This is a genomic window from Pseudoduganella violaceinigra DSM 15887, from assembly GCF_000425385.1.
Taxonomy (GTDB): domain Bacteria; phylum Pseudomonadota; class Gammaproteobacteria; order Burkholderiales; family Burkholderiaceae_D; genus Rugamonas; species Rugamonas violaceinigra.
The window spans coordinates 1-50,166 of record NZ_AUDI01000027.1 but is presented as its reverse complement, the minus strand read 5'-3'; the positions used below and the strand labels follow the sequence as shown (position 1 = coordinate 50,166).

The window sequence follows — 50,166 nt, the reverse complement described above, 5'->3', positions numbered from 1 at the left end:
CTCGCGCACTTCCATTTCGACCAGTTCCAGCAGTTCTGCGTCGTCAACCAGGTCGCACTTGTTCAGGAACACGATGATGTATGGAACGCCAACCTGGCGTGCCAGCAGGATGTGCTCGCGGGTCTGTGGCATTGGGCCGTCAGCAGCGGAGCAAACCAGGATCGCGCCGTCCATCTGCGCAGCACCGGTGATCATGTTCTTGATGTAGTCGGCGTGGCCTGGGCAGTCAACGTGAGCGTAGTGACGGTTCGCGGTCTCGTACTCGACGTGGGCGGTGTTGATGGTAATGCCGCGTGCTTTTTCTTCTGGAGCAGCGTCGATCTGGTCGTAAGCTTTGGCTTCGCCGCCGAATTTCTTCGACAGGACGGTAGCGATCGCTGCGGTCAGGGTGGTCTTGCCGTGGTCAACGTGACCGATGGTGCCAACGTTCACGTGCGGTTTAGTCCGCTCGAACTTTTCTTTTGCCATTTTAATTCTTCCTCAGAACTTTGATTTAAGGTCAATGCCGGGCGGGAGGATCTCCCCCGCCCGGGTAATGATTTATTTTACTTCGCTTTAGCGGTGACGATTGCGTCGATCACGTGCTTAGGCGCCTCGGAGTAGTGCTTGAACTCCATGGTGTAGGTCGCGCGGCCCTGGGTCGCGGAACGCAGGATGGTCGAGTAGCCGAACATCTCGGACAGAGGAACCTCTGCCTTGATGATCTTGCCGCCGCCGCCTGGGATCTCGTCCATGCCCTGCACCATACCGCGGCGGGACGACAGGTCGCCCATCACGGTACCGGCGTAGTCTTCCGGGGTCTCGACTTCCACAGCCATCATTGGCTCCAGAATCACTGGGCTGGCGCGACGGCAAGCTTCCTTGAACGCCATCGAACCGGCCATGCGGAATGCATTTTCGTTCGAGTCAACGTCGTGGTAGGAACCGAAGGTCAGGGTGACTTTAACGTCGACCACTGGGTAGCCAGCCAGAACACCGTTGTTCAGGGTTTCGCGCACGCCTTTTTCCACCGCAGGGATGAATTCGCGAGGAATCACACCGCCCTTGATCGCGTCGACGAATTCGAAGCCCTTGCCTTGTTCCTGTGGTTCCAGGGTCACAACGGCGTGACCGTACTGACCGCGGCCACCGGACTGCTTGACGAACTTGCCTTCCACGTCGGACACCGACTTGCGCACGGTTTCGCGGTAGGCAACCTGTGGCTTGCCAACGGTTGCTTCCACGCCGAATTCGCGCTTCATACGGTCAACGATAATTTCCAGGTGCAGCTCGCCCATACCACCGATGATGGTCTGGCCGGATTCTTCGTCGGTCTTCACGCGGAACGAAGGATCTTCCTGTGCCAGGCGGTTCAGGGCCAGGCCCATCTTTTCCTGGTCAGCCTTGGTCTTCGGCTCAACTGCCTGCTGGATCACTGGCTCTGGGAACACCATCTTTTCCAGGGTGATGATCGAGGATGGATCGCACAGGGTTTCGCCGGTGGTCACGTCCTTCAGGCCCACGGCAGCGGCGATGTCGCCGGCGCGGACTTCTTTGATCTCTTCACGCTGGTTAGCGTGCATCTGCAGAATACGGCCCAGACGCTCTTTACGCTGCTTGACCGAGTTGTAGATGGTGTCGCCTGCGTTCACCACGCCGGAGTAGACGCGGAAGAAGGCCAGCTGGCCCACGAACGGGTCGGTCATGATCTTGAATGCCAGGGCAGCGAACTTTTCGTCGTCCGACGCTTTACGGCTTGCTGGCTCGTCATCCTCGTCGGTACCCTTCACGTCGGCGATGTCGATCGGCGACGGCAGGTATTCGATCACGGCGTCCAGCATGGCCTGCACGCCCTTGTTCTTGAAGGCGGTGCCGCACATCATCGGAACGATTTCCGACGCGATGGTACGCTGGCGCAGGGCGGTCTTGATCTCTTCTTCAGAGAGTTCGCCTTCTTCCAGGTACTTGTTCATCAGGTCTTCGTTCGCTTCGGCAGCGGCTTCGACCATCTTCTCGCGCCACTCTTGGGCGGAGTCGGCCAGTTCAGCCGGGATGTCCACGTAGTCGAACTTCATGCCCTGGGACGCGTCGTCCCAGATGACGGCCTTCATCTTGACCAGGTCAATCACGCCTTTGAAGTTGTCTTCGGCGCCGATCGGGATCTGGATCAGGACTGGGTTGGCCTTCAGGCGCGAACGCATCTGCTCGTAGACCTTGAAGAAGTTGGCGCCGGTACGGTCCATCTTGTTCACGAAGGCCAGACGCGGCACTTTGTACTTGTTAGCCTGGCGCCATACGGTTTCAGACTGTGGCTGCACGCCGCCCACTGCGCAGTAAACCATGCAAGCACCATCCAGCACGCGCATGGAACGCTCAACTTCAATGGTGAAGTCAACGTGCCCTGGGGTGTCGATGATGTTGATGTGGTGTGGCTTGAAGTTGTTGGCCATACCATTCCAGAAGCAGGTCGTCGCTGCCGAGGTAATGGTAATGCCGCGCTCTTGTTCCTGCTCCATCCAGTCCATGGTGGCAGCGCCGTCGTGCACTTCACCAATCTTGTGGTTCACGCCGGTGTAGAACAGGACGCGTTCGGTGGTGGTGGTCTTACCGGCGTCGATGTGAGCGGAGATACCGATGTTACGGTAGCGCTCAATGGGGGTCTTGCGGGCCATAATTGATCCTAAATCTTTGAATGGACAAAACCGAGCAGCATCTTTTCAAGAAAAATGTGCCCGGTTTGAACAAGGCCAGCCGGTAAAGGCCAGCCAAACGTATTAGAAGCGGAAGTGCGAGAACGCCTTGTTCGCTTCAGCCATACGGTGGACTTCGTCACGGCGCTTCATCGCACCGCCACGGCCTTCCGCGGCTTCCAGCAGCTCACCACCCAGGCGCTGTGGCATGGACTTTTCGGAGCGCTTGTTCGCGGCTTCACGCAGCCAACGCATGGACAGGGCCAGGCGGCGCACTGGGCGCACTTCGACTGGAACCTGGTAGTTCGCGCCGCCAACACGGCGGGACTTCACTTCAACCATTGGCTTGGCGTTGTTGATCGCTGCGGTGAACACTTCCAGCGGGTCCTTGCCGGACTTCGATTGGATGTGGTCGAACGCACCGTAGATGATGTTTTCTGCAACCGACTTCTTGCCGGACAGCATCAGAACGTTGACGAATTTAGCGACTTCGGTGCTACCGAATTTTGGATCCGGCAGAATTTCGCGCTTGGGTACTTCACGACGACGTGGCATGTCATTTCCTTTTCTTCAGTTGAGTGCTTGGGCACTCGCGGAGGCCATCATAGCCATCCACTTACTCGGTCTCACGACCGCCTCAACTCATTTAAATTGCAAGAATTACTTCTTAGCGGCTTTTGCGCGCTTCGCACCGTACTTGGAGCGAGCTTGCTTACGGTCTTTAACGCCCTGGGTATCCAGCGAGCCACGGACCATGTGGTAACGCACACCCGGCAAGTCTTTTACACGACCGCCGCGCAGCAGCACAACGCTGTGTTCCTGCAGGTTGTGGCCTTCACCGCCGATGTACGAAATCACTTCGAAACCGTTGGTCAGACGCACTTTTGCAACTTTACGCAGTGCCGAGTTAGGCTTCTTCGGAGTGGTGGTGTACACACGGGTGCACACGCCACGCTTTTGCGGGCAGTTTTCAAGTGCCGGCGATTTGCTCTTCACGACCAGCTTGGTACGTGGTTGGCGAATCAATTGATTGATGGTTGGCATCGTTTTAAATCCAACAAAATTACAGCATTGACAACCCGGGCACGGTTACCCGGGGGCTAAAACGGTATCTCTCAGTGTGCGCGGAGCGTCGCTCAAACAAAGGCGTATACGATGCGCAGACTAAATTGAGAACTCGCGAGTATATACCTGGTTAACAGCCCAGTCAACCTGCTTGCGGAAATTTTAGGCAGCATTATAGGGCGCGCAACGCCGCCCCGCGCCCGGCCCGGACGACAGGTTTTCAATGCAGGATTACCATCATGCCACTAATCGGCGCCAAGTAGAACGACTATCTGGATGTTGCAGGCTTGGCGTGACGTAAATGCCTGACTGAAACTTTTTCATTGCCCTGGCAAGGATTGGCTGGATAATACGGCCTGATTAAGATAAGCCGTTCTAGCCCGTAATGCGACTCCTGCTGCGCCCCGCCAACCTTTTCATCCTGTTCAGCTACCTCGCGCTGTCCGCGGTGCCCTTCGTCCCTTTGTTGCTGGGCAAGCCCCTGGAGCAGCAGTGGCGACTGGCAGGCGTCGAACTGGTGGCCTGGATGGTGGTGTGGGCCCTGTTCAAGCGGCCCGCCTATTTCCACTGGCTGCTGATCCCGGCCTTCCTGGCGCTGCCGACCGAAATCTACCTGTTCGTGTTCTATGGCCAGGGCATTTCCACCCACCATCTGGGCATCCTGGCCGAAACCAGTCCGCGCGAGGCCATGGAATTCCTGGGCCAAAAGGTGTGGACCATGCTGGCGGTCATGGTGGCGGTGGCCGTATGGTGGGTGCTAAGCTTCCGCGCGGCGCGCCAGACCCGCGACCTCGACTGGGAGGGCGGCTCGCGCTGGGTGGCCCTGGTCTTGCTGGTCCTGCTGTCGGCAGTGGCGGCCTGGGGCTATGAATTCGGCGTCGATGCGGCGCCGCAAAAGGGGCCTTACGCGCACAGCGCCAAGGTCGGCGCCTCCGGCAGCGCCAGCGCCAGCGTCTCCGCCGACGACGGCTCGGACGACAGCGATTCGGCGCACTCGGCCGAAATAGGCGCGCACACCCTGAAGCTGCCCGGCCCACCCCTGCCCTACTGGGCGCGGGTGCCCTTCGAACCGAAAAACCTGGTCGAATCCTGGCCCTTCGGCCTGGCTGCGCGCGGCTACGATTTCTACAAAGAGCGCCGCTACCTGTCCGAACTCAATGAGCGCAGCGCCAGTTTCGTCTTCGGCGCGCGCCAGCTCGATGGCGACCACCAGCCGGAAGTCGTGGTGATGGTATTGGGCGAATCGTCGCGCTACGACCGCTGGAGCCTGAATGGCTACAGCCGCGAGACCAATCCCTTGCTGGGCAAAGAGGGCAACCTGGTGGCCCTGTCGGACGTGATCACGCCGGTCTCGGCGACGCGCCTGTCGGTGCCGGTGATCATTTCGCGCAAGCCGGCCACGCAAAGCCTGAAGGACGGGTTCAGCGAAAAGTCTTTCCTGACCGCCTACAAGGAAGCCGGCTTCAAGACCTGGTGGCTGTCGAACCAGATTTCCTTCGGCCAGTACGACACCCCGGTCTCCGTGTTCGCCAAGGAAGCCGACGTGGTGCAGTTCCTCAACCTGGGCGGCTTCACCAACAATTCCAATTTCGACCAGGTGCTGTTCGAGCCGCTCAAGCGCGCGCTGGCCGACCCGGCGCCGAAAAAGCTGATCGTGCTGCATTCGCTGGGCAGCCACTGGAACTACAGCCAGCGCCATCCGCAGGAATTCGACAAATGGAAGCCCTCGCTGTTCGGCGTCAACAAGCCGGTCTACACCGACCTGAAAATCAAGCCGCAGCTGAACAACAGCTACGACAATTCGATCCTGTACACCGACTGGTTCCTGGCGCAAGTCATCGGCGACCTGAAAGCCAGCGGGCAACTGTCGTCCATGCTGTACATCGCCGACCACGGCCAGACGCTGTATGACGGCGCCTGCCGCCTGGCCTTCCACGGCCACAACACGCAATATGAATTCCACGTGCCGGCCTTCATGTGGTTCTCGGAGCAGTACCGCGAACACTATCCGGACAAGGTCGAATCGCTGTACCGCAACAGCAAGGCCAGACTGGCCACGGAAAACATTTTCCACACCATGCTGGACGTGGCCAATATCCGCTATCCGGACGACAAGCCCGAATGGAGCTTCCTCAGCAAGGACTTCAGGTACCACAAGCGCGTGGTCGACAGCTACGGCTGGACCAATTACGACAACGCCAGCTTCAAAGGCGACTGCCGCGAAGTGATGGACAAGGGCAAGCCGCAAAAGCAGGAGTGATTCACACCGGCTTGTGCACCATCAGCCAGTACACGGCCAGCATGGCAAGGAAGGCGGGATAACCGAGCAGCTCCCAGCGCCGCGCATAACGCCAGTATTGCCGCGGCAGCGCACTGCCCGCGGCGTGGGCCGCCAGCGCCAGCTTGCCCATCCTGATCTGGTACCACACCACCGGCAGCCAGCACGCGCCCGCCAGCACATACAGCGCCAGCGATGCCTTGATCCACAAGGCGTCCAGCGGATAGCCGGCCAGGTGGATCAGCCAGGCGCCGGACAAGGGCTGCACGATCACGGCGGGCGTGGTGAACCACCAGTCGGCGCGCACCACCAGCTTCGACACCACGGCGATCGCCTCCACCGATCCCGAACGGTTTGCGAAGAACAGGTAGAAGGCCGTGCCGAAGCCGGTGCCGACCAGCAGCACCGACGACAGGATGTGGAGGGTCTTGATGCTCATGTAGTCCATGATTTTTCCTCTGCAAACAAAATGAACAGGATCGCCAGGATCGGCAGGTTCTTCAGCACCGGGCCGAAGGGGTGCCACAGGTATTCCTGCAAGCAGGCCGCGATCACCACGCTGTAGCCGAGGATCAAGGCGCCCTGCACCCGCCACAGCCCCCGGCTCGGGCGGACGAGGCACGCGACACCCAAGGCGGCGTCCAGCGTGGCGGCCCCGTACAGCGCTGCGGTCGCCGGCGCACCCTCGATGCCGGCGCGCGCCAACAAGGCCAGACTGCCGTCCGACGGATAAATGCAAGCGCTCACGACGGCGGTCGCCAGCCAGACGGCAGCCAACGCCCAGCGCAGCAGGGCGTTGCGCCAACCCGCCAGCGCCCGCAGGCGCAGCAGCTCGGCCTGTGCCGGCCGGATAAAATCGCCGATGGCGCGCGGCGCCCGGCCAAGCAGTGCGCGGATGCCGGCGGCCGACTGCGTATCGCCTTCCGCCAGCGCGCTGCCGCCGCGCAGCATGCGCCAGTTGTCCGGCGTCAGGGCGCTGCCGGGAATCCATCGGCCGAGCCAGGCCGCGCCAGCCATCGCCGCGGCAGGAAGCCGGAGCAGCGGCGCCGCTGGGAAACCCATGGCGCGCCGGTAGGCGGCGAGCATGCCCACATAGCTGACCGTCGACGCGCCGGCAAGGCTGAGCACGCGCCGCGCCGGCGTGGCCGGCTCGCAGGCCGCCGCCACCGCCTGGGCAAGGTCGTCCACATGGATGGGCTGGAAGCGCGCCCCGTCCAGCGCCGGAGCGGCCATGACCGGCAGGCTGGCCAGCTTGCAGAACAGTCCTGCCGACCCGCCGCCTGGACCGAACACGAGGGCCGGGCGCAGGATGAGCCAATCCAGGTCCAGCGCCATCAGGGCGCGGTCCCCTGCACGCTTGCTGGCGAAGTAGGCGCTGGCGCCATCTGCGGCGCCCAGCGCCGAGACCTGCACCACGCGCCGCACGCCCGCCGCTGCGCATGCGGCAAACAGGGCCGCCGGGGCGCGCGCATGCAGGGTCTCGAAGCGCGCCGCCGGGCACTCGCGGATGATGCCGACGGCATTCACCACGACATCGACGTGGCGCAAGCGCCCGCGCCAGGCGGACGGTTCGGTGTCCGCGCCGTAGTCGATTGCCACATCTCCCGCCCGCTCAGGGCGGCGCACGCCGCGCAGCACCTCATGCCCCGCCCGCGCCAGCCTGGCGCAGACGGCGCTGCCGATGAAGCCCGAGGCGCCGCAAACGAGTATCTTCATTTCACGCTGCGCGGGATCGATTTCGCAATATTCCAGGCCAGCAGGACGACACCGGCGACGACGCCCGCCGTCGACAAGACCAGGGTGGTGCGCAGCACCCCCGCTGCCGTGGCATCCGATGCGCCGCTATGCCCGAAGCCGACCGCCAGCAGCAAGGGAAACGCCGTAAACAGGACCGTGGCCACCCGCACCCAGAAGTCGGCGCGCGGGGCCGTGCCGCACAAGTCCAACAGCAAGTTGCGCAGCACGCCGCGCAGGTAGACGCTGATGGCCAGGCCGGCCAGCAGGGGAAGCAGGATTTCGTAAGCGATCAACATTTTTAATCTCCTTTTGGCAGTCATTTCTGTAAAAACAGAAATGACGATTTCAAAAAAACGGGCATCGCTGCCCGCTTGTTGCACTGCCGGATCACGGCTTACCGCGCATGACCCGGCTGATTTTGGCGCTGACGCCCAATGTCTTCATCAGCGTTTCCGGCTTATAACGCAGTAGTTCGTCCGCCAGCGTCGCCATGGTTTCAATGAACTTCAGCGTCTCCTCGATGCGCTCGCGGGTCCCCTCGTCCTCGTCGGCCATGGCTGGATTGGCCAGGCAATCGGCCAGCGCCACCACGGTCGGGTCGATCTCGCGCTGGCGGCGCCCGGCGACGACCAGCTTGAACAGCTCCCACACATCGGTCGAGGTCTCGAAGTGGTCGCGGCGGTCGCCCTTCAAGTGCACCACCTTGACCAGGTTCCAGGACTGCAGCTCCTTCAGACTGTTGCTGACATTGGAGCGCGCCACGCCCAGCGTCAGCTGGATTTCTTCCGCGTCCATTGGCCGGGCGGCCAGGTACAGCAGCGCGTGGATTTGCGCCACGGTGCGGTTGACGCCCCAGCGCGATCCCATCTCGCCCCAGTGCAGTACAAATCGTTCGGCTATCGGTTTCAGTTCCATAGCGCCTATTCTAAGCTTTCATTAATTTCTGTCAAGACAGAAATTGCGACACCCTGCACAGCCCTCGGGCCCGCGCCCAAATTGGTGAATTGATAATCTAATCAGTAGATCGCGATAGAATGAGCAAAACGCAATCCACGGGGGCGAGGATGGAAAACAGAGGACGGCTGGCCAGCATCGATATGCTGCGCGGCCTGGTCATTGTGCTGATGGCGCTGGATCATACACGCGACTTTTTCGGCCCCGCGCTGTTCGACCCGGAAGACCTGGCGCAGACCACGCCGCTGTGGTTCGCCACGCGCTGGATCACCCACCTGTGCGCTGCCACCTTTGTGCTGCTGGCCGGAACATCGGCCTTCCTGCGCGGGACGAAGAGCGGCATTCCCGCCCTGTCGCGCTACCTCGTCACACGCGGCCTGATGCTGCTGGTCCTGGAAGCGACGTGGATCAGTTTCAGCTGGCAGTTCGCCTACAACGTCACCATCTTCCAGGTCATCTGGGCGCTGGGAATGGGCATGGTCTTCCTGGCCGGCCTGGTGTGGCTGCCGCGCCCGGCGATTGCCCTCATCGCGGCGCTGCTGATCCTGCCGCATAACCTGCTCGACCCGATTCAGTCCACCCACCCCTTGTGGCTGGCATGGCACCAGCGCGGCTTCTGGCCGATCGCCGGCAATTACGGCATCTTTATCGCCTATCCGCTGATGCCCTGGTTCGGGCTGATCGCGGCCGGCTATGCGCTCGGCCCCGTCTTCAAGTGGGAGCCGGCGCGGCGCCAGCGCTTCCTGCTCGCCGCCGGCGCCACGCTGCTGCTGGCGTTCGCCTTGCTGCGCAGCGGGAATTTCTACGGCGATCCCGATCCATGGTCGCCGCAAGGGCGCGGCCTGGTGTGGGATCTCATTTCCTTCGTCCGCGTGCACAAGTATCCGCCTTCGCTACTCTACCTGTGCGTGACGATCGGCATTGCGCTGCCTTTGCTGGCATGGTTCGAACGCATACGGCCGGTGCCGTTGCTGATGCTGTTCGGCGGCACGCCATTGTTCTTCTACGTGGTGCATATCGCCCTGATCCACTTCCTTTCCCAGCCCTACTTCCTGCTACGCTATGGCGCTATCGCCCAAGGCGGGCCGGGCGGGCTGACGCTGCCAAAGAATTATGAGCCGTCGCTGGCAGTGGTGTACCTGGCCTGGATCGCGATCATCGCGATCATGTATGGCCTGACCAAACTATGGCTGCGCGGACGCAGGCGCGGCGCCGAAGCGCAGCCGGCGGCGGCCTGAGCGCCGCCGATTGTTCCAACCCGGATCGACCTCTATGACACAAACATTCGACGCAGTACTGGATAGCTATCTCAAGACGATTGCGGAAAACGGTTCGGCCACTCCGCGTGCGCTCAAGCCTTCGGCGGAAGTGGACATCGAAGAACTCAAGTCGCTGCGCGACGTCACGCCGTTTGACGACCTGGCCACATACTTCGCCCGCGTCGACGGCCTTGACGACGACGTCATGGAAGAATTCGACCTGTTCGAGCCCGAACTGGCGTGGGGCATGTCCGCACTGTCGATCAAGGACAGCATCAGCCACTACCAGGATGTGGCCTATTGCGGCGGCAGCGAAAACCCGGACTACTGGCCTTACGGCTTCCTGCCGATCATGCAGGATGGTTGCGGCTCATACCTCGTGGTGAACTGCATCGCCTCCTCGCCTGCCTACGGCGCGGTCTACGATATGTGCGACGGCGTCGGATGCAACCGCCTCGCCAACTCGCTGCGGGAATTTTTCGCGGCCAGTGCGCAGGAAGTCGCTACCGGACTGCGCAAATACGATAGCGACACTTCAGCGATCACGGTCGATGCCGGTGGCTATCTCAAACAGGCTGGGGAGATATTCGGCAACAGCGCCTATTTTGCGCGTGTCGGCCGCATGGGCAGCCAGATCGTCGACTGGAAATAGCCGCACATTTGGAATGTGTTTTCCCGGGCGCCGGCTTCGCAGCTGGCGTCCGGCGCGCCCAGCAGTTCACAGCATCCCGGTGTCCGCGCACCGCAGCGCAAGCGGCGCGGACGCGCGGACGTACGCGGACAGCCGGACCCGCAATGTCATCGCCTTTGAAATCAAACACTTAGATCCTGGCATGCTTTGTGCATTAGGTAATCATGTCGATTAGCCAAATGAGCAAAACATGATACGCGATACATCCCATCAAGACAGCGTGATCGCCGCGCCCTCCAGCCGCGTACCGCGCCGCAAACTGCTGTTGCTGGTGGGCGCGGTCGCACTGGCGGCCGCCGGCTACGGCCTGCTAAAGGGCTGGAGCAGCAGCGAGCATTCGATCAGCGCCGCCCGCCTGCGCATCGCCGAAGTCACGCGCGGCACCCTGATCCGCGACGCCGCCGTCAATGGCCGCATCGTGGCCGCCGTCAGCCCGACGCTGTATTCGACCTCCACCTCCACGGTCGAACTGAAAGTGCACGCCGGCGACACCGTCAAGCAGGGCCAGGTGCTGGCCGTGCTGGAATCGCCCGACCTGACCGACGAATTCAAGAAGGAACAGACCCTGTTCAACGAACTGCAGGCGGAAGTGGCGCGCCAGCAGATCCTGGCCCGCAAGCAGAAACTGGCAGCGCAGCGCGAAGCCGATACCGCCGAAATCGAACGCGTATCCGCCATGCGCACCCTGCAGCGCTACGAAAGCGTGTCGAACGAGGGCGTGATCGCCAAGATCGACCTGCAGAAAGCCAAGGACGCCGTGGCGGCCGCCGACATCCGCGCCAAACACACCCGGCAGGCCGCCGAACTGGAAGGCGACAACGTAGCGCTGGAACTGAAAACCAAGACCGCCCAGATGGAGCGCCAGAAGCTGTCGCTGGCCAACGCCCAGCGCCGCGTCGACGAACTGACCGTGCGCGCGCCGGTCGGCGGCTTCATCGGCACGCTGTCGGTGGCCAACCGCAGCGTGGTGCAGGCCAACACCCCGCTCATGACCCTGGTCGACCTGTCGCAGCTGGAAGTGGAGCTGGAAGTGCCGGAGACCTATGTCAACGACCTGGGCCTGGGCATGACGGCGGAAATCGAAGTGGGCGGCGTGAAGGCCAAGGGCAAACTGTCGGCGCTGTCGCCGGAGGTGGTCAAGAACCAGGTGCTGGCGCGTGTGCGCTTCGAGCAGCAGCCGGAAGGCCTGCGCCAGAGCCAGCGCGTGTCGGCCCGCCTGCTGATCGACGAGAAGCACAACGTGCTGACGGTGCCGCGCGGACCGTTCCTGGAATCGGAAGGCGGCCGCTATGTCTATCTGGTGCAGGACGGCGTTGCCGTACGCACCCCGGTGCAGCTGGGCGCCACCAGCGTGGCCGCCGTGGAAATCATCAATGGATTGAAACAGGGCGACAAGATCGTCATCGCCGGCACCGAAACCTTCGAGAACGCCAAGCGCGTCTCCATCAACAAATAACCCTTACGGAGAGACCAACATGCTGCGCATGAATAAGCTGAGCAAAGTGTATCGCACCCATATGATCGAAACCCACGCGCTGCGCGGCTTCGAAATCGACGTCAAGCAGGGCGAATTCGTCACCGTCACCGGCCCCTCCGGTTCGGGCAAGACCAGTTTCCTCAACATCGCCGGCCTGCTGGAAGACTTCACCAGCGGCGACTACATCCTGGACGGCATCAACGTCAAAGGCATGGACGACAACGCCCGCTCGCGCCTGCGCAATGAAAAGCTGGGCTTCATCTTCCAGGGCTTCAACCTGATCCCCGACCTGAGCCTGTTCGACAACGTCGACGTGCCGCTGCGCTACCGCGGCTTCAATGCCGCCGAACGCAAGGAGCGCATCGAAGACGCGCTGCACAAGGTCGGCCTGGCCTCGCGCATGCGCCACTTCCCGGCCGAGCTGTCGGGCGGCCAGCAGCAGCGCGTGGCGATCGCCCGCGCGCTGGCCGGTTCGCCCAAGCTGCTGCTGGCCGACGAACCGACCGGCAACCTGGATACCCAGATGGCGCGCGGCGTGATGGAGCTGCTGGAAGAGATCAACGCCGCGGGCACCACCATTCTGATGGTGACCCACGATCCGGAACTGGCCCAGCGCACGCAGCGCAACGTCCACATCATCGACGGCCAGGTATCCGACCTGGTGCGCAAGACGCCGTCGCTGGTGGTCGCCAAGGAGGCCTGAGATGATCCAGTACTATTTCCTGCTGGGCGTACGCAGCCTGCGCCGCAACCCGGTGCTGACCGCGCTGATGGTGCTGATCCTGGCGGTCGGTGTGGCCGCCAGCGTGTCCACCCTGACCATCCTGCATGTGATGTCGGGCGACCCGATTCCGGCCAAGAGCGAGCGCCTGATCGTGCCGCGCATGGATAACGGCCCGACCAAAGGCTACACGCCGGGCGACCGCGATGGCGACGAGATGTCCTATCGCGACGCCGTCAACCTGCTCGCGTCCGGCCAGGGCGACCGCCGCACCGCCATGCGCGGAGTGGACGGCGCCATCGAACCGGCGCGCAAGGACCTGCCGATATTCACCGCCGAAGGCCTGACGCCGACGCGCGACTTCTTCGCCATGTTCGAAGTACCGTTCGTGTACGGCGGACCGTGGAGCGAAGCGGACGACAAGAACGGCGCCGACGTGGTCGTCCTGAGCCGCAAACTGTCCGAGCGCCTGTTCGGCAGCGCAAACCCGGTCGGCCAGCGCGTGCGCATGCTGGGCTTCGATTACGCGGTGGTCGGCGTGTACGGCGACTGGAAGCCGGTGCCGCGCTACCACCGCATAATCGGCGGCCCCGGCGCCTTCGGCTCAGAGGACGAGTACTACATCCCCTTCCACAACGCGATCCGCCACGAATTCGGCCAGAGCGGCAATATGAACTGCAGCGCCGAACGCGCCCCCGGCTACCAGGCCCTGCTCGATTCGGAATGCATCTGGATCCAGTTCTGGTTCGAGCTGCACGCGGCGGCCGACCGCCCGCAATTGCAGGCCTGGCTGGACGCCTACGCCGCCGAACAGCGCAAGCTTGGCCGCATGCAGCGCGCCGCGCCGAATGAACTGTTCAACGTGATGGAGTGGCTGGAAGAACAGAAGGTGGTCGGCAAGGACAGCCGCCTGTCGGCCATGCTGGCTTTCGGCTTTCTGCTGCTTTGCCTGGTCAACACCATCGGCCTGCTGCTGGCCAAGTTCTCGGTACGCGCACCGGAAGTTGGCGTGCGCCGCGCCCTGGGCGCCTCGCGCAAGGAAATCTTCACCCAGTTCCTGATCGAAAGCGCGGTGGTGGGACTGGCCGGCGGCATCCTCGGCCTGGTGCTGGCACTGGGCGCGCTGGCCCTGATCGGCAGCATCTCGGAGCAGATCTCCGTCACCACCAGGATGGACTGGATGATGCTGCTGGTGACCTTCATCATGTCGGTGGCCGCCGCCGTGCTGGCCGGCCTGCTGCCGACCTGGCGCGCCTGCCAGGTCACCCCGGCCCTGCAATTGAAATCGCAGTGAGGACAATATGGAAATCAAACCTATCTTTTCCGCGCTGATGCGCTCCAAGACCGGCCCGATCCTGGTGGCCATCCAGGTCGCGCTCAGCCTCGCCATCCTGGCCAATGCGCTGCACATCGTCAGCGTGCGCCAGGCGGTGGCCGCGCGGCCGTCCGGCATCGCCGACGAGGCACAGGTGTTCAACCTGAGCGTAAAGCCGCTCAACCGCGGCGGCCATGAACAGCAGGTCGCCAACCAGAAGGCGCAGGCGGCAGCGCTGCGAGCGGTACCCGGGGTCGTATCGGTGGCCGACACCAACCAGATCGTGCTCTCGCGCTCCGGCAACTACAACAGCGTGGCCGCCAGCCGCGACCAAGAGCGCACCACGGCCAACCCCACCATGTTCATCACGCCCGATTCGCTGGTGAAGACCTGGGGCCTGAAGCTGGTCGACGGGCGCGACTTCACGCCGCAGGACGTGCAGGAAATCGACCCCAACACCAGCAAGGCCTTCGCCAGCGTGGCACTGATCACGCAGGCGCTGGGCGAGAAGGTCTGGCCCGATGCCAAGAGCTATGTCGGCAAGACGCTGTACTACGGCACCGGCGCCGACGCGCGCGAAGTCACCGTGATTGGCGTGCTGGAGCGCCTGCAAACCCCGAGCGCAGCCACGGGCGCGCAAGGCGAATACTCGACCATTGTGCCGATCCGCCTGAGCGGCCAGTCGCGCAGCCTGTACACACTGCGCGCCGAGCCGGGCCAGCGCGAGCGCGCCATCAAGGATGCCGAGGAAGCGATCCGCAAACTGCATAACGGCCAGGTGGTACTGCGCAGCACCACCCAGTCCGAGCAGCGCGTGGAGCGCTACAAGGCCGACCACGCGCTGTCATGGATGCTGATCACGGTCAGCGTGCTGCTGATGATGGTGACGGCCAGCGGCATCGTCGGCATGGCCAGCCTGTGGGTAACGCAGCGCCGCAAGCAGATCGGCGTACGGCGTGCGCTGGGCGCGCGCAAGTTCGACATCCTGCGCTACTTTGTCACCGAGAACCTGATGATTACCAGCGCCGGAATTGTTGGCGGCGTGCTGGGGGCACTGGGTTTGAACCAGCTGCTGGTGTCCAAGCTGGAGCTGGCGCGCTTGCCGGCGGAGTATATGGTGATTGGCGCGGCGGCGTTCTGGGCGCTGGGGATTGCCGCGGTGTACGGCCCGGCGTGGCGCGCCGCCTCCATCTCGCCGGCATTGGCGACCCGCTCGGCCTGACACCCCGCCCCCCAAGACCGTTGGGGGTCAGGCCCTCGGGCCTGACCCCGATTTCCCGGTTTTTAAGGTATCCTGCCAACATGCCAACCGTACTAATCATCGACGACAACGCCGCCGTCGCGGTCGCCCTCGAAGTCCTGTTCTCGCTGCACGACATCGAATCCCTGCGCGCCGCCTCCCCCGAAGAAGGCCTGGACCTGCTCGACCGGCACGGCGCCGCCATCGACCTGGTGGTGCAGGACATGAACTTCACCGCCGACACCACCTCCGGCGCAGAAGGGGTGGAGCTATTCCGCGCCATCCGCAAGCGCCAGCCCGACCTGCCGGTCATCCTGCTCACCGCCTGGACCCATCTCGACGCCGCCGTCGACCTGATCAAGGCCGGCGCCGCCGACTACCTGGCCAAACCGTGGGACGACAAGCGCCTGGTCGCCACCGTCCGCAATCTGCTGGAACTGGGCCAGGCCAACCGCGCCCTCAGCCAGCACCGCAACGACGAAAAGCGCCAGCGCCGCGAACTGGAACGCTACCAGCTGCGCAATATGGTGTGGAACGACCCCGCCACCGAACGCGTGATCGCGCTGGCCTGCCAGGTCGCCCGCGCCGACGTGCCGGTGCTGATCACGGGCCCGAACGGCACGGGCAAGGAACGCATCGCCGACATCATCCAGGCCAATTCCGCCGTGCGCGACGGCCCGTTCGTGGTGCTGAACTGCGGCGCCCTGCCATCCGACCTGATTGAAGCGGAGCTGTTCGGCGCCGACGCCGGCGCCTACACCGGCGCCTCCAAGGCGCGCGAAGGCAAGTTCGAAGCGGCCGACGGCGGCACCCTCTTCCTCGACGAAATCGGCAACCTGCCGCTGGCCGGGCAAATGAAGCTGCTGCGCGTGCTGGAAACGGGGCGCTTCGAACGTCTCGGCTCCAACCGCGAACGCCAGGTGCAGGTGCGCGTGATCAGCGCCACCAATGCCGACCTGCCCGCCATGATCCGCGCCGGCACCTTCCGCGAAGACCTGTACTACCGCCTGAACGTGATCGAACTGCGCCTGCCGCCGCTGGCCGAACGCCCCGGCGACATCCTGCCGCTGGCGCGCCACTTCCTGGGCAGCGAACGCCGCCTGCGCGCCGACGCCGAAGCGGCCCTGCTGGCGCACGGCTGGCCGGGCAATGTGCGCGAGCTGAAAAACGTGATGGCGCGCGCCGGCCTGCTGGCGCGCAGCGAGACCATCACCGTACCCGACCTCGGCCTGCCCGCGGCCAGCGCCAGCAACGGCCACGCCTTCGGCACCGCCAGCCCTGAACAGGAGCCCGACCGCGACGCCATCGCCGCCGCCCTGCAGCGCGCCAGCGGCGTCGTGGCCCAGGCGGCAGTCGAGCTCGGCCTGTCGCGCCAAGCCCTGTACCGCCGCATGGAACGCCTCGGCATCGCCCGCCCATGACGCACACGCCCGCGTCCGTAGCAACCTTGGGGTCAGGCTCTTTGCTTGCCACGGCCTCATCCGCTGTTCTGGCTGTGCCCGCGGCAAGCTGCGGGCCTGACCCCAAGGTTGCCGCGGACGCGGCGGTGGTGTGAGATGCGGCTGTCGCTCCTGACACGCTGGTCGGCGCTGGTCGGGACCCTGACCGCGACCGGCATCCTGCTCGCCCTCGGCCTCGACCTGCTGCTGCCGCGCCATCCTGCCCTCGTGGTCGGCATTTCGCTGCTGTGCCTGGTGCCCCTGGCCATCATCACCATCCGCGCCCAGCTGCAGCGCCAGCTGTCCCTGTACCGCGCCCTGGCCGGCACCGTGACCAGCTACCGCGACGGCGACTTCTCCTTCAGCCTGCACTGGCCGCATAACGACGAACTGAGCGATCTGGTCGCCGCCCACAATGAGCTGGGCCATGTGCTGCGCGAACAGCGCCTCGGCCTGGTGCAGCGCGAGCTGCTGCTCGACACCATGGTGCAGCACACGCCCGTCGCCATGCTGCTGGTGGCCGACCATGACGCCATCGTCTTCGGCAACCTGGCCGCGCGCCAGCTGGTCAACGAGGGCCGCAAGCTGGAAGGCTTGCACCTGCCGGACTTGCTGGCCCGCGTCCAGCCCGAGCTGCGCGAGGCCATGGGCCGCGGCGGCGACGGTTTGTTCACCATCGGCGCCAGCGAGGAGGAAGAGGTGTTCCACCTGGCGCGCCGCAGCTTCAGCCTGAACGGCCGCCCGCACGAGCTGCTGCTGCTGCGCCAGCTGACCCAGGAATTGCGGCGCCAGGAAGTGCAGACCTGGAAGAAGGTGATCCGCGTGATCAGCCACGAGTTGAACAACTCGCTGGCGCCCCTGGCCTCGCTGGCCCACTCGGGCGCCGAACTGGTGCGGCGCGGCCAGACCGAACGCCTGCCGCAGATCCTGGCCACCATGGAAGAACGCACGCGCCACCTGGAAAGCTTCATCCTCGGCTATGCCCGTTTCGCCAAGCTGCCCACGCCGCGCCTGGAACAGCAGCGCTGGCGCCCCTTCCTGGACGCGCTGTCGCATCAGGTCCAGTTCAGCCTGCAGGGCGACGTGCCCGACGATACGCACGCCTTCGACGCCGCCCAGCTGGAACAGGCCCTGCTCAACTTGCTGAAGAACGCGCATGAATCGGGCTCGCCGGCGGCGGATGTCGGCCTCGAGCTGCGGCGCGTGCAAGGCATGCTGCGCATCGAAGTGCAGGACCGCGGCCCCGGCATGAGCGAGGCGGTGCTGGCCAATGCGCTGGTGCCGTTCTATTCGACCAAGCGCAGCGGCACCGGCCTCGGCCTGGCCCTCGCCCGCGAAATCGCCGAAGCCCATGGCGGCCGCATCGCCCTTACCAACCGCGAAGGCGGCGGACTTGCCGTGACTTTGATCTTGCCCCTTTGATCCAGATCAAACGAGAATTCAATCGTGCGGCATACCTTGAATGGTGCAGGCAACTGGCCTGCACTTTCGGGAGAACGCTATGAAGCCCAGTTCGTTCGCCATGGGTTTGCTGCTCGCCGCCGCCGCGGCGGCGCAGGCCGATGACCTCACCACCAATGTCAGCCTCGGCGGTAGTGCCGCCGAACTGTCCGCCGCTTTCGGCGTGACCCATATCGAGAAAGGCAGCTTCCTCGACACCTTCAATTTCACGCCCAGCGCCGGCACCTATATGGTCGATGCCAGCCTGGTGACGATCGGCTTCACCCCGGCGGCCGACGTCACCTTCACCGCCGCGAGCATCAACGGCATCGGCATGACGCTCACCGGACCCGGCATCTTCGAATACGGCTACCTGGTGCCGACCGCGATCAGCGGCCCGCTGGTGCTGACGGTGTTTGGCTACGTGGACACGCCGGACGCCATCGGCCTCCCGGCCTCGGCCAGCTACTCAGGGACGCTGAACATCAGCGCCGTACCGGAGCCGGCCGGCTATGCCATGCTGCTGGCGGGACTGGGGGTGGCAGGGCTGGCCAGCCGCCGCCGGCGCAACTAGCCGTACGGGCTGGTAAACTAGCGCCCTATGCCATCACGACGATTTGACCAGCCCGGTTTTCCTCCCGCCACCATCACCGAATTCGAGGGCGTTCGCTCGCTGCACCTGGGCACGTCCTGGGTGCAAGGCGCCATGCGGATCGCCAAGCCCGACCTGATCGAGCTTGACTACGTGCGCATGATGATGATGTGGACCCTGTTCCTGCCGGCGCCGCGCCACATCGTCCAGCTCGGCCTGGGCAGCGCGGCACTGACCAAGTTCAACTACCGCCAATTCCCCAAGGCGCGCGTCACCGCCATCGAACTCAATCCGAATGTGATCGCCATCTGCGAAGAAAAGTTCGGCCTGCCGCCCAACGACGGCCGCCTCGATGTGCGGCAGATGAACGCCCTGGATTTCGTGCTCGATCCCGCCAACCATGGCACGGCCGATGTGCTGCAGGTCGACCTGTACGACGAAGAGGCGCGCGGCCCCGTGCTCGACACCCCCGAGTTCTACCAGGCGTGCGCCGACTGCCTGGGCGCGGACGGCATCATGACCACCAATGTCTTCGGCGACTACGACAACTACGGCAAGAACCTGGAAAACATGGAGCGCGTGTTCGACGCCGTGGTCTGGCTGCCCGAGGTCCACGACGCCAACATCGTGGTCATCGCCTTCAAGCGCGCCCCCGCGATCGACTTTTCGGTACTGTATGAACGCGCCGGGCGCATCCGGAAAACTATGAACCTGGACGCCCGCCCATGGGTCGACGGCCTGCGCGACTGGATGTCGGAATGACCTCCGGGGAAAACGCTTACCTCAACCTCCGGACAAGCCGGCGCCGGGGTGAGCGGCCGGTAGTATAGCTACAGGCGATACGGGTTTTCGTTTAAATAGTTGAACATTTACAGGTGCTTACTAAAATTAACGTTAGCGTACAACAAGTCCCGCCAATGGGATTGCCCTGCACCTGAGTGTAGTTTATATTGCGGTGCCTGCTGTTTCAATTGAGAAACAACATTGTCACAAATACCAGAGTTTCCGCAATGTCCGATGTTTTCCTAAAGCTACGCGAAGAGTTCAGCGCGTATTCGATGAGCCGCATAGGCGTATCGCGCGAATTGTTCGACGAGTTCAATCGTTTACTTGCCCCGTACGTGGTCCAGGTCCACTTCCGCAAGGGCGAATACCTGCAGCGCGCCGGCGTGCCGGCCACGGTCGCCTATTGGCTGTACCGCGGCGTCGCGCGGCGCGGCATGATCACCAAGGACGGCACCGATGTGACGATGGCGTTTGCGTCGGAAGGCGATACCTGCGGCTCGCACCATGACCTGCTGGCGGCCCAGGATGGCCAGCCGGCGCAGGAATTCATCGTGGCGGAAACGCCGGTGACGGCGATCCGCGTGGAATGGGCGGACCTGGCGCGCCTGCGCGAAGAGCACAGCATCATGCGCGAGTACTACCTGAAGGTTTCGGAACATTCGATCCGGCGCTACTCGCAAAGCTGCATGATCCGCAGCATGACGTCGGCCAGCTGCCGGCTGGCCGCCTTCCGCGAGCAATACCCGGAGCTCGAACAGCGTATTTCGCAGAAAGTGCTGGCATCCTTCCTCGGCATCACCCCGCAATACATGTCGACGCTCCTGCGCCAGGAACAGGAGCAGGAGCAAGGCCGGGGGCTCGAGCAGGAATCAAAATGAACGCCCCGGCTTTTATCCGCTAAGCCGCTTCCTGTTCGCGGCGCATCAGCTGCGACAGGTAGGCCGGCGTGATCTGCAGGTAGGACGCCAGCACCTTCTGCGAAATGCGGCGCTCCAGGTTCGGGTACTCTTCCCTGAAATTGGCCAGGCGTTCTTCCGCGCTCGATGCAGTGTGCGTCACGAAGCGGCGCGCCTGGCTGCATACCGCGAACTCCAGGATGTGCGTGATGTAGGCCGTCAGCACGGGATGCTGGACGCGCGCGATGCTCATTTGCGCCCAGTCGAAGCGAAAGCCCTGCACCGAGGTTTCCGCCACGATGAAGGAGCGCGACGGCTGCTCGCCGTGGTTCTCCAGCAGGTCCTCGTAGGCGTTGGCGATATGCCCCTCGGTGGCGAAGCGCATGGTGACTTCGCTGCCGCCCTCGCTCACATACCCCACGCGGGCGACGCCGCCGGTCAGCCAGAATACTTCGCGCGACGTCTGCCCCACGCGCTGCAGCAGTTCGCCGCGGCGGACCGCGAACGGCACCGCCAGCCCGGCGATGCACAGGGTGGCTTCGTCGAATAGTTGCTCGTCGACGGCGTAGCGCGCCATCATGTCGGCCTTGAAATGCTGCCGCAGCTTCAGGAAATGTTGATTCATTACGCCCCAGTTATGCCTTTTTGTTTTTTGACTACATCCGGTCCATGCCGGAGTCAGGCCCATTCTAAGAACAAGGAGCGCCGCGCTCCCATCAACTATTTGAACTTTCGGTAAAAATTTTCGTAGGCCGTTAAATGAACGACACCGGCCAGGCGTTTGACCAGGCCGTCCACCTGTTCCGGCGCCACCTGGCCGTAGCCCAGGGCCAGTCCATGCCATGTGCTTTGCCCCGCAACGGCATGCACGCTGAGGGCGTTGGCGATCATGCCTTCCTGTGCCAGCGCGCGCCGGCTGATCTCGACGTCCGACAGGCGCGGGTCTTGCCAGCGCAGCGACAGGTGCATGCCGGCCGACGCGCCGCACACGGTGGCGATGCCGCCCAGGTGCTGGTCCAGCGCCGCCACCAGCGCGTCGCGCCGGTCGCGGTACAGCCTGCGCATGCGCCGCAGGTGCAGGGCAAAGGCGCCGCTGCGCAGGAATTCGGCCAGGGCAATCTGGTCGGCGGCGCGTCCGCGCGAGGCCGATTGCTGGCGCATGGTCGCCAGCGGCTGCACCAGCCATGGCGGCACCACCAGGTAGCCGATGCGCAGGCCGGGGAACATGGTCTTGCTGAAGGTGCCGCAGTACAGCACCGGCGCATTGGGTTGCAAGCCTTGCATCGACGCCAGCGGCGGGCCGTCGTGGCGGAATTCGCTGTCGTAGTCGTCCTCGATGATCAGCGCCCCGCAGGCGCGCGCGCCGTCGAGCAAGGCCATGCGCCGCGCCAGCGACAGCACGGTGCCGGTCGGGTACTGGTGCGAGGGCGTGGTGTAGATCAGGCGCGGCGGACGCAGCTTCCAGTCCTGCTCTGCGGGCGCGATGCCGTCATCGTCGACGTCGATGCCTTCCAGCTTCAGGCTGGCGGCGCGGAAGGCGGCCATGGCGCCGCCGTAGCCGGGATTTTCCATCCACAGCGTTTCGCCGGCGTCGGCGCAGGCGCGTCCGCACAGATCAAGGCTGCTTTGGCTGCCGTCGGTGATGAACACCTGCGCCGGCTCGCAGATCACGCCGCGCGAGGCGCGCAGGTAGTCGGCGACGGCTTCGCGCAGCACCGGTTCGCCGCACGGGTCGCCGTAGTTCAGCTTTTCCGTGGGCAGGGAGCGCCAGGCGCGCTCCAGCAAGCGGCGCCACAAGCCGATCGGGAAGCTGGGCAGGTCGGGCACCCCGGGCACGAAGGGCGTGCCGGCGGCCGCCGAGGCGGTGCTGTGGCGCAGGTTCTGCGCGCGCCGCGACAGCCCTTTGCAGGGCACGACGCTGCCGCCCTGGTGCTGGCGCGCGGGCGCCACCGCGGCGACGATGGTGCCGCTGCGGTCCGTGCGCACATAGCCTTCGCTGGTGAGCTGTTCGTAGGCGTACAGCACCGTGTTGCGGGCCACGCCCAGTTCGGACGCCAGCGCCCGCGTGGCGACCAGGCGCGTGCCGGGGGCGAGGGTGCCGTCGCGGATGGCGGCGCGCAGGCACTCGTGCAGCAGGCGTTGGCGCGGCCAGCCGTGATGGCCGTGGCTGGCGGTGAAGTTTGAAATCAGCAGCGAGTAGTCCAAGCGTGGCTCCATGGTTTTGCATGCCCCTGGACCTGTTGCAGGGGCCAGCGGGCCATTATAGTCCGATGCCATGAAAACAACACAACCACCATCCGACCGCACCCGCGTGCGGCGAGGAGCCGGCAACGCCGCCTATGAACCCGAGCTGGTGCGCGCGATCGTCGATGCCGCCTATATCTGCCATATCGCCTTCAGCGACGGCATGGGCGCGCATTGCATCCCGACCGCCTGCTGGCGCGAAGGGGATCACCTCTACATCCACGGCTCCAACGGCAGCCGCATGCTCAAGCAGCTGATGGCGCAGGATGCCTGCGTCACCATCACCCACCTGGACGGCCTGGTGATGGCGCGTTCGGCCTTCAACCATTCGATGAACTATCGTTCGGCCATGATCTACGGCCGCTTCGAAGCGGTGGACGAAGCGGAGCAGCGCCGCGCCCTGGATGCCTTCATGGAGCACCTGGCGCCGGGCCGCAACGCGGAAGTCCGCGGCGGCAACGACAAGGAGCATGCCGCCACCACGGTGCTGCGCATCTCGCTGGCGGAAGCGGCCTGCAAGGTGCGCAGCGGCGGGCCGGAGGACGACGAAGAGGATATGGGCATCGCAGCCTGGGTCGGCGAGCTGCCGTTCAAACAGCTGCGCACTGCCCCGGTTCCCGACCCGGCCTGCGCGGTGGACGCCCCGCGCTATGTACGCGAGTGGGCTAGCGAACCTTGAGCTTCAACAGGCGCGGATCGGGCGCTGGCCAGTCCAGCTTCATGCCGCGCAGGGTTGCCAGCACCACCCGGGCGACCACTTCGTTGCGATAGGACTTGGAATCGGCCGGCACCACATACCATGGCGCATGGCCGGTGTCGGTCTCCTTGATCGCGTCGGCGTAGACTTTCTGGTAAGCCTTCCAGTGCTCGCGCTGTTTCAGGTCTTCAAGGTCGAACTTCCAGTGTTTTTTCGGGTTATCGGCGCGCGCCTGCAGCCGCTCGCGCTGCTCGTCTTTCGAAATGTGAAGGAAGAACTTGATGATCGTCGTGCCGCTTTCCGACAGCATGCGTTCGAAGTCGCGGATCTGGGCGTAGCGGCGCTTGCATTCAGCCGGCGTGATCATGCCCAGCACGCGGGTAATCAGCACATCCTCGTAGTGGCTGCGGTTGAAGACGGCGATTTCGCCGGCGCGCGGCACCTCGCGGTGGATGCGCCACAAAAAGTCGTGCGCCAGTTCGATATCGGTGGGCGCCTTGAACGGCACGGCGCGCAGGCCCATGGGATTGAGCTTGCTGAACAGCGAGCGCACGGTGCCATCCTTGCCCGAGGTATCGGTCCCTTGCAGCACGATCAGCAGCTTGCGTTTGTGCTCGGCATACAGCATCTCCTGCAGGTCGGAGATGTCGTCCCGCATCTTGTCCAGCATGGCCTGGTCCGGTGCACCGCGCGGCCTGGCATCGCTGTCGCGCAGCCGCAAGCCGGCCCTGGCCCTGAATTCTTCGGTCGCTTTCATGCAGCGACATTAGCACAGCATGCGGCCCGCGTGGCGTCCAGGCGAACACTTGACCCGGCGGCCAGCTTGCACGATCATCAAGACCCGGGCAACCGGATCCACCGCGTCGCCCGCCCAACGAATAAGGAGACTTCTGCATGAAACAGTATGTCCTGGCCGGCTTGCTGGCCCTTGGCTTCACCGGCTTCTGCGGCGCAGCCCTGGCCGATCCGGCCCTGAAAACGGCCATCGCCAGCCCGACCCGCAACGCAGACAATGTCAAGCGCGACCAGTTCCGCCATCCGTACGAAACCCTGACCTTCTTCGGCATCCAGCCGAACATGACCGTGGTCGAACTGGCGCCGGGCGGCGGTTGGTACACCGAAATCCTGGCGCCTTACCTGCGCGAGCAGGGCAAGCTGATTACCGCCGGCGCCACCCCGCAATCGTCGGACGAGAAAGTGCGCAAATCGGCCGAGCGCTTCCAGGAATTCCTGGCCAAGCAGCCGGGCCGCGACAAGGTGGTGCTGGGCGCCTTCGAGCCCGGCAAGGGCGTTTTCAACTACGCGCCGAAGGGCAGCGCCGATATGGTGCTCACCTTCCGCAACATCCATAACTGGATCGGCACCGGCGACGAGAACATGAAGAAGCTGATGGCCAGCATCTACGACTCGCTGAAGCCGGGCGGCGTTTTCGGCGTGGAGGAACACCGCCTGCCCGCGGCCATGCAGCAGGACGCCGAAGCGAGCTCCGGCTACGTGCACGAAGCCTATGTGATCAAGATGGCGGAGCAGGCCGGCTTCAAACTGGTGGCCAGGTCGGAAGCCAATGCCAACGCCAAGGACGACGCCAAGCACGAAAACGGCGTGTGGGCGCTGCCCCCGACCTTCACCAACAAGGATAAGGACCGCGCCAAGTACGCCGCCATCGGCGAGAGCGACCGCATGACCCTGAAGTTCGTCAAGCCGCAGTAAGTGCTGAAAACGCTGCGACGCGCCGCCGCCGGCCTGCTGCTGGCGGCGGCATCCACCCTGGCGCAGGCCCAGAATGCGCCCTTGATGCGCTTCGTCCTGCCTTCGGTGACACCGGGCTCCGAAGTGCAGGCCACCTACTTCCAGCTGCTGCTGCGCCTCGCGCTGGAAAAGACCGAAGGCCCTTTTTCCATCGAGTTCTATCCCTACGAGCTGACCAGCCCGCGCCGCGCGCTGGAGCTGCAGCGCAATGGCGTCATCAATATCATGTGGGACGGCACCAACGCGCAGCGCGAACGCGACCTGCTGCCGATCCGGGTGTCGCTGGTGCGGGATTTGAACGACTACCGCGTTTTCATGATCCGCAAGGGGGACGAGGCGCGCTTTCGCGCCGTGCGTTCGCTGGACGAACTGCGCCAGTTCACCGCGGGCGGCGGCTTCAACTGGCCTTCCGTGGATGTGCTGCGCCATAACGGGCTGCGGGTGGAAACCTCGGTCAATTACAGCTCGTTGTTCCCGATGCTGAAAGCGAAGCGCTTCGACTTCATGCCGCGCGGCGTGCACGAAGCCTGGGCCGAGGAAACAATGTACGCCAAGGACGGGCTGATGGTGGAGCCGACCATTTTCCTGCACTACCGGGTGCCGTTCTACTTCTTCGTCAGCAAGGACAACAAGGCGATGGCGCGGCGCGTGGAAAAGGGGCTGAAACTGGCCCAGGCGGATGGCAGTTTTGACAAGCTCCTGAATGGCTACCCGGCGTTCCAGCGCGCCCTGGCGGAGATCGCGGCGCGCAGGCGCAAGGTGTTCGAACTGGCGCTCCCTAGCGCGATTGCAGGCGGCTCATCAAAGTGACGAAGCCATAAACGGCGACAAAAAGGCCCCCTAAAACGACGGCAATCGACAAGATCAGGCTACTCATTCACACTCCATTATGCAGAACTGGCAGTATTATGCTGCATCCGCACATGAAATTGGCTCACGAATTATCACGCCTTTGTCTGAATTTTGTCAGGCGCGCACCTGTTCCGGCGGCGCCACCTGGGGCAACTCCAGTTTGAAGATGCAGCCGCCATCGTCGCCCGCCGCCGCTTCAATGGTCCCGCCCAGCAGTCCCGTGACCAGGTTGTAGCAGATGTTCATCCCCAGCCCGCTGCCGCCCTTGCCCAGGCGCGTCGTGAAGAAGGGATCGAACACGTGCTGCCGCACCTCGTCACTCATGCCGACGCCGTCGTCGCTGTATTCCAGGCAGATCATGGTGCCGTTGCGCCAGGCGCGCAGCCGCATCTTGCCGCTGGCACGCCCCTGGAAACCGTGCAGCACCGAGTTATTGATCAGGTTCGAGACGATCTGGTCGATCGGCCCCGGATAGCTGTCCATCCACAGCCCCGGCGGAATGTCGATCTCGACCCGGTAGGGTGTCTTGTTCAAGGTGGCGTTCATCAGCTGCACCACGCCGCCGATGATTTCAGCCAGCTCGAAATTGCGCCGCTGCGAGCTGGTATGGTCCACCGCCACCTGCTTGAAGTTGGCCACCAGCTCCGCCGCGCGCTGCAGGCCGCGCAGCATCAGCTGGCTGGCGGTGCGCGACACCTTCAGGTATTCGTCGAGCTGCGAGCGCTTCAACGCCGTGTGCGTGCTGATGGCGCGCTCGAAGCTGACCACATTGTCTTCCAGCGTGGAGGCGACCGTCATGCAGTTGCCGATCGGCGTATTCAGTTCGTGCGCCACGGCCGCCACGATGGCGCCCAGGGCGGCCAGCTTCTCCGACTGCACCAGCTTGTCCTGCGCCATATGCAGGCGCTGCAGGGTGTCCGAAAGCTGCTGGTTGGACGCTTCCAGGTCGTGGGTGCGGCGCTGCAGCGCCAGTTCGCGCTCGTACAGGTGCTGGTACTGGCGCACGCGGTTCAGCAGCAGGTTGTCGTCCAGCGGCTTGACCAGGTAGTCCACCGCGCCCAGCGCATAGCCGTGCGAGATGAATTCGTCGCCCATGAAGACGCCCGTGATGAACACCACGGGGATGGTGCGGGTGCGCTCGGCCATCTGCAGGTGGCGCGCCGTTTCAAACCCGTCCATGCCCGGCATGTGCACGTCGAGCAGGATCAGCTGGACGTCGTGCTGCATGGTCAGCAGCAGGGTTTCCTCGCCCGAGCCGGCTTCGATCAGGCGGCAGTTCGGCAGGCGTCCGAGCAGGACCGCCAGCGACATGCGGTTGCTGGGATTGTCATCCACCACCAGCACATTGAACTTATCGATCATGCAATGCCCCTCCGGGCCGATAGATAAAGCTGCCGGCTTCGTACGGCACGAAACCCAGTTCCTGCGCCATCATATTAAGCCCATCCTGGGGTCCCAGCACCAGGAAGCCATCCACATGCAGGGAACGGGCGAAGCGCTGCAGCACCTTGCGTTGCAATTCGGCGTCGAAGTAAATCAGCACATTGCGGCACAGGATCAGCTGGAATTCATTGAAAATCCCCTCCCCGGTCAGCGAATGGCGGTGGAACAGCACCCGCAGGCGCAGGTGCTCCGGCACGCGCAGGAAGCCGGGGCCCTCGATCAGGTATTGGTCGGCGCACGTGTCGCCGCCCGCCGCCAGGTAGTTGCCGCGATTCTGCTCCCGCCCCGCCAGCGGAAACAGCCCGCTCTTGGCCAGTTCCAGCAGGTAGCCGCTGATATCGGTGGCGAACAGGTGGCTGCGCTCCAGCAAGCCCAGTTCCGCCAGCATGATGGCCAGCGAATAGGCTTCCTCCCCGGTCGAGCAGCCGGCCGACCACAGCTTGATCATCGGGAAGCTGGCCAGGTAGGGCATGATTTCCTCGCGCAGTAGCCGCAATTGAGCGGGATGGCGGAAGAAGCTGGTCACCCCCACCGGCAACTCGGCCACCAGGCGCTCGAACATGGCGGCATCGGACAGCACGGCGCGCTGGAAACGGGCGAAGGAGTCGAAGCCGAACTGGCGCACCAGGGCCGTGAAGCGGCGCTGCAGGCTGTCGCGCTGGTAATTGCGGAAATCGTAGCCGCACTGGTGGGCCACGGCGTCCAGGAACAGCTCCAGCAGCGGCCCCTCCGGCGCCGCCGCCTCGCCCGCCACGCTGGCCGCCACCACGCTGGTGATGGCGCGCAGGTTCATCACATAATCGTAATGGCCGGCGTCGCGCGCGGCGTCCGGCATGGCCCGCGCCCCTTCGCACTCGCTGCCCTCTTCCACGATCACCGTGCCGCCGGCGGCGCGCACGGCGCCGCAGCCGTCCACCCCGTCGCGCCCGTAGCCGCACAGCAGCACCGCCAGCGCGCCGGCCTTGTATTCGCTGGCCAGCGCCGCCAGCAGGACATCGATCGACGGCCGCGAAAACTGAATCTTGCGGTCGCGCGTCAGGTAGACCAGGCCGTACGCCACCTTCATGTGATAGCCGGGCGGCGCCACGTAAATCGTCCTGGCGCGCACCGGCGCCATATGCTGCGGCATCAGCACCTCGTACTCGGTACGGGCCTTGAGCAGCTGGTCCAGCAGGTTGACCTGCCCTTCATCGACGTGCTGCAGCACGAACACCGCCACGTCGGCCATCGGCAAGGCGGCCACGATGTGCAGGATCTTGTCCAGGCTTTGCGCCGACCCGGACAGGGCCAGCGCGCGGCAGGCGGCCGGCGCGGCCGGCGCCGCACGGTTGGCGACCTGGCGCACCGGCAGGCCCAGGCGCATCAGGCTATGCGCCAGCAGCGCATGGTAGGCCACGATGCGCAGCGGCTGGCCGCCCGCCAGGCGCGCCGCCAGCAACTCAACCGCATCGCGCGGCAAGGTGTCGGCGTCGTAGAAGCTCACTTCCACCGGCGGCCGGGCGCCGGACTGGCGCACCGGATGGGCGGCCGCAGCGCGGCCGGCTTCGTCGAGCGCCTGCGCCAGCTCCAGCGTGCCGGCACCGTCCAAAGGTCCCAGCACGGCGATGCCGCAACAGCCACCGTGGCGGTGCAGGGTGACGCTCATGCCTGCCTCCCGCCGGCCCACTTGGCCGCCTTGGCCACCAGCACGTCGTAATCGACCGGCTTGGCCAGGTAGTCGTCGGCGCCGGCGGCCAGCGCATCGGCCTGGTCGGACGGCGCCGCCTTCGCCGTCAAGGCCAGCACCGGCACGTCAGCCAGGGCCGGCGTGGCGCGCATGGCGGCGATGGCCTGGTAGCCATCCATTTCCGGCATCATGATGTCCATCAGCACCAGGTCCACCTGCTGCGCCGCCAGGAACTCCAGCGCGCGCCGGCCATTGACCGCCTGGTCCACATGCGCCCCGTGCCGTTCCAGCGCCGCCGTGATGACGAACAGGTTGCGCGGATCGTCGTCGACCAGCAGCAGGCGGCGGCCATCGAGGGCGCGCCCGCTGGCGGCGGCGGGCGCGCCGGCGATCTGCCCGGCGGCGCGGTCCTGCGGCACGCGGCGCAGGAAGCGTTCCACGTTCTCCAGCAGGCGCCGTTCGCTATGCGGTGTCTTCACGATCACGCATTCCGAGTACTGCCGCAGCCGGGTGGACTGCTCGTCGGTCGGCGTGCGGCTGGCGTAGAACACCAGGGCCAGGCTGGGCGACGCGGCGCGCAGGCGACGCGCCAGCGCCAGGGCGTCCTCCAGCGGCGAGTCGCCCAGATCGATGATGGCCAGGCGGCAGCCCTTCTTGCCCAGCAAGTCTTCCAGCGGGCTGCCCGCATCGGCCGCCAGCACCGGGCCGCGCTCTGGGCCGACGATGCGCGCCACCTCCTGCGCCGTGATGCCGCCGTTTTCCAGCACCAGCATGGCGCTGCCCTGGGCGCGCGCCAGCGCATCGATCAGCATGGCTTCCGCCGCGGCCAGGCGCTGGTCGTCGGCCGGCTTTTGCAGGAAGCCGATGGCGCCTTGCTGCAGCAGCGCCTCATCGCGGTCGCGCGCGGAGACAATGTGCACCGGAATGTGCGACAAGGCCGGCTCGCTCTTGATTTCGTGCAGCACGCGGCCGCCGTCCATATCGGGCAGGCCCAGGTCGAGCAGGATGCCATGCGGCGGATGCTGGCGCGCCAGCCGCAGGCCCGCCTCGCCGCTGTGGGCCAGCAGGGTCTTGTAGCCGAGGCGGCGGTTCATCGCCAGCAGCGTACGGCAGAACACCGCATCGTCATCGACCAGCAGGATGATGCGGTCGCCCGGCAGCAGGCTGGCGCGGTCGTCGGCCAGCGCCGGCTCGGACAGCGCCGCCGGCCCCGCCTCCGTGCCGGCAGCCGCTGGCGCCGGCGCAGTCTCCACGGCGGCGCCGTTGGCCGGACTCTCCGGCGAGCGCTCCGGCAACAGCACGCGGAACGTGCTGCCCTCGCCCGGCGTGCTGTCCACCTCGATGGTGCCGCCCAGCATCTGCGCAAAGCGCAAGCTGATGGTCAGGCCCAGTCCCGTGCCGCCGAACTCGCGCGATGTCGACCCGTCGCCCTGCTGGAAGGCGTCGAAAATGACGGCCAGCTTGTCGGCCGCGATGCCGATGCCCGAATCGCGTACCGACAGGCAGATCGGCAGCGCCGCGTCGTCGCGCCGCCAGATGCGGAAGGCGATGCCGCCCTTGCGTGTGAACTTGACGGCATTGGCCATCAGGTTGCGCAGGATCTGCGACAGCTTGTCCCAGTCGGTGACGAAGTCGCCCTGCAGGGAATCTTCGATTTCCAGCGTCAAGCCCTTGTCGCGCGCCAGGTGCTCGAACATGCTTTGCAGTTCGGTGCAGATCGCGCTGCCGCTCACGCTGCCGGCATGCAGCTCCATATGCCCGGCCTCGACTTTCGACAGGTCCAGCACGTCATTGATCAGGCGCAGCAGCTCCTGGCCGGAGCGGTGGATCACCTGCGCCCATTTGGCCGCTTCGCCTTCCAGCTTGCCCGCCTCGTCGCTCAGCATCATTTTCGACAGCAGGATGATGGAGTTGAGCGGGGTGCGCAGCTCGTGCGACATATTCGACAGGAATTCCGATTTGTACTGGCTCGACTGCTTGAGCTGCTGCGACTTGGCCTCTTCCTGCCGCCGCGCATCCTGCAGCTGCTCGTTCTGCATGCGCATCTGCGCCTGCTGCTGCTCCAGCTGCGCGTTGGACTGGCGCAGCTCCTCGGCCTGCTGCTGCATCTGCTGCTGCTGCTCTTCCATCTGCGCATTGCTTTGCTGGAGTTCCTCGGCCTGCTGCTGCAGCTGCTGCTGCTGCTCCTCCATCTGGGAATTGATGCTGCGCAGCTGCTCGCTCTGCAAGCGCATCTCCTGCTCCGACGCTTCGCTCGCTGACAGCAGCTTGCGGATATGCACGCGCTGCTCCGCCACGTACAGCAGCGAGGCCACCATGCCCGTCACGCTGGACAGGAATTCCAGCTTGCGCTCGTCGAAGCGCTCATGGCTGGCCAGCTCCACCACGCCGATCAGGTCGCGCTCGTGCAGCAGCGGCCAGGTATAGGTGAAGCGCGGCGCGGCGCTGCTGGTGCCGGTCGTGATGGGCAGGGCCGCGTCGCCCGGCGCCAGCGCCAGCACGATCGGCTTGCGCTCGCGCGCCACCTGCCCCACCGCCCCCTCGCCCATGGCGAAGCGCGCCCCGACGTTATCGCGCTCGGTGTACATATAGCTGCCGATCAGCTCGAGCTGCTGCGCGCGCTCATTGAGCAGGTAGAACACGCCGCGTCCCGCGTCGAGGTAATGTCCGAGCATGCTGATCGCCGCTTCCGCCAGCTGCTCGGTGGTCAGGTCGCCCGTCAAGGCCGTGCCAAGCTGGCTGGCGCCGTCCTTCAGCCAGTTGCGGCGCTCGTCCTCCTGCCGACCGGCCCGCAGCATGCGGATCATGTCGTTGATGGCGCGCCCCAGCCGGTCCTGCGGGGAGGCCAGCGCCACCTCGTCCTGCAGGTTGCCGCGCCCGATTTCCTCGGCCCGCACCGCTAGCCGCTCCATGGTGTCGCGCATGGTCGCGATGCGCGCCATCATGCTGTCCGTATCGCCCTTGCGCAACGCCACCTGGCCGGACAGGTCGCCCGCCGCCAGTTGCGTGACGATGGCGGCCGCCACGTCCGGCTCCCCGCCCAATTGGCGGATCACGGAGCGCGAGGTGTAATAGCCCAGCGCGGCGATGGCCACCAGGATGACGCTCGCCGCGCCCAGGGTCAGGTACAAGGCTTCGAGCTTGATTTCTTCCGCCAGGCGCGCCTGGTCGGTGGCGACCTGGGCGTTGTACAGGATATGGGCGGTGATCAGCCGCGTGATCTGCTCCGACAGCGGCTCCAGGTCCTGCATCAGCGCATGCGCCTGCGCCGCCGCGCCCCGGTGCAAGGCAGCCAGCACGCCGTCGGTCGCGGCCTCGTAGCGCGCCCACACCACTTTCTCCTGTTCGAGATAGGACTTGTCCTTGCCGTCGGCAAAACAGTCCTTGCCAAGGCAGCCGTCGGTCTCGTAGCTGGTGATCGCTGCGCGCACTGCCTTGCGCTGGGTTTCCACGACTGTATCCATGCGCGCGGCGGCATCGGCATCGGCGGCTTGCAAGCGGCGCTCCATATCGATGCCCAGCTGGAGGAAGCTGCGGCGCATGGTATCAAGGGTGATGAGGCTGGGGACGGCGTTGGTATTGGCGTTGTTGGCGCCTTCGTAGACCCGTTCCATTTGCTGGCGGCCCAAGGCAGTCAGGATGAGCAAGCCGAGCAGGGCTGTCGCCGTCAGCAAGGCCATTTTCATCGCCACCGTTCGCAGCATAGCGCCTCCCAGGTTGACACAGCGCGGCAGCTTTCATTTTGCACAAAATCCCAGCCGTTGGGTGCGTTCTGTCAATCCAGGGAGGCTGCCACGCGACACAGTTGCCGCGTGGCAAATGACTTACGGTTTCTTTGCGGGAGTGAATGTCAGGTCGGCGAAGTCGTAGCTGAAATCCGTTTCGGTGGACACGGGCGCCATTTTCATGCGCTCGATGCTGCCGTCCGGGTTCAGCGAAAACGTCACATAGGCGTCCGCATTGAAGTTGCGCTCCTTCCAGCGCACGATGAAAGTATCGTGCTGGAAGTGTTCGAGGGTGCCGCTCAGGTCGGGCGTGCGGGTGAAGGTCATCACTTGCTTGCCGCCCTCCTGCCGGATATTCACCGTGCCATACCAGGCGTCCGTATAGTCGCCGTTGTAGGAGGCCAGCGGCAGCGAGGGCTTGGAGGCTGCCGCGCGGACGGTGCTCAGCTTGCCCTGGCGCGCCATTTCCTCCTTGTGCATTTCCGCTTCCTGATCGGCATAGACCTTGATCCAGTCGGTCGGCGCCGCGCCCATGTAGTGGTCCAGGATGCGCCACTGCAGCGCCGTCATCGACGGGCCGTTTTCCGCATTGGTGAAGATGGCCACGCCCAGCTTTTCTTCCGGCACCATCAGGATGCGCGAATAGAAGCCCTGCAGCGCGCCGCCGTGCATGGCGATCTTGCGGCCGCGGTAATCGCGCAGCTGGAAGCCCAGGCCATAGGCGGCAAAATTGGCCTTGGTGACGGCCAGCGCCGGCTTCGGCTCGCTGATCTTCATCGGCGTCTGCTGCGTCCACATTTCGCGCGCCTGCTTGGCGCTGAACAGCTGCTTGCCGTCCTCCATCTTGCCTTCGTTGAGCAGCACCTGCATCCACTTGGCGATGTCCTCGGCATTGGTCTGGATGCCGACCGCGCCGACCGCGTTCTGCACCGGCATCGGCTTGACCACCGCCGCCTTGCCGTTGATCTTGCTGTGCGGCGCGGAATAGTCGGCCGTCTTCAGCATCTCGTCCACACTGGTGGTGCTGCCGCGCATGCCCAGCGGCGCCAGGATATGTTCGCGGGTCGCCTCCTCCCAGCTCTTGCCGGATTTCTGCGCGATGATCTTGCCGGCCACGATGTACAGCAGGTTGTCGTAGGCGTAGTTATTGCGGAAGCTGGTGGCCAACTTCACATTGCGCAGGCGGTCGATGATTTCATCGGTGCTGAAGGTGGTGGTCGGCCACCACAGCAGGTCGCCCGCGCCCAGCCCCAGGCCACTGCGGTGCACCAGCAGGTCGCGCACGGTCATGGACTGGGTCACATAGGCGTCGGCCATCTGGAAGCCCGGCAGGTGCTTGGTGACCGGATCATCCCAGGCCAGCTTGCCCTCGTCCACCAGCTGCGCCAGCTGCGCGGCGGTGAAGGCCTTGGAATTGGAGGCGATCTCGAACAGGGTCTTGGCCGTCACCGGCGCCGGGTCGCCCAGCTTGCGCACGCCGAAGCCCTTGGTGGCCACCACCTGGCCATCCTTGACGATGGCGATGGCGATGCCCGGTACGTCGAAAGTCTTCAGCGCCAGGTTGACGTCGCGGTCGAGGTCGAAAGCGGGTGCGCTGGCCGCGCTGGCAATGGCGGCGCCCTCCGGTGCCGCGCCTGCCGGCGCAGCGATGGCGGCGCTGGCCGCGAAGGCCAGCATGATCAGGGTAGCGAGTGGTTTCTTCAGCAGCATGGTCATTTCTTCAGCAGTTTATCGACGGAACCCTGGGTCTCGGGATGGTAACGCGGACGGGCCTTGGCATAGACGCCCTTGGCCCAGGCAGCCTCGTTCGGCGTGGCCAGCAGCGCCTTGTACAACGGCACCACGAACTTCTGGCGGCCCACGCTCATGAGGAAGGCGTTCAGCGATTCGCGCACGCCGTAGCCGGCATGCACGGAAGCGAGCAGGAAGCGGAAGCCGATCTCGTTATTCTTGGTATCGCGCAGCTTGAAGGCTTCATCCAACTCCTTCATCTGGGCGGCGCTGGCCTTGGCGTCGATACCGTTCAGGAAGTGCATCCATTCCAGCGCAACCCATTGCTGCGTCTCCAGCGCGCCGGTGGCCAGCTCGCCCTTCAGCCAGGCATCGCGCTTGGCATCGAGCGCGGCCAGGCGCGGCGAGTTCATATACTGGGCGCTGGCCGGGATACCGCTGCCGTGCAGCCACTCGTCCAGCTCCGCATCGCCCATGATGGCGGGATTCTTCGCCAGCAGGTTCTTGCGCAGATAGTCGACAAACTCCTCGGTGGTGGCCGACTGGAAGGCGTGCTGGTCGAACCAGCCGCGCAGGAAGGGATCGAACACCTCGCGGCCCGCGCGCTGCTCCAGGGTGCGCAGCAGCCAAGCCCCTTTCGGATAGGCCAGGCCTTCGTCGGTGTACGTGTCCGGATTGGTGTCGGCATCCTTGCTCAACAAGGCTTGTTTGGCGGCCGGGATATCCTTCAGCGAAGCGACGGCTTCGGCCTGCTCCACCTGCAGGTTCATGTCCGCCACTTCCTTGCCGTACAGGCTTTCCACGATGCGCGTGGTGACGTAGGTGGTGAAGCCTTCGTTCAGCCACCAGTGCTTCCACGAGGCGTTGGTGACCAGGTTGCCGGACCAGCTGTGCGCCAGCTCGTGGGCGATCAGGTCGTTCAGGCTGCGGTCGCCCGCGATCATGGTCGGGGTCAGGAAGGTCATGCGCGGATTTTCCATGCCGCCGATCGGGAACGAAGGCGGCAGCACCAGCATGTCGTAACGCCCCCAGCGATAAGGACCGTACAGGGATTCGGCAGCGTTGATCATCTTCTCGGTATCGGCCAGCTCATAGGCGGCGGCCTCGATGCGGCCAGGTTCCGCGTACACGGCGGTGCGGGGACCGAGGTTGCGCAACTCGATTTCGCCGATGGCGATGGCCAGCAGGTAGGCCGGGACAGGCTGCGGCATCTTGAAGTTCCAGCCGCCCTTGCCGGTCGCGTGCTGGTCGCCCTCGGCGCTCATCACCACGCGCATGCCGGCCGGGGCATCCACGCGCGCGCTGTAGGTGAAGCGCACGGCCGGCGTATCCTGCACCGGCGCCCACGACCGCGCGTCGATCGTTTCGGACTGGCTGAACATGAAGGGACGCTTGCCGGACAAGGTCTGCTCAGGATTCATCCACTGCAGCGCGCTGGCGCTAGGGGCGGTGCGGTAATAGATACGGACTTTTTCCGGCTGCGCTTGCAGGGCGATGCGCAGGGCGCGGCCCTTCTTGGCATCCGCCTTGTCCAGCATGAAGGATGCGGGCGCCCAATTGCCGTCCGGACGCAGCACCTGCACGCGGGCGATTTTCAGCTCGCGAGTGTCGAGCACGAGGTTGCGCGCCGACTTGTCGATCCAGTTCAGGGAAAGTTCCGCATAGCCATCGAGCGTCCTGCGCGCGAAGTCGGCTTTCAGGTCCAGGTGCAGGTCGGTGGTGCGCACCTGGTCGTAACGGGCAAAGCTCAATGGATCTTGCGCCCGCGCGGGAAGCGCAAAGGCGGCAACCAGCGCGGCGGCTGGCAAAGACAGTCGGAACATGGCATCTCTCTGTTGTTACAAGCGCGCAGAGGATAGCACACCAGTTGACCTTAGCCCGGACGTACACTCACATCCCGGAATTTATCGCGCAAACAGGTACAGGATCATCCGAGCACACGGCCTTGCAATGAAAGCGTTTTTCCAGCATCCGCAACGCTGCAGGCTCGCTGCGTTCGGAAAGGAATTCAACGATTTCCCTTACATCGCTATTGGCAGATTGAGACCATCTAATGGGCAGCATGGACGCCGCCCAGCTAGCTTGACCTGCCCTTTTTGCGATTCGAAAGAATGAGTTCGCGCAGGTCGCTCATCACTCTTTCATGAGGAATCAATGGGCGCTTATACTGCAAAGCCCTATTGACCTTTTCGCGAAACCAGCGGTCGTACTCTGCCTCATCCTCCGGGGGCGCGAGATCCGGGTCCGCTTGAATTGGCTTGGTATTCATGCTGTCAGCTGACACCAAACCAATCTGCGATGCGGCCCAATGAAGGCGGAATTGTTCCAGTCAATCAGGCCTTGATGTCGATTTCATAAGTCGCGCCGTCGTCGACCAGGGCAATCTCCACCGGCTCGGCCGCGGCCTGGCCGCGCGTCACACGCAGCACATAGGTGCTGCTGCCGTGGCGGTAATGCAGCGTGAAGCCAGGCCAGGCGGCCGGCAGGCGCGGCGCCAGCAGCAGCTTGTCGGCCTGGCGCGTCAGGCCGAGCAGGGATTCGAGCAGCAGGCGGTACATCCAGCCGGAGGAGCCGGTGTACCAGCTCCAGCCGCCGCGCCCCACATGCGGCTCGACCGCATACACGTCGGCGGTCACCACATAGGGTTCGACCTTGTAGCGCGCGCAAGCGTCGGCGCTGGAGCCGTGCCGCACCGGATTGATCATGCGCATCAGGTCCCAGGCGCGGTCCACCTCGCCCAGCCGGGCAAACGCCATCACGGTCCATATGGCGGCGTGCGTGTACTGGCCGCCGTTCTCGCGCACGCCCGGCACATAGCCGCGGATATAGCCCGGGTTCAGGCCGGATTTGTCGAAGGGCGGGTCGAGCAGCTGGATCAGGCCGAAGTCGCGCCGCACCAGCCGCGCGTCCACCTGTTCCATCGCGCCTACCGCGCGCGTCTTGTCGGCCGCGCCGGTCAGAACGCCCCAGCTTTGCGAGATCGAATCGATCTGGCATTCCTCGTTCTGCGCGGAGCCCAGCGGCTTGCCGTCGTCGAAATAGGCGCGCCGGTACCATTGGCCGTCCCAGGCGTTGGCTTCGATATTGGCGGCCAGCTTTTCCGCCTCGCTGCGGCATTCCCCGGCGAACGAGGCATCGCCGCGCCGCTCCGCCACTTCGGCAAAGCGCTGCAGCACTTCGATCAGGAACCAGGCCAGCCACACGCTCTCGCCCTTGCCGTGCTCGCCGACCTTGTCCATGCCGTCGTTCCAGTCGCAGGAACCGATCAGCGGCAGGCCATGCTCGCCGAAGCGCAGGCCGTTGCGGATGGCGCGCACGCAGTGCTCGTACAGGTCGCCGGCGTGGGCCGAGCGGCTCGGCATGTCGTAGTAAGAGTCCTCCTCCGGCTGCACCGGCCGGCCCTCCAGGTAGTGCGCCTGTTCGTCCAGCACCGACATGTCGCCCGTGCTGGAGACATAGCGCCACGCGGCCAGGGGCAGCCACAGGTAGTCGTCCGAGCAGTGCGTGCGCACGCCGCGGTCGGACGGCGGATGCCACCAGTGCTGCACATCGCCTTCCACGAACTGGTGCGCCGCACTCAGGATCAGGTGCTCGCGCAGGATGTCCGGCCGCGTATGCACCATCGCCATCGCATCCTGCAACTGGTCGCGGAAGCCGAATGCGCCGCCGCTCTGGTAGTAGCCGCTGCGCGCCCACATGCGGCAGGCGATGGTCTGGTACATCAGCCAGCCGTTCGCCAGAACGTCCAGCTCCGGCTCCGGCGTCTGCACCTGCACCGCGCCCAGCACCTTCTCCCAGTGCGCGTGCACTTCGGACAATGCCTGCAGCGCGGCGCCGCGCCCGCCGTGGCGCTGCACGATGTTGGTGGCGTCCGCGTTGCGGCGCCCGCCCATGCCCAGCACGAAGACGATTTCGCGCTCCTGCCCCGGCTGCAGCTCGAACGGCGCCTGGATCGCGGCGCAGGCGTCCAGCCCCGCGCCCGCCTTGCCCGACAGGCGCACACGGCGCAGCGCCGCCGGCCGCGCCAGGCTGCCGTTGCGGCCGATGAATTCCGTACGGTCGCAGGTCACCGTGCGCACCGAGGCATCGGCGTTGAAGAAAGCCACCCGGCCGGAGAATTCGGTGTTGTAGGCATTGCGCGCAAACAGCGCCCCGGTGATCGGGTCGATCTCGGTGACGATATGCATGCCGGATTTGGAACGCATATCGCCCAGCACCCATTCCACATACCCCGTCACCGACAGCTTGCGCAGCGCATCGGAGTCGTTGCGCACGCGGATCACCGTATAGCGCACCGGCGCGTCGAGCGCGACGAAGGTCGTCATGCGGCTGCCGATGCCCGCTTCCGCGTACTCGAACGAGGAGTAGCCGAAGCCGTGCCGCGTCAGGTAGCTGCCCGCGCCCGGCGCCGGCAGGGCGCACGGCGACCAGAAGCGGCCGGACTGCTCGTCGCGCAGGTAGAAGGCTTCCCCGCTCAGGTCCGATACCGGGTCGTTATGCCACGGCGTCAGGCGGAATTCGTGGGCGTTTTCCTGCCAGGTATAGGCTTGTCCGCTTTCCGACACCACACTGCCGAACTGCGGATTGGCCAGCACATTCGACCAGGGCAGCGGCGTGCGCTGGCCGGGCTTCGTGCAGATCACGTATTCCTTGCCGTCGGGCGTGAAGCCGCCCAGGCCGTTCGACAGGATCAACCCTTCCGGCAAAGGTACGCCGGCCGCCGCGCCGGCATCGCGCCCGGCCGCGTCGCTGCGCGGTTCCGCCAGCAGCGGCGGCATGCGCAGCGACGGCGCCACGCCCCGCTTCAGCTGCTCGGACAGCGTGCCGCGCTCGTCGCTCAGCACGGCGCGCGCCACGGTCTGCAGCAGCACGCGGTCTTCCGGGGCGATGCCGTCGGTCGGGCGCACGAAGATGCCGCCCGGCCGGTCGATCGCCTGCGCGTCCAGGCCGGAGGCGATCAGGCCCATGATCTGGTCGTGCAGCGCCTGGCGGTAGCCGGAACGGTCCTCGTACCAGATCACCAGGTCCACCACCAGCCCTTTCAGGCGCCAGTAGGCGTGCGCCTGCACCAGCTGGCGTGCCAGCTCGATATTGGCGGCGTCGCGGATCTCCATCAGCACGATCGGCAGGTCGCCCGAGATGGCGTATGCCCACAGGCCGGACTGGCCGCGCTGGTTGCGCACCAGGATGCCGGGGTCGGCCCGCAGCGCCGCGTTCGGGTAGATCACATGGTTGGCCAGGCGCGCATACAGCTGCGCCTCGGCCTCGCTGGCGTTGAGCTGGCGCAGCACCACCTGGCTGTGCGTCCATGCCAATTCGAACACCCGGTCCGCCATGTGGCGGTCCTGGTATTTGTCGATCAGGTATTGCGCTGCGTCGCGCGTCTCGGTCATGCCGGTCACCACGTCGATCACCGAAACCTGGCCCGGCTCCAGCGCGATGCGGTAGCGGATCGCCACCACCGGGTCCAGCACCGAGCCCTGGCTGCCCGACAGCGGCCCCGGCTCCTGCACCGCGAGCGGCGCGCGCGCCGTGTTGCCGCGGCCGATGAAGCGGGCGCGGTCGGTCTCGAACGACACCTGCTGCACCTGCGCGTCGTGCACCGTCATCACGTGCAGCAGGTAGGGCGTCTTCTCGTCCTTGCCGCGCGGCCGGCGCGTGCACAGGATGGCGCTTTCGTCCTGCACGATCTCGGTCTGCACGAACAGCTTGCTGAACGCCTGGTGCGCGTTGTCGGCCGGCGCCGGCGCCATCACCACCTCGGCAAAGCTGGTGAATTCGATGACGCGGCGCCGGTCCGAGTGGTTGGTGACGCGCGTGCGTCGCATCTCGATATCGTCTTCCGGCGAGACCACCATCTCCGTGTACAGCTCGATCTCGTTATCGCTGCGGCGGAACTCCGCGCGTCCTTCCGAGAAAATCACTTCCAGGCGCTGCGGCTCGGCCTGGGTCGGCTGGTAGGTGGTGGACCAGACAGCCCCATCCTCCACGTCCTGCACATAGCAGAACTGGCCCCAGTTGTCGCAGGTACTGTCCTCGCGCCAGCGGGTCACGGCCAGGTTGTTCCAGCGGCTGTAGCTGCCGCCGGCGCTGCTCACCATCACGTGGTAGCGGCTGTTCGACAGCAGCTGGGTTTCCGGCACCGGCGGCGTGTGCTGGTTCAGGATGCGCATCGGCGCCGCCTGCTCCGGCATCGCGCTGCGCACCGAGGCCTGCTCGGCGCTGGCCGAATGGAAGGCGCCGATGCGCGGACTGCGCTCCTGCAGCATCAGCAGGGTCGATTGCAGCAACGGGTCGGATTCGAAGCGGCGCTGCATCGGACGGTCGTTCAGCACGTAGCTCAATGCCAGCAGCCCCATGCCCTGGTGATGCACCATGAAGGACTTGATGATGGCGTACTGCTGGCCGCGCGGCAGGCGCGCCGCCGTGTAATCGATCGCCTCGTAGAAGCCGTAGCGGCCCATGAAGCCCATGGCCGCCATCTTCTGCAGGTTCTGGCAGGAGGCGTCGGGATCGACCATCAAGCCGAGCATGCTGGCGTAGGGCGCGATCACCAGGTCTTCCGCCAGGCCGCGCTTCAAGCCAATGCCCGGCACGCCGAACGCGCGGTACTGGTAGTTCAGCGCCGCGTCGGTGGTGTTGTAGCCCGACTCGGAAATCCCCCACGGCACATTGCGCTGCTTGGCGTATTCCACCTGCGCCGCCACCACCGACTGGTAGGTCTGGTCCAGCAGCGTGCTCGGGTAGGTCGGCATCACCAGCAGCGGCATCAGGTACTCGAACATCGAGCCGCTCCAGGACAGCAGCACCGGCTGGCCGTGCACAATGCACAGCTGGCGTCCCATGGCGAACCAGTGCTCCTGCGGCAACTGGCCCTGGGCGATGGCGACGAAGCTGGCCAGGCGCACTTCGGAGGCCAGCAGGTCGTAGCAGCTGGCGTCCAGCCGCCGTTCGCTCAGGTTGTAGCCGATGGCCAGCAGCTTGGTGGTCTGGTTGAACAGGAAGCCATATTCCACCTGGGCGAATTCATTGGCCTGGTGCGCCAAGCGGTTCAGGGTATCGAGCCGTTCGCGCGCGTACGCCGCCCCCTGCGCCACCAGCGCCGCCAACTGCTGCTGGCGTTCACGCTCTTCCGGCGCCAGGTCGCTCGGCGCGGCGCCCGGCAAGGGCCAGCTGGCCAGTTCGCGCAGCGTCGGCACCCGGTCCAGGGCGCTGTCGTATTGCGCCGCGGCCTGCGCCGAGATCCATGGCGCCAATACATCGAGTTCGTCCAGCGCACCGCGGCATTGCGCATGCAGCGCACCGGCCCACGCCGCCAGCTGCGGCTCAAGCGGCGCCGATGCCTTGCGGATGAACTGCTCGCAGCCTTCGCAGGCGCGCAGCAGCCAGTCCCGTTGCTGGCGCAAGCTGGCAGGTACGGCCGGCGGCGGCGCTGCGATGGCGGCCTCCAGCGCGGCCAGCCCGTCCACCGCCACGGCGCCGGCGGCAAGCGCCGCTTCGCGCACCAGGGCGCAGGTGGTGGCCAGGCCTTGCGCCAGGTTCGGATGCACGATCGGCAGTTCGGCGACACCGACCAGGCCAGCCTGCAAGGTCAGCAGGTGCCCGGCCAGGTTGCCGCTGTCGACGGTGGAAATATAGATCGGATGCAGGGGCTTCATCGACTGGGTGTCGTACCAGTTGTAGAAGTGGCCCTGGTGCCGTTCCAGCTGGGACATGCTGTCCAGCGTGCTGGCCGTGCGCGCCGCCAGCTGGCCGCCCGTGATGTAGCCGAAGTCGAAGGCCGTCAGGTTGGCCAGCAGCGCCATGCCCATATTCGTGGGCGAGGTGCGGTGCGCCACCACCTGGTTGGGATGCTCCTGCATATTATCCGGCGGCAGCCAGTTATCCTCCGGCCCGACAAAGGTCTCGAACCACAGCCAGGTCTTGCGCGCCAACTTATGCAGGAACAGCTGCTGCTCGTCCTTCAGCTCCTTGCGCTGGCGCACGATGGGCAGGCTGATCCACCAGGCCACCGTCGGCGCGGCAAACCACGCCACCAGGAAGATCAGGGCGGCTTCAAAGGCCTTGGGACGCAGCAGCGCCAGGGCCGTACCGGCGGCCAGGGCCAGCAAGGGCGACACCCACATCGTACGCCAGTTGCTGGCCAGGCTGGTGCCGGAACGGGCCAGTGCCGATGCCTGCCACTGCAGCAGCCGGCGGCGCGACACCAGCAGGCGCCAGCCGGTGCGCACAATGGCATCCAGGCTGACGAACGCTTCATAGGGCAGGAACACCAGCGTCAGCAGCGCATGCGCGAACTGCATGCCGCAGCGCTTCAGCGAGGCCGGCATGTGCTGTCCCCATAGCGTGTCTCCCGGCTTGCGCAGCAAATCGTAGACGGCGCTCACCAGCGGTGGCAGGAAAAGGATCGCCAGCACCGCGCAGGTCCAGAACCAGGGATGCGGCAGCGAGGCAAAGGCCATCAGCAGCGACAACGTCAGCACCGGCGCGACCAGGCTGCGGCGCAGGTTGTCGAACAGCTTCCAGCGCGACAGGGCCGACAGGGGATTGGCCTCGCGCTTTCCGCCCGGCAGCGGCACGCGCGGCGCCAGCCATGCCAGCAATTGCCAATCGCCGCGTATCCAGCGCTGGCGCCGGCTGACATCGTCGCGGTAGCGCGCCGGATAATGCTCGTACAACTGCGCATCGCTCAGCAGGCCGGCGCGCAGGTAACAGCCTTCCAGCAGGTCGTGGCTCAGGATGCGGTTATCCGGGAAGCGCTCTCCCAGGATCTCCTCGAACACGTCGATATCGTAAATGCCCTTACCGATGAACGAACCTTCCGCGAACACATCCTGGTACACGTCGCTGACGGTACGGGTGTAGGGATCGATGCCCGGCTCGCCGCCGCACAGCTTCTCGTAGCGCGAAGCATCTTCGCTGGGCAGGCTGACCGCCACACGCGGCTGCAGCACGCCGTAGCCGGACACCACGCGCCGCAAGCGCGGGTCGATGCGCGGCAGGTTCAATGGATGGCGCATGGTGGCGACGAACTGGCGCGCGGCATCGCGCGGCAGCTGGGTATCGGTGTCCAGCGTGATCACATATTTGAAGGTTTCCAGGTCATCGATATCGCCGACGATCAGCGAGAACGCCTCCTGCGCGCCGCCGCGCATAAAGCGGTTCATATCGGACAGCTTACCGCGCTTGCGCTCCTCGCCCATCCACGCGCGCTGCGCTGCATTCCAGCGGCGCGGGCGGTGCAGCAACAGGAATGGCGCGGGCGCGTCGCCCTCCCTGTATTTCAGGTTCATCCGCGCGATATTGGCGGCAGCGCGCTCGGTCAGCGCTGCATCGGTCGGCAGCGTTTCCTCTTGCGCATCAGCGAAGTCGGTCAGCAGGCAGAAACGCAGGCTGGGATCGCGGTTGGCGAGGAAGCGCACTTCCAGCTGCTCGCACAGTTCATCGACATTTTCGCGGCTGAACAGCAACGTCGGCACCACCACCATGGTGCGCGCATCGGATGGAATGCCATTGCGGAAGTCCATGCGCGGCAAGGGACGCGGCTCGACGAACAGCGTGGCGGCCCAGTTCACCAGCGCCAGCGCCAGCTGGCTGCTGCCCATCAGGCCGAGTATCGCCAGCACCGCCAGCGCCCACGGCTGCACGCCGTCGCGCCAGGCGCGCTCCAGCATCAGCGCGGTGGCGATCACCGACAGCACGCCGATCGCTCCCAGGTAGGACAGCAGCGGCGAAGTGCGCAGGGTGCGTTTCAGCGAACGCAAGGGCGGCAGCCGCACGCCCACCTGGCGCTCCAGCAACAGCCTGCCATCGCCGACCAGGTAGTAGCCGACGTGGTGCAGGCGCGTGTCGTGGTCGCCGGCGCGCGCAAGCGCCAGGTCTAGCGCTTGCTGCGCCACCTCGGCTTCCGACGCCTTCGAATAGCGCGCCATGCGCTCCACCATATGGCGATACTGGTCGCGGGTGGAGAAGTCCATGTCCGGATACGTGCCGGAAGGATCCTGGCGCAGGGTCTGTTCCACCACGCTCATGGTCTCGACGAATTCCTGCCAGTCCATGGTGCTGAGGAAGCGCAAGCTGCCGATGCTGTTGGAGATCGACACCTGCTCGGCCGCCTGCAAATGGATCTCGGCCTGGATCTGCTGCTCGATGGTCTGCCCCGATTCGGCCAGGCGATAGGTGATCCAGTTCAGCGCCAGCGTCAGCACCGGGCTCTGGCCTTGCAGGCGCCGCGCCAGCTCCGCCACGAAGGCGCTGCTGATCGGCGGCTCGGAACGCGCCATGTCCGCCACCAGCAAAATCAGCCCGCTCGGGTTCTTGTCGGCGATGTCCAGCATCTGGTCCGCCCAGCTGTTGGCCAGGTCGCGCTGGAAGCGGTTGTCCGCCACGCGCGCCGCCACACGCCGCAGGTTCTCGATCAAGGCCAGGCGCAACATGATGGGGATCGCCCACAGCTCGCCCAGCTTGAGCGTGGAGACCTCCTGATACGCCTCGACGAAGCGGCACAGGCTCTCGGGATCGACGCGGCCGTCGCCATGGGCGATGATTTCCAGCGCGATCTGGTAGACGCGCGGCGTGCCCGCTGGCGCGCCTTTCGCCAGGCGCGGCAATTCCTTGCTGTAATCCTTCGGCAGGTGGCGCCGTGCGGTGCGGATCTGGTCTTCGATCAGGTAATAATTGTCGAGCAGCCATTCCGATGCGGGCGTGACCTGCCGGCCTTCCTTGACCGCCTCCGTCAAGCCTTCACAGGTGGCCGCAATCAGCGCTTCGTTTTCGCTCAGCCGCGCGAGCAGCCGGTCACCGCCGCCACGTTTGCTGAGCTCATGGCCCGCGGCGAGGCCACGGCCATGGTGTTCCATTTGCTGCGCGCTGAACAATTCGCCGCGCAGCGGTAAGTCATCGTCCTCGCCAGCCCCCTTTTCCAGGGAGCCCGATTCCGATTCCTTGAACCCGGCGCTAGGCACCGGCCAAAAATAAGGATGCTCTTTCAAGGGAGGGCCTCGCTTTATTCTTTGAACTGCCGCGCAGACGGGCAGTATCTTTCAAAGAATGTTAGGCGGGCGCACGCCAGCCGACTGTTCGGTAGCGTACATACGGTCTGGAGCGTCGCTCATGTCCAATTGCTTTTCACGCCACGAAATCGACGGTTCGTCGCATTTCTCATGTGTCCCATCTTTGCCGCCTGTAGAGTCGCGTCACTGATTTGTTATCTATTTGTATCTAGCCACCTTTAACCGATCGGGCGCCCCGGCCTCCGGTGTATCCTGCTACGTTTCCCAAAAGCCATCGCCATTTGTATGAAGAAAATCGCACTGCCTTTCCTGCTCATCGTGCAAGCCCTGCATAGCGCGTATGCCGACGACCAACCCGCCGCCGACAAAGTCACCCCGAAAGTTGAAATCAAAGGCAGTGCGGCCATGGATATCCGCCGCAACGATACCGCCACCAAGATCGTCGTGACGCAGGAAGAGATCCTGAAGAACGGCGACACCAGCATCGGCGAAGTGCTGAAGCGCTTGCCCGGCATTACCTTGGACGGTGTGCAGGGACGCGGCGGCAATATCCGCATGCGCGGCCTGGGTAGCGGCTACACCTCCATCATGCTGAACGGCGAACCGGCGCCGCCGGGCTTCTCGCTCGATTCGCTGACGCCGGACATGATCGAACGGATCGAAGTCATGCGCGCCGCCACGGCGGAATACAGCACGCAGGCGATTGCGGGCGGCATCAACATCGTGCTGAAGCGCGCGATCTCCACCGCGCAGACCGAAATCAAGGCAGGCATCCAATCGGAAAATGGCCACCCCGGTACCAGCTTGAATATGCAAATGTCGGACCGCAAGGGGCCATGGTCGTACTCCATCGGCGGCGGCATGATTTACAGCGACATCGATCGGCCAAGCCGCGTGATCACGGAAGCAAGCGGCAGCTCGCCTTTGCTGCGCCATGCCGAAGACACCAGCGAAGGCAGCTTCCGCAACTTCAACCTGGCCCCGCGCATCAACTACGCGATCAAGCCGGGCGACGTGATTACCTCGCAGAGCTTCCTCGCCGTCAACCGCTTCCGCGCCCACAATACCGAACAGGTGACAACCTTGTTCGGCGAAGAGCCGATGTTCAGTGGCCTGAACCAGGACATCAAGGCCGACTTCGAATTGTTCCGCACTGACCTGAGCTGGGCGCGCCCGCTGGCTGATGGCGCCAAGCTGGATATGAAGGCAGGCATCAACTACAACCACCGCAATGTGGAAGCGCCGAACGTGCAGACCGGGACCTTGTTTGAACGCACCCGCGCCATCACCTCGGAGTCGACAGACAAGGGCTTCACCACCACCGGCAAGTATTCCAGCCCGCTGGTGCCCGGCCACGCGCTGGCCACCGGTTGGGACATCGGCTACAGCAAGCGCGATGAAGACCGCATCCAACGCGAGCAATACCTGCGCGCGCCGGCAGGCCTGCTGCCGCAGAACCTGGACGAAATCTATTCCGCCGACGTCACCCGCCTGGCCGCCTACGCGCAGGATGAATGGAATGTGACCGACCGCTGGTCCGTCTACTTCGGACTGCGCTGGGAAGGCGTGAACGTGAAGAGCACCGGCAGCGACTACGGCAGCATCGATAACAACTCCAGCGTATTGAGCCCGTTGTTCCAGACCATGTACAAGCTGGGCGAGAAGAAGAAGGACCAGGTACGCTTCGGCCTGACCCGCACCTACAAGGCGCCAGGCGTGGGCGACCTGATTCCGCGCCGCTTCACCTCCAACAACAACAGCTCCACCTCGCCCGACTCGATGGGCAACCCGAACCTGAAGCCGGAACTGGCCTGGGGCCTGGATCTGGCGTTCGAGCACTATCTGAGTGAAGGCGGCGGGCTGCTGTCAGCGAGCACCTATGCGCGCCGTATCGAAGACATCACGCGCCGCCGTGTGGACTTGATTGACGGCGTGTGGGTTTCGCGTCCGGTCAATGCCGGCACGGCCAACACCTATGGCGTTGAACTGGAAGCCAAGCTGCCCCTGCGCGCGATCATGAAGGATGCGCCGGGCGTGGAAATGCGAGCCAATCTGACACGCAGCTGGTCCAAGCTGGACACCGTGCCAGGCCCGCACAACCGCCTCGACCAGCAGGTGCCAGTTAGCGGCACTGTGGGTGCGGACTGGAAGCTCGACAAGCTGCCGCTGACCTTGGGCGGTTCCTACAGCTACCAGGGCGGCGGTGAAGTGCGCATCTCGGACCGGCAGTATGCCTACTCCGTGCCAAAACGCGCGCTGGATGTGTATGGGCTGTGGAAGTTCTCTCCCAAGACCCAATTACGCGTATCGGCATCGAACATCCTGCACCAGGATAACGTGGCGCAGTCGTCCTACATTGAAGCGACCGCCATGCGCAGCGACACCACCATCACCCCAACCAGCACCCAGTTCCGCGCAATGCTGGAAATGAAGCTGTAACACTTACAGCCCATAGCCGCATGTCCGGGGTCTGACCCTGCGGGTCAGACCCCGGTTTACCGGTTTTCGCTGTGGTTCGAGGCGATGCTCGATCGCCAAGCACTTCCCTCTGCAGTCCGAAATCTCTGGGCAATTTTACGCACGCCCCACGAGAAGAGTGCTCCAAATAGAAGCCCAACAAAGGCATGGCCAACATTTCGTGCCGTATAGTTCAGCGGACGGACCTCACCGTTTGAGACCCGGTAAGTCTCCGAGATAGCCAAATCATCCACGTATTTCACCGAGATGACTTGGCCATTTTCCCCATCCGAAACGGCCGTATAGTCCCAGATGCCATCAGGGGACGATTCAGCAGCCCTACTCATGTGGAGCGACGCTCCTGGACGCTCAGATAAATATGTTGAAAGTCCTGATATCCAAACCGGCTCCGCATGTGCTGTTTCCGGACTAGCAGGCTGCTGAAATACTGGTTTGCGTCATCTTCTGCCGGATTGCCGACCTCGTAAAACGAGCTACAAGCGATTTTTTCGACATATCCAAGGGTAAAGGCACCCTGACTCATGCCCAAACTGGGTGTGTTTCGGAGGTATTTCAGCAGCCTGCTAGCTCTTACCATGACCATAAAATACGACGGTACTGGGTCTCCGCGCGCTATGTCACCCGAGCATTTCTTGATCGTGCAAAGGGCGCTCATGCCGAGATAAGTCCCGGCACTGAGGCTTACCGGCACAAACGCCGCAGATCCAAGTATCGCCAGGAATATTTCGCAAGTAATGTGCGCAATATCTAATAATGCGTGATGGCATGCGAAGCTATCAATAAAATTATTGTTAGTATTAACAGAGTAACCAAACTCCTCATGGACGGCTTGGCTGAAATCTCAGGTCTTACGAAGCAATATGAAAACAATAAAGAAAATATTACAGAAGTTACAAATAGCCCATAGTAAATTAGGTTCCTATGCTTAATAGAAAATACCGCTGAAATAAAGAATCCGACCAACATTATTCCGCGAAGATTTTCCTTAACATTTGCGCTTACTGAAAAGTATGAGCCACAATCTTTACATTTGGCAGAAAATGGATACCCAAACACCATCATAACAATAAGCCATTTTTTTATAGAGTACTCATTACACGATGGGCAAGCTATCGTTGTTTTTTTCACATTATTTCCATTTGGCACATGAGCATTCGCGCAAAGCGGGGGCAAACATATTCTCCAACGTAACCTCTTTAATGTTAAACCATTGAGATACAGCAGCGGCATTAGCAGGCTGCTGAAATACTGCTGAATTCGCATTGATCATGCAGCTGTATTTGCGGCGCCGCTCATCTTTGTGTCGCAATGTGGGAAATCGGGCCTAATTGCAGAGCGTTTTCCTTGTTTTTGCGGCGCATCCTGCTGGATTTCTTTTATGTCGCTCCCGGCAGACGGATTTGTCCCAAGGAGCGCATGCGCACCAAGTTGTACGCCGCCATGGTCAGCCCGAACATCTGATCAACTTTCTTTAGTCCGCGCACCATCACCTGTCGCATGCCTCCGACGTATTTGGCCCAACCAAATCCTTGCTCGATGAGCTTTCGTTTTTGCTGCGAAATCGCATACCCGGCGCTCTGCGCGATCGCTTCGGGCACCGCCGATCTTCGCCCCGACTTGTTCTGCGCCACGTGCGGTGTGACGTTCATGGTTTGGCATGCCTGCTCAAACTCGGCCGCGTCGTAGCCTTTATCGGCGCCCAGCATCATCTCCCTCTGCGGATACTTTTGTGCCTGGCGCGCATCGCTGATCATGGCCTTGGCCGCTTCCCGTTCAGCGTAGCCGTCAGCCATTGTCACCATCGCGTTGGCGATCAAGCCGTGCCGATTGTCGCTGAGGGTATGTCCCATATAGCGCAGCTCACTGCCGGTGTTATTGCCCTTGCGGTACAAGCGCGACTCCGGATCGGTTTTGGATTGGTGGGTGTCATTGCTGCGCTTTTCGCCTTTGAAGTTGCCGCCGCCACCGTTGTCTTGATCATCGTCCTTGCGGACGAAGCTCTTGTGGCCG

At 64.3% G+C, this 50,166-nt stretch carries 35 protein-coding genes; 16 read left to right on the top strand and 19 right to left on the bottom strand.

Features of this window, described 5'->3' with window-relative positions; translation table 11 throughout:
* The 4 genes from H597_RS31135 to rpsL all read right to left on the bottom strand — a co-directional run.
* Positions 1-468 (bottom strand): GTP-binding protein (locus H597_RS31135; protein ID WP_028103101.1); only part of this gene is annotated, 468 nt, incomplete at its 3' end.
* 77 nt (positions 469-545) lie between these two features.
* Entirely contained in the window at positions 546-2,651 is a 2,106-nt protein-coding gene (gene fusA, locus H597_RS0115650; RefSeq protein WP_028102974.1) for an elongation factor G, read from the bottom strand.
* Positions 2,652-2,753: 102 nt separating this feature from the next.
* The gene (rpsG, locus tag H597_RS0115645; protein ID WP_028102973.1) at positions 2,754-3,224 is read right to left on the bottom strand and encodes a 30S ribosomal protein S7; all 471 of its coding nucleotides are present in this window, start codon (positions 3,222-3,224) and stop codon (positions 2,754-2,756) included.
* Positions 3,225-3,329: 105 nt separating this feature from the next.
* Positions 3,330-3,713 (bottom strand): 30S ribosomal protein S12, encoded by a 384-nt coding sequence (gene rpsL / locus H597_RS0115640; protein ID WP_028102972.1) that lies wholly within the window; start codon positions 3,711-3,713, stop codon positions 3,330-3,332.
* Positions 3,714-4,119: 406 nt separating this feature from the next.
* Between rpsL and H597_RS0115635 the strand changes: the two genes are divergently transcribed.
* Positions 4,120-5,994, top strand: coding sequence for a phosphoethanolamine transferase (locus tag H597_RS0115635; protein WP_028102971.1), 1,875 nt, complete (start codon positions 4,120-4,122; stop codon positions 5,992-5,994).
* A 1-nt stretch (position 5,995) separates the two neighbouring features.
* Here H597_RS0115635 and H597_RS0115630 read toward each other — a convergent pair whose 3' ends face one another.
* The 4 genes from H597_RS0115630 to H597_RS0115615 form a co-directional block, all read right to left on the bottom strand.
* Complete coding sequence (locus tag H597_RS0115630) at positions 5,996-6,460, bottom strand: DUF2269 family protein (RefSeq protein WP_028102970.1); 465 nt, start codon at positions 6,458-6,460, stop codon at positions 5,996-5,998.
* On the bottom strand, positions 6,448-7,728 hold the full coding sequence (locus H597_RS0115625; protein ID WP_028102969.1) for an SDR family oxidoreductase: 1,281 nt from the start codon (positions 7,726-7,728) through the stop codon (positions 6,448-6,450). Before H597_RS0115625 ends, H597_RS0115630 begins: the two co-directional genes overlap by 13 nt.
* Positions 7,725-8,045 carry a hypothetical protein gene (locus tag H597_RS31130; protein WP_035374411.1) on the bottom strand — a complete coding sequence of 107 codons (321 nt, stop codon included), beginning with the start codon at positions 8,043-8,045 and terminating at the stop codon, positions 7,725-7,727. Before H597_RS31130 ends, H597_RS0115625 begins: the two co-directional genes overlap by 4 nt.
* Before the next feature lie 91 nt (positions 8,046-8,136).
* Positions 8,137-8,664, bottom strand: a complete 528-nt coding sequence (locus tag H597_RS0115615) for a GbsR/MarR family transcriptional regulator (RefSeq protein ID WP_028102968.1) — start codon at positions 8,662-8,664, stop codon at positions 8,137-8,139.
* A 149-nt stretch (positions 8,665-8,813) separates the two neighbouring features.
* Between H597_RS0115615 and H597_RS0115610 the strand changes: the two genes are divergently transcribed.
* The 11 genes from H597_RS0115610 to H597_RS31125 all read left to right on the top strand — a co-directional run bounded on the left by H597_RS0115610 (position 8,814) and on the right by H597_RS31125 (position 20,541).
* Positions 8,814-9,941, top strand: a complete 1,128-nt coding sequence (locus H597_RS0115610) for an acetyltransferase domain-containing protein (protein WP_028102967.1) — start codon at positions 8,814-8,816, stop codon at positions 9,939-9,941.
* A 34-nt stretch (positions 9,942-9,975) separates the two neighbouring features.
* Positions 9,976-10,614, top strand: coding sequence for an SMI1/KNR4 family protein (locus H597_RS0115605; protein WP_028102966.1), 639 nt, complete (start codon positions 9,976-9,978; stop codon positions 10,612-10,614).
* A gap of 229 nt (positions 10,615-10,843) precedes the next feature.
* Positions 10,844-12,109: an efflux RND transporter periplasmic adaptor subunit gene (locus tag H597_RS0115600; RefSeq protein ID WP_028102965.1), complete on the top strand. Its 1,266-nt coding sequence runs from the start codon at positions 10,844-10,846 to the stop codon at positions 12,107-12,109.
* Positions 12,110-12,128: 19 nt separating this feature from the next.
* Positions 12,129-12,833 (top strand): ABC transporter ATP-binding protein, encoded by a 705-nt coding sequence (locus tag H597_RS0115595; RefSeq protein ID WP_028102964.1) that lies wholly within the window; start codon positions 12,129-12,131, stop codon positions 12,831-12,833.
* 1 nt (position 12,834) lies between these two features.
* On the top strand, positions 12,835-14,145 hold the full coding sequence (locus H597_RS0115590) for an ABC transporter permease (protein ID WP_028102963.1): 1,311 nt from the start codon (positions 12,835-12,837) through the stop codon (positions 14,143-14,145).
* A 7-nt stretch (positions 14,146-14,152) separates the two neighbouring features.
* On the top strand, positions 14,153-15,388 hold the full coding sequence (locus H597_RS0115585; RefSeq protein ID WP_028102962.1) for an ABC transporter permease: 1,236 nt from the start codon (positions 14,153-14,155) through the stop codon (positions 15,386-15,388).
* An 80-nt stretch (positions 15,389-15,468) separates the two neighbouring features.
* Entirely contained in the window at positions 15,469-16,827 is a 1,359-nt protein-coding gene (locus H597_RS0115580; RefSeq protein ID WP_028102961.1) for a sigma-54-dependent transcriptional regulator, read from the top strand.
* Between the two features lie 135 nt (positions 16,828-16,962).
* Positions 16,963-18,267: a sensor histidine kinase gene (locus H597_RS0115575; protein ID WP_051293839.1), complete on the top strand. Its 1,305-nt coding sequence runs from the start codon at positions 16,963-16,965 to the stop codon at positions 18,265-18,267.
* A 79-nt stretch (positions 18,268-18,346) separates the two neighbouring features.
* Positions 18,347-18,859 carry an FxDxF family PEP-CTERM protein gene (locus H597_RS34860; RefSeq protein ID WP_028102959.1) on the top strand — a complete coding sequence of 171 codons (513 nt, stop codon included), beginning with the start codon at positions 18,347-18,349 and terminating at the stop codon, positions 18,857-18,859.
* A gap of 27 nt (positions 18,860-18,886) precedes the next feature.
* Entirely contained in the window at positions 18,887-19,639 is a 753-nt protein-coding gene (locus H597_RS0115565) for a spermine/spermidine synthase domain-containing protein (protein WP_028102958.1), read from the top strand.
* 248 nt (positions 19,640-19,887) lie between these two features.
* Entirely contained in the window at positions 19,888-20,541 is a 654-nt protein-coding gene (locus H597_RS31125; protein WP_229632184.1) for a Crp/Fnr family transcriptional regulator, read from the top strand.
* 19 nt (positions 20,542-20,560) lie between these two features.
* On the opposite strand, the gene H597_RS0115555 is transcribed toward H597_RS31125, so the two are convergent.
* Positions 20,561-21,184 carry a Crp/Fnr family transcriptional regulator gene (locus H597_RS0115555; protein WP_035374409.1) on the bottom strand — a complete coding sequence of 208 codons (624 nt, stop codon included), beginning with the start codon at positions 21,182-21,184 and terminating at the stop codon, positions 20,561-20,563.
* 95 nt (positions 21,185-21,279) lie between these two features.
* Positions 21,280-22,764 (bottom strand): MocR-like pyridoxine biosynthesis transcription factor PdxR, encoded by a 1,485-nt coding sequence (gene pdxR / locus H597_RS0115550; RefSeq protein WP_028102956.1) that lies wholly within the window; start codon positions 22,762-22,764, stop codon positions 21,280-21,282.
* Between the two features lie 70 nt (positions 22,765-22,834).
* On the opposite strand from pdxR, the gene H597_RS0115545 reads away from it, so the two are divergent.
* Positions 22,835-23,482, top strand: coding sequence for a pyridoxamine 5'-phosphate oxidase family protein (locus H597_RS0115545; protein ID WP_028102955.1), 648 nt, complete (start codon positions 22,835-22,837; stop codon positions 23,480-23,482).
* On the opposite strand, the gene H597_RS0115540 is transcribed toward H597_RS0115545, so the two are convergent.
* Positions 23,469-24,257, bottom strand: coding sequence for a PPK2 family polyphosphate kinase (locus tag H597_RS0115540; protein ID WP_028102954.1), 789 nt, complete (start codon positions 24,255-24,257; stop codon positions 23,469-23,471). The two genes, H597_RS0115545 and H597_RS0115540, sit on opposite strands and share 14 nt — an antisense overlap.
* A gap of 137 nt (positions 24,258-24,394) precedes the next feature.
* On the opposite strand from H597_RS0115540, the gene H597_RS0115535 reads away from it, so the two are divergent.
* Both H597_RS0115535 and H597_RS31120 read left to right on the top strand, forming a co-directional pair.
* Positions 24,395-25,210, top strand: a complete 816-nt coding sequence (locus H597_RS0115535; protein WP_028102953.1) for a class I SAM-dependent methyltransferase — start codon at positions 24,395-24,397, stop codon at positions 25,208-25,210.
* A complete protein-coding gene (locus tag H597_RS31120) occupies positions 25,211-26,059 on the top strand; it encodes a substrate-binding periplasmic protein (protein ID WP_051293838.1) in 849 nt (282 codons plus the stop codon). It abuts the gene before it with no gap.
* Positions 26,060-26,215: 156 nt separating this feature from the next.
* On the opposite strand, the gene H597_RS0115525 is transcribed toward H597_RS31120, so the two are convergent.
* The 7 genes from H597_RS0115525 to H597_RS31115 all read right to left on the bottom strand — a co-directional run bounded on the left by H597_RS0115525 (position 26,216) and on the right by H597_RS31115 (position 45,657).
* Entirely contained in the window at positions 26,216-27,463 is a 1,248-nt protein-coding gene (locus H597_RS0115525; RefSeq protein ID WP_028102952.1) for a sensor histidine kinase, read from the bottom strand.
* A complete protein-coding gene (locus tag H597_RS33365) occupies positions 27,453-29,189 on the bottom strand; it encodes a chemotaxis protein CheB (RefSeq protein WP_051293837.1) in 1,737 nt (578 codons plus the stop codon). The genes H597_RS0115525 and H597_RS33365 overlap by 11 nt, the downstream gene beginning before the upstream one ends.
* Positions 29,186-32,914, bottom strand: coding sequence for a response regulator (locus H597_RS0115515; protein WP_028102950.1), 3,729 nt, complete (start codon positions 32,912-32,914; stop codon positions 29,186-29,188). Before H597_RS0115515 ends, H597_RS33365 begins: the two co-directional genes overlap by 4 nt.
* 120 nt (positions 32,915-33,034) lie before the next feature.
* Positions 33,035-34,645, bottom strand: a complete 1,611-nt coding sequence (locus H597_RS0115510) for a serine hydrolase (RefSeq protein WP_028102949.1) — start codon at positions 34,643-34,645, stop codon at positions 33,035-33,037.
* A 2-nt stretch (positions 34,646-34,647) separates the two neighbouring features.
* Complete coding sequence (locus H597_RS0115505; protein ID WP_028102948.1) at positions 34,648-36,489, bottom strand: M1 family metallopeptidase; 1,842 nt, start codon at positions 36,487-36,489, stop codon at positions 34,648-34,650.
* A gap of 254 nt (positions 36,490-36,743) precedes the next feature.
* Positions 36,744-36,935, bottom strand: a complete 192-nt coding sequence (gene relB, locus H597_RS34155; protein ID WP_083941122.1) for a type II toxin-antitoxin system RelB family antitoxin — start codon at positions 36,933-36,935, stop codon at positions 36,744-36,746.
* A gap of 64 nt (positions 36,936-36,999) precedes the next feature.
* Complete coding sequence (locus H597_RS31115) at positions 37,000-45,657, bottom strand: GH36-type glycosyl hydrolase domain-containing protein (protein WP_371850734.1); 8,658 nt, start codon at positions 45,655-45,657, stop codon at positions 37,000-37,002.
* A gap of 306 nt (positions 45,658-45,963) precedes the next feature.
* On the opposite strand from H597_RS31115, the gene H597_RS0115495 reads away from it, so the two are divergent.
* Entirely contained in the window at positions 45,964-48,117 is a 2,154-nt protein-coding gene (locus tag H597_RS0115495; protein ID WP_051293836.1) for a TonB-dependent receptor plug domain-containing protein, read from the top strand.
* 1,415 nt (positions 48,118-49,532) lie between these two features.
* Here the strand turns inward: H597_RS0115495 and H597_RS0115480 are convergent.
* The coding region (locus H597_RS0115480; RefSeq protein ID WP_028102945.1) for a transposase at positions 49,533-50,166 on the bottom strand (634 nt) is incomplete at its 5' end.

Bases quoted from the DNA above. Each gene is read 5' to 3' on its own strand.
- fusA (WP_028102974.1), bottom strand. From the start codon at position 2,651: ATGGCCCGCAAGACCCCCATTGAGCGCTACCGTAACATCGGTATCTCC.
- rpsG (WP_028102973.1), bottom strand. From the start codon at position 3,224: ATGCCACGTCGTCGTGAAGTACCCAAGCGCGAAATTCTGCCGGATCCA.
- rpsL (WP_028102972.1), bottom strand. From the start codon at position 3,713: ATGCCAACCATCAATCAATTGATTCGCCAACCACGTACCAAGCTGGTC.
- H597_RS0115635 (WP_028102971.1), top strand. From the start codon at position 4,120: ATGCGACTCCTGCTGCGCCCCGCCAACCTTTTCATCCTGTTCAGCTAC.
- H597_RS0115630 (WP_028102970.1), bottom strand. From the start codon at position 6,460: ATGGACTACATGAGCATCAAGACCCTCCACATCCTGTCGTCGGTGCTG.
- H597_RS0115625 (WP_028102969.1), bottom strand. From the start codon at position 7,728: ATGAAGATACTCGTTTGCGGCGCCTCGGGCTTCATCGGCAGCGCCGTC.
- H597_RS31130 (WP_035374411.1), bottom strand. From the start codon at position 8,045: ATGTTGATCGCTTACGAAATCCTGCTTCCCCTGCTGGCCGGCCTGGCC.
- H597_RS0115615 (WP_028102968.1), bottom strand. From the start codon at position 8,664: ATGGAACTGAAACCGATAGCCGAACGATTTGTACTGCACTGGGGCGAG.
- H597_RS0115610 (WP_028102967.1), top strand. From the start codon at position 8,814: ATGGAAAACAGAGGACGGCTGGCCAGCATCGATATGCTGCGCGGCCTG.
- H597_RS0115605 (WP_028102966.1), top strand. From the start codon at position 9,976: ATGACACAAACATTCGACGCAGTACTGGATAGCTATCTCAAGACGATT.
- H597_RS0115600 (WP_028102965.1), top strand. From the start codon at position 10,844: ATGATACGCGATACATCCCATCAAGACAGCGTGATCGCCGCGCCCTCC.
- H597_RS0115595 (WP_028102964.1), top strand. From the start codon at position 12,129: ATGCTGCGCATGAATAAGCTGAGCAAAGTGTATCGCACCCATATGATC.
- H597_RS0115590 (WP_028102963.1), top strand. From the start codon at position 12,835: ATGATCCAGTACTATTTCCTGCTGGGCGTACGCAGCCTGCGCCGCAAC.
- H597_RS0115585 (WP_028102962.1), top strand. From the start codon at position 14,153: ATGGAAATCAAACCTATCTTTTCCGCGCTGATGCGCTCCAAGACCGGC.
- H597_RS0115580 (WP_028102961.1), top strand. From the start codon at position 15,469: ATGCCAACCGTACTAATCATCGACGACAACGCCGCCGTCGCGGTCGCC.
- H597_RS0115575 (WP_051293839.1), top strand. From the start codon at position 16,963: ATGCGGCTGTCGCTCCTGACACGCTGGTCGGCGCTGGTCGGGACCCTG.
- H597_RS34860 (WP_028102959.1), top strand. From the start codon at position 18,347: ATGAAGCCCAGTTCGTTCGCCATGGGTTTGCTGCTCGCCGCCGCCGCG.
- H597_RS0115565 (WP_028102958.1), top strand. From the start codon at position 18,887: ATGCCATCACGACGATTTGACCAGCCCGGTTTTCCTCCCGCCACCATC.
- H597_RS31125 (WP_229632184.1), top strand. From the start codon at position 19,888: ATGTCCGATGTTTTCCTAAAGCTACGCGAAGAGTTCAGCGCGTATTCG.
- H597_RS0115555 (WP_035374409.1), bottom strand. From the start codon at position 21,184: ATGAATCAACATTTCCTGAAGCTGCGGCAGCATTTCAAGGCCGACATG.
- H597_RS0115545 (WP_028102955.1), top strand. From the start codon at position 22,835: ATGAAAACAACACAACCACCATCCGACCGCACCCGCGTGCGGCGAGGA.
- H597_RS0115540 (WP_028102954.1), bottom strand. From the start codon at position 24,257: ATGAAAGCGACCGAAGAATTCAGGGCCAGGGCCGGCTTGCGGCTGCGC.
- H597_RS0115535 (WP_028102953.1), top strand. From the start codon at position 24,395: ATGAAACAGTATGTCCTGGCCGGCTTGCTGGCCCTTGGCTTCACCGGC.
- H597_RS0115525 (WP_028102952.1), bottom strand. From the start codon at position 27,463: ATGATCGATAAGTTCAATGTGCTGGTGGTGGATGACAATCCCAGCAAC.
- H597_RS33365 (WP_051293837.1), bottom strand. From the start codon at position 29,189: ATGAGCGTCACCCTGCACCGCCACGGTGGCTGTTGCGGCATCGCCGTG.
- H597_RS0115515 (WP_028102950.1), bottom strand. From the start codon at position 32,914: ATGCTGCGAACGGTGGCGATGAAAATGGCCTTGCTGACGGCGACAGCC.
- H597_RS0115510 (WP_028102949.1), bottom strand. From the start codon at position 34,645: ATGCTGCTGAAGAAACCACTCGCTACCCTGATCATGCTGGCCTTCGCG.
- H597_RS0115505 (WP_028102948.1), bottom strand. From the start codon at position 36,489: ATGTTCCGACTGTCTTTGCCAGCCGCCGCGCTGGTTGCCGCCTTTGCG.
- relB (WP_083941122.1), bottom strand. From the start codon at position 36,935: ATGAATACCAAGCCAATTCAAGCGGACCCGGATCTCGCGCCCCCGGAG.
- H597_RS0115495 (WP_051293836.1), top strand. From the start codon at position 45,964: ATGAAGAAAATCGCACTGCCTTTCCTGCTCATCGTGCAAGCCCTGCAT.